This is a genomic window from Streptomyces sp. NPDC008313 (assembly GCF_042956125.1).
In the GTDB taxonomy this organism is placed as follows: domain Bacteria; phylum Actinomycetota; class Actinomycetes; order Streptomycetales; family Streptomycetaceae; genus Streptomyces.
Map to the genome: position 1 here is coordinate 57377 of NZ_JBIBFR010000022.1, position 55131 is coordinate 112507.

General features: G+C 72.0%; 53 protein-coding genes, 2 tRNA genes and 1 pseudogene (2 of these 56 only partly in view). 18 read left to right on the plus strand and 38 right to left on the minus strand.

Features of this window, described 5'->3' with window-relative positions; translation table 11 throughout:
* Positions 1-817: the 5' portion of an ABC-2 family transporter protein gene (locus tag ACFY93_RS26375; RefSeq protein ID WP_391363455.1), read on the minus strand. It extends 149 nt beyond the left edge of the window; the window shows 817 of its 966 coding nt (coding positions 1-817); the start codon lies at positions 815-817; the stop codon falls past the left edge of the window.
* Positions 810-1610, minus strand: coding sequence for an ABC-2 family transporter protein (locus ACFY93_RS26380; protein ID WP_391363457.1), 801 nt, complete (start codon positions 1608-1610; stop codon positions 810-812). The genes ACFY93_RS26375 and ACFY93_RS26380 overlap by 8 nt, the downstream gene beginning before the upstream one ends.
* A gap of 239 nt (positions 1611-1849) precedes the next feature.
* On the opposite strand from ACFY93_RS26380, the gene ACFY93_RS26385 reads away from it, so the two are divergent.
* Positions 1850-4480, plus strand: coding sequence for a transglycosylase domain-containing protein (locus ACFY93_RS26385; RefSeq protein WP_391363458.1), 2631 nt, complete (start codon positions 1850-1852; stop codon positions 4478-4480).
* A gap of 58 nt (positions 4481-4538) precedes the next feature.
* On the opposite strand, the gene ACFY93_RS26390 is transcribed toward ACFY93_RS26385, so the two are convergent.
* On the minus strand, positions 4539-4880 hold the full coding sequence (locus ACFY93_RS26390; RefSeq protein ID WP_391363459.1) for a GroES family chaperonin: 342 nt from the start codon (positions 4878-4880) through the stop codon (positions 4539-4541).
* A 134-nt stretch (positions 4881-5014) separates the two neighbouring features.
* Positions 5015-5374 carry a DUF3618 domain-containing protein gene (locus tag ACFY93_RS26395; RefSeq protein ID WP_391363461.1) on the minus strand — a complete coding sequence of 120 codons (360 nt, stop codon included), beginning with the start codon at positions 5372-5374 and terminating at the stop codon, positions 5015-5017.
* Between the two features lie 199 nt (positions 5375-5573).
* Between ACFY93_RS26395 and bcp the strand changes: the two genes are divergently transcribed.
* From bcp to ACFY93_RS26410, 3 genes are all read left to right on the plus strand, one after another.
* Positions 5574-6041 carry a thioredoxin-dependent thiol peroxidase gene (bcp, locus tag ACFY93_RS26400; RefSeq protein ID WP_391363463.1) on the plus strand — a complete coding sequence of 156 codons (468 nt, stop codon included), beginning with the start codon at positions 5574-5576 and terminating at the stop codon, positions 6039-6041.
* A 135-nt stretch (positions 6042-6176) separates the two neighbouring features.
* A complete protein-coding gene (gene proP / locus ACFY93_RS26405; RefSeq protein WP_391363465.1) occupies positions 6177-7685 on the plus strand; it encodes a glycine betaine/L-proline transporter ProP in 1509 nt (502 codons plus the stop codon).
* A 78-nt stretch (positions 7686-7763) separates the two neighbouring features.
* Positions 7764-7847: transfer RNA gene (locus ACFY93_RS26410), tRNA-Leu, on the plus strand.
* A 55-nt stretch (positions 7848-7902) separates the two neighbouring features.
* Here the strand turns inward: ACFY93_RS26410 and rdgB are convergent.
* From rdgB to ACFY93_RS26430, 4 genes are all read right to left on the minus strand, one after another.
* Positions 7903-8505 carry an RdgB/HAM1 family non-canonical purine NTP pyrophosphatase gene (rdgB, locus tag ACFY93_RS26415; RefSeq protein WP_391363467.1) on the minus strand — a complete coding sequence of 201 codons (603 nt, stop codon included), beginning with the start codon at positions 8503-8505 and terminating at the stop codon, positions 7903-7905.
* A gap of 81 nt (positions 8506-8586) precedes the next feature.
* Positions 8587-8979, minus strand: a complete 393-nt coding sequence (locus ACFY93_RS26420) for a hypothetical protein (RefSeq protein ID WP_391363468.1) — start codon at positions 8977-8979, stop codon at positions 8587-8589.
* A 150-nt stretch (positions 8980-9129) separates the two neighbouring features.
* A complete protein-coding gene (gene rph, locus ACFY93_RS26425) occupies positions 9130-9864 on the minus strand; it encodes a ribonuclease PH (RefSeq protein ID WP_391363470.1) in 735 nt (244 codons plus the stop codon).
* A 168-nt stretch (positions 9865-10032) separates the two neighbouring features.
* Positions 10033-10266 (minus strand): glucose PTS transporter subunit EIIB, encoded by a 234-nt coding sequence (locus tag ACFY93_RS26430; RefSeq protein ID WP_391363472.1) that lies wholly within the window; start codon positions 10264-10266, stop codon positions 10033-10035.
* A gap of 187 nt (positions 10267-10453) precedes the next feature.
* On the opposite strand from ACFY93_RS26430, the gene ACFY93_RS26435 reads away from it, so the two are divergent.
* Positions 10454-11743, plus strand: coding sequence for a PTS transporter subunit EIIC (locus ACFY93_RS26435; RefSeq protein WP_391363474.1), 1290 nt, complete (start codon positions 10454-10456; stop codon positions 11741-11743).
* 262 nt (positions 11744-12005) lie between these two features.
* Positions 12006-13256: a PTS transporter subunit EIIC gene (locus ACFY93_RS26440; protein ID WP_391363475.1), complete on the plus strand. Its 1251-nt coding sequence runs from the start codon at positions 12006-12008 to the stop codon at positions 13254-13256.
* Between the two features lie 76 nt (positions 13257-13332).
* Here the strand turns inward: ACFY93_RS26440 and ACFY93_RS26445 are convergent, their stop codons facing one another.
* The gene (locus tag ACFY93_RS26445) at positions 13333-14085 is read right to left on the minus strand and encodes an MBL fold metallo-hydrolase (protein ID WP_391363477.1); all 753 of its coding nucleotides are present in this window, start codon (positions 14083-14085) and stop codon (positions 13333-13335) included.
* A 213-nt stretch (positions 14086-14298) separates the two neighbouring features.
* On the opposite strand from ACFY93_RS26445, the gene ACFY93_RS26450 reads away from it, so the two are divergent.
* A complete protein-coding gene (locus ACFY93_RS26450) occupies positions 14299-14802 on the plus strand; it encodes a type II toxin-antitoxin system PemK/MazF family toxin (RefSeq protein ID WP_391363480.1) in 504 nt (167 codons plus the stop codon).
* Positions 14803-15011: 209 nt separating this feature from the next.
* Here the strand turns inward: ACFY93_RS26450 and ACFY93_RS26455 are convergent, their stop codons facing one another.
* The 7 genes from ACFY93_RS26455 to clpS all read right to left on the minus strand — a co-directional run bounded on the left by ACFY93_RS26455 (position 15012) and on the right by clpS (position 19970).
* Positions 15012-15962, minus strand: coding sequence for a cysteine synthase (locus tag ACFY93_RS26455; RefSeq protein ID WP_391363482.1), 951 nt, complete (start codon positions 15960-15962; stop codon positions 15012-15014).
* Between the two features lie 5 nt (positions 15963-15967).
* Positions 15968-16246, minus strand: a complete 279-nt coding sequence (locus ACFY93_RS26460; protein ID WP_391363484.1) for a MoaD/ThiS family protein — start codon at positions 16244-16246, stop codon at positions 15968-15970.
* Between the two features lie 167 nt (positions 16247-16413).
* Positions 16414-16515: a putative leader peptide gene (locus ACFY93_RS26465; protein ID WP_391363486.1), complete on the minus strand. Its 102-nt coding sequence runs from the start codon at positions 16513-16515 to the stop codon at positions 16414-16416.
* Positions 16516-16693: 178 nt separating this feature from the next.
* Positions 16694-17116, minus strand: coding sequence for a Mov34/MPN/PAD-1 family protein (locus ACFY93_RS26470; protein WP_391363488.1), 423 nt, complete (start codon positions 17114-17116; stop codon positions 16694-16696).
* A 110-nt stretch (positions 17117-17226) separates the two neighbouring features.
* Positions 17227-18678, minus strand: coding sequence for an amino acid permease (locus ACFY93_RS26475; RefSeq protein ID WP_391363490.1), 1452 nt, complete (start codon positions 18676-18678; stop codon positions 17227-17229).
* 329 nt (positions 18679-19007) lie between these two features.
* A complete protein-coding gene (locus tag ACFY93_RS26480) occupies positions 19008-19613 on the minus strand; it encodes a DUF2017 family protein (protein WP_391363492.1) in 606 nt (201 codons plus the stop codon).
* A 39-nt stretch (positions 19614-19652) separates the two neighbouring features.
* A complete protein-coding gene (clpS, locus tag ACFY93_RS26485) occupies positions 19653-19970 on the minus strand; it encodes an ATP-dependent Clp protease adapter ClpS (RefSeq protein WP_351315667.1) in 318 nt (105 codons plus the stop codon).
* A gap of 131 nt (positions 19971-20101) precedes the next feature.
* On the opposite strand from clpS, the gene ACFY93_RS26490 reads away from it, so the two are divergent.
* Together ACFY93_RS26490 and ACFY93_RS26495 are read left to right on the plus strand one after the other, a co-directional pair.
* Entirely contained in the window at positions 20102-21430 is a 1329-nt protein-coding gene (locus ACFY93_RS26490; protein WP_391363495.1) for a nicotinate phosphoribosyltransferase, read from the plus strand.
* 232 nt (positions 21431-21662) lie between these two features.
* On the plus strand, positions 21663-22247 hold the full coding sequence (locus tag ACFY93_RS26495; protein ID WP_391363496.1) for an isochorismatase family protein: 585 nt from the start codon (positions 21663-21665) through the stop codon (positions 22245-22247).
* Positions 22248-22298: 51 nt separating this feature from the next.
* On the opposite strand, the gene ACFY93_RS26500 is transcribed toward ACFY93_RS26495, so the two are convergent.
* Positions 22299-22667: a hypothetical protein gene (locus ACFY93_RS26500; RefSeq protein WP_391363498.1), complete on the minus strand. Its 369-nt coding sequence runs from the start codon at positions 22665-22667 to the stop codon at positions 22299-22301.
* 121 nt (positions 22668-22788) lie between these two features.
* Positions 22789-25134: an immune inhibitor A domain-containing protein gene (locus ACFY93_RS26505; protein ID WP_391363500.1), complete on the minus strand. Its 2346-nt coding sequence runs from the start codon at positions 25132-25134 to the stop codon at positions 22789-22791.
* A gap of 514 nt (positions 25135-25648) precedes the next feature.
* On the opposite strand from ACFY93_RS26505, the gene ACFY93_RS26510 reads away from it, so the two are divergent.
* Positions 25649-26041, plus strand: coding sequence for a hypothetical protein (locus ACFY93_RS26510; RefSeq protein WP_391363502.1), 393 nt, complete (start codon positions 25649-25651; stop codon positions 26039-26041).
* A gap of 36 nt (positions 26042-26077) precedes the next feature.
* Here ACFY93_RS26510 and ACFY93_RS26515 read toward each other — a convergent pair whose 3' ends face one another.
* Entirely contained in the window at positions 26078-26764 is a 687-nt protein-coding gene (locus ACFY93_RS26515) for an RDD family protein (protein ID WP_391363504.1), read from the minus strand.
* A gap of 102 nt (positions 26765-26866) precedes the next feature.
* A complete protein-coding gene (locus tag ACFY93_RS26520; RefSeq protein WP_391363506.1) occupies positions 26867-28408 on the minus strand; it encodes an RDD family protein in 1542 nt (513 codons plus the stop codon).
* A 283-nt stretch (positions 28409-28691) separates the two neighbouring features.
* Here ACFY93_RS26520 and ACFY93_RS26525 point away from each other — a divergent pair, with 283 nt between their 5' ends.
* A complete protein-coding gene (locus tag ACFY93_RS26525; protein WP_391363508.1) occupies positions 28692-29189 on the plus strand; it encodes an SsgA family sporulation/cell division regulator in 498 nt (165 codons plus the stop codon).
* 67 nt (positions 29190-29256) lie between these two features.
* On the opposite strand, the gene ACFY93_RS26530 is transcribed toward ACFY93_RS26525, so the two are convergent.
* A complete protein-coding gene (locus ACFY93_RS26530; RefSeq protein WP_391363510.1) occupies positions 29257-30663 on the minus strand; it encodes an FAD-linked oxidase C-terminal domain-containing protein in 1407 nt (468 codons plus the stop codon).
* Between the two features lie 91 nt (positions 30664-30754).
* Between ACFY93_RS26530 and ACFY93_RS26535 the strand changes: the two genes are divergently transcribed.
* On the plus strand, positions 30755-32188 hold the full coding sequence (locus ACFY93_RS26535; RefSeq protein ID WP_391363511.1) for a tetratricopeptide repeat protein: 1434 nt from the start codon (positions 30755-30757) through the stop codon (positions 32186-32188).
* A gap of 91 nt (positions 32189-32279) precedes the next feature.
* Here the strand turns inward: ACFY93_RS26535 and nthA are convergent, their stop codons facing one another.
* The 4 genes from nthA to hppD form a co-directional block, all read right to left on the minus strand.
* Positions 32280-32861 (minus strand): nitrile hydratase subunit alpha, encoded by a 582-nt coding sequence (gene nthA / locus ACFY93_RS26540; RefSeq protein WP_391363513.1) that lies wholly within the window; start codon positions 32859-32861, stop codon positions 32280-32282.
* Positions 32851-33171: an SH3-like domain-containing protein gene (locus tag ACFY93_RS26545; protein WP_391363515.1), complete on the minus strand. Its 321-nt coding sequence runs from the start codon at positions 33169-33171 to the stop codon at positions 32851-32853. Before ACFY93_RS26545 ends, nthA begins: the two co-directional genes overlap by 11 nt.
* The gene (locus ACFY93_RS26550) at positions 33164-33445 is read right to left on the minus strand and encodes a hypothetical protein (protein ID WP_391363517.1); all 282 of its coding nucleotides are present in this window, start codon (positions 33443-33445) and stop codon (positions 33164-33166) included. The genes ACFY93_RS26545 and ACFY93_RS26550 overlap by 8 nt, the downstream gene beginning before the upstream one ends.
* A gap of 119 nt (positions 33446-33564) precedes the next feature.
* The gene (hppD, locus tag ACFY93_RS26555; RefSeq protein WP_391363519.1) at positions 33565-34710 is read right to left on the minus strand and encodes a 4-hydroxyphenylpyruvate dioxygenase; all 1146 of its coding nucleotides are present in this window, start codon (positions 34708-34710) and stop codon (positions 33565-33567) included.
* A gap of 122 nt (positions 34711-34832) precedes the next feature.
* Between hppD and ACFY93_RS26560 the strand changes: the two genes are divergently transcribed.
* The 5 genes from ACFY93_RS26560 (at position 34833) to ACFY93_RS26580 (ending at position 39264) form a co-directional block, all read left to right on the plus strand.
* Positions 34833-35303, plus strand: coding sequence for an Lrp/AsnC ligand binding domain-containing protein (locus ACFY93_RS26560; protein ID WP_391363521.1), 471 nt, complete (start codon positions 34833-34835; stop codon positions 35301-35303).
* A gap of 80 nt (positions 35304-35383) precedes the next feature.
* Positions 35384-36031, plus strand: a complete 648-nt coding sequence (locus ACFY93_RS26565; RefSeq protein ID WP_391363523.1) for an ABC transporter permease subunit — start codon at positions 35384-35386, stop codon at positions 36029-36031.
* An 88-nt stretch (positions 36032-36119) separates the two neighbouring features.
* Positions 36120-37331 (plus strand): betaine/proline/choline family ABC transporter ATP-binding protein, encoded by a 1212-nt coding sequence (locus tag ACFY93_RS26570; protein ID WP_391363590.1) that lies wholly within the window; start codon positions 36120-36122, stop codon positions 37329-37331.
* A 134-nt stretch (positions 37332-37465) separates the two neighbouring features.
* Positions 37466-38254 carry an ABC transporter permease subunit gene (locus tag ACFY93_RS26575; RefSeq protein ID WP_391363592.1) on the plus strand — a complete coding sequence of 263 codons (789 nt, stop codon included), beginning with the start codon at positions 37466-37468 and terminating at the stop codon, positions 38252-38254.
* Positions 38251-39264, plus strand: a complete 1014-nt coding sequence (locus ACFY93_RS26580) for a glycine betaine ABC transporter substrate-binding protein (protein ID WP_391363525.1) — start codon at positions 38251-38253, stop codon at positions 39262-39264. Before ACFY93_RS26575 ends, ACFY93_RS26580 begins: the two co-directional genes overlap by 4 nt.
* Positions 39265-39356: 92 nt before the next feature.
* Here the strand turns inward: ACFY93_RS26580 and ACFY93_RS26585 are convergent, their stop codons facing one another.
* The 6 genes from ACFY93_RS26585 to ACFY93_RS26610 all read right to left on the minus strand — a co-directional run bounded on the left by ACFY93_RS26585 (position 39357) and on the right by ACFY93_RS26610 (position 45266).
* Positions 39357-40142 (minus strand): S16 family serine protease, encoded by a 786-nt coding sequence (locus ACFY93_RS26585; protein WP_391363527.1) that lies wholly within the window; start codon positions 40140-40142, stop codon positions 39357-39359.
* Between the two features lie 68 nt (positions 40143-40210).
* Positions 40211-40852 (minus strand): helix-turn-helix domain-containing protein, encoded by a 642-nt coding sequence (locus tag ACFY93_RS26590; protein ID WP_391363529.1) that lies wholly within the window; start codon positions 40850-40852, stop codon positions 40211-40213.
* 353 nt (positions 40853-41205) lie between these two features.
* Positions 41206-43008 carry a DEAD/DEAH box helicase family protein gene (locus tag ACFY93_RS26595; protein ID WP_391363530.1) on the minus strand — a complete coding sequence of 601 codons (1803 nt, stop codon included), beginning with the start codon at positions 43006-43008 and terminating at the stop codon, positions 41206-41208.
* 160 nt (positions 43009-43168) lie between these two features.
* Positions 43169-43555: a type II toxin-antitoxin system death-on-curing family toxin gene (locus ACFY93_RS26600; RefSeq protein WP_391363532.1), complete on the minus strand. Its 387-nt coding sequence runs from the start codon at positions 43553-43555 to the stop codon at positions 43169-43171.
* Positions 43556-43753 carry an Arc family DNA-binding protein gene (locus ACFY93_RS26605; RefSeq protein ID WP_391363594.1) on the minus strand — a complete coding sequence of 66 codons (198 nt, stop codon included), beginning with the start codon at positions 43751-43753 and terminating at the stop codon, positions 43556-43558.
* Positions 43754-43799: 46 nt separating this feature from the next.
* Entirely contained in the window at positions 43800-45266 is a 1467-nt protein-coding gene (locus tag ACFY93_RS26610; protein ID WP_391363534.1) for an MFS transporter, read from the minus strand.
* Between the two features lie 233 nt (positions 45267-45499).
* On the opposite strand from ACFY93_RS26610, the gene ACFY93_RS26615 reads away from it, so the two are divergent.
* Positions 45500-45571, plus strand: a tRNA-Cys gene (locus ACFY93_RS26615).
* 91 nt (positions 45572-45662) lie between these two features.
* Here the strand turns inward: ACFY93_RS26615 and ACFY93_RS26620 are convergent.
* The 7 genes and pseudogenes from ACFY93_RS26620 to ACFY93_RS26650 form a co-directional block, all read right to left on the minus strand.
* Positions 45663-46463 (minus strand): annotated as a pseudogene (locus tag ACFY93_RS26620) (SUKH-4 family immunity protein); the annotation flags it as partial.
* A gap of 127 nt (positions 46464-46590) precedes the next feature.
* Positions 46591-48909, minus strand: coding sequence for a molybdopterin cofactor-binding domain-containing protein (locus ACFY93_RS26625; protein WP_391363536.1), 2319 nt, complete (start codon positions 48907-48909; stop codon positions 46591-46593).
* Positions 48906-50585 carry a 2Fe-2S iron-sulfur cluster-binding protein gene (locus ACFY93_RS26630; protein ID WP_391363538.1) on the minus strand — a complete coding sequence of 560 codons (1680 nt, stop codon included), beginning with the start codon at positions 50583-50585 and terminating at the stop codon, positions 48906-48908. Before ACFY93_RS26630 ends, ACFY93_RS26625 begins: the two co-directional genes overlap by 4 nt.
* Entirely contained in the window at positions 50582-51475 is an 894-nt protein-coding gene (locus ACFY93_RS26635) for an FAD binding domain-containing protein (RefSeq protein WP_391363540.1), read from the minus strand. Before ACFY93_RS26635 ends, ACFY93_RS26630 begins: the two co-directional genes overlap by 4 nt.
* Before the next feature lie 293 nt (positions 51476-51768).
* Positions 51769-53391: a family 20 glycosylhydrolase gene (locus ACFY93_RS26640; protein WP_391363596.1), complete on the minus strand. Its 1623-nt coding sequence runs from the start codon at positions 53389-53391 to the stop codon at positions 51769-51771.
* Between the two features lie 37 nt (positions 53392-53428).
* Complete coding sequence (locus ACFY93_RS26645) at positions 53429-54274, minus strand: ABC transporter permease subunit (RefSeq protein ID WP_391363542.1); 846 nt, start codon at positions 54272-54274, stop codon at positions 53429-53431.
* On the minus strand, positions 54271-55131 hold the 3' portion of the coding sequence (locus tag ACFY93_RS26650) for an ABC transporter permease subunit (RefSeq protein ID WP_391363544.1). The gene runs 141 nt beyond the window's last position; only the last 861 of its 1002 coding nucleotides appear in the window; its start codon lies off the right edge, out of view — the gene reads right to left on this strand; it ends in the stop codon at positions 54271-54273. Before ACFY93_RS26650 ends, ACFY93_RS26645 begins: the two co-directional genes overlap by 4 nt.

Genomic DNA, 55131 nt, shown 5'->3' on the forward strand with positions numbered 1-55131 from the left:
GCAGCCAGTTGACGAAGGCCAGCGGCAGCACGAACGTCACCCCGCGCACCAGGTCCTTCGCGAAGACGGTCGGCGGGTACTGCAGCAGCGTGTTGCCGCCGTACGTGAAGGAGTTCTGCACCTCGGAGGCGTCCTGCGCCACGAACTGGAAGGCCGCGCCCGCCACGAAGACCGCGCCGAAGATCGCGCCGCCGCTCAGCAGCGTCATCGGGATCATCACCACCTTCAGCGGCGTCCAGGAGATGTCCAGCGCGGCGACGGCGTACCCGAGGACCAGTACGCCCTGGGTGACGCGGCCCAGGCGGCGCAGCGCGAAGCGGTCCGCGGCGACCTGCGCGAGCACCGGCACGGGACGGACCAGCAGCGTGTCGAAGGAGCCGTCGCGGACCCGCCGACCCAGCCGGTCCATGGACCCCATCACCAGGTCGGCGAGTCCGAACGCCGTGCCCGCGAGGCCGTACAGAAAGGCGACCTCGGGCAGCGTGTACCCGCCGAGCCGGTCGATCCGCGAGAACATCAGCAGGAGGGTGACGAAGTCGAGCGAGGTCGCCGCCAGGTTGCCGAACGTGGTCATCGCGAACGAAACGCGGTAGGCCATCGTGGAGCGGACCCACATCCCGACGATCAGACGGTAGGCGCGCAGCCCGTCGCGCACCCGGTGGTACGGGCCGGTGCCGACCGGGCCGCCGGGTCCGTACGGGTCCGCGAGTCCGGCAGGGTCCGTGCGTCCGGCCGGGCGGGCGCCGGGCGGGTCCGTGAGCGCGGCCGGGTCCGCGAGTCCGGCAGGCGTGCCGGTAGCGCCGTCCGTGTCAGCCACCCTGGACCACCACCCTGCGCGTCGCCGTCGACTGGAGCAGCCGGCCGGCGGTCAGCAGCCCCACGGCCCACGCCCCCTGGAAGGCGTACGTGCCCAGCGGATCGCCCCTGCCCAGCAGGATGTCCGCGGGCGCCTGGATCAGCGACGACCAGGGCAGGGCGCGGACGATCTCGCCGAGCACGCCCGGGAACACGTGCAGCGGGAGCAGCATCCCGGAGCAGAAGATCCCCGCGAGCCAGGCGATCTGCGCCGCACCGGCACCGTCGAGCAGCCAGAACGCGGACAGCGCGACGAGGTAGCGGATCGCGAAGCTGACGACGACACCGAGCACCAGGGCGACGAGGAAGGCGAGCCAGGTCAGCGGGGAGACCGGCAGGGCGAGCCGGAAGAAGACCGCGCCGAACGCCATCGGGACCAGGCCCCGGCCCAGCAGATGGAACAGCGCCCTGCCCAGGTCACCGGCGAGCCACCACAGCTGGAGGTCGACGGGCCGGTAGAGGTCGATGGCGATGTCACCCGTACGGATGCGCTCGATCAGCTCGTCCTCGAAGCCGCCGCCCATCACCGCCACCGTCATGAGCAGCGCCTGGCTCAGCCAGACGAAGGTCAGGGCCTGCGTCTGGTCGTAGCCGCCGAGGTGCGGTTTCTCGTCCCAGAGGGCCAGATAGGTGTAGGCCAGGATCAGGCCGAAGACGGTGTTGGTGAACAAGCCCGCCGCCGTCGCGGTCCGGTAGGTGGCGTACCGCCGGAAGCCGCCGGCCGCGACGGCCGCGTACAACCGCCCTGTCCCCACGAGGAACCACCCGCCGTCCGAAGGAGCCGTTTTGGGCCGAAGCGCACGAGGCTAACCGTCGGCGGGTGTCATCTGCCAGGCATTTTCCGGGCGTGACGCGTGCCGGGCCCCGGCGAACGGAACGCTTGGTGCGAAAGTCTTCACGTGGGGGTGTATGAGGCTTACGAGATATATGAGGTGTACGAGTCGTTTTGCGTCACAACGGCGCATATGACGCGAAACGGGAGTCCGGCCAGACCATGAGCGACAAGCCGCAGACGCACGAGCCGAAGCCCACCCCCACGTCGGCACCGACGCCGACGCCGCAGAAGCCGACGCCCCGTAAGGCGAAGGCACGCGAGGCGGAGGCGCTTGAGCCCGAGGCGCGTGAGCCCGAGGCGCGGGCGCGGGACACTGGCCGGGAGCGGCCGTCCGACGCGCCCGGCGCGGCCGCCGCGGCCGCCGCATCCGTCGCGTCCGGCTCCGAGGCGGGCTCCGACACCGAAACCGGCACCGGCGCCGACTCCCCCTCGGCCTCCGGCCCCGAGCGGCCGTCGCGGCCGTCGCGGCCGCCGCGCACCGGCCTGCGCCGCTTCGTCCCCACCTGGCGGACGCTGCTCGGCACTTTCATCGGACTGGTACTGCTGCTGACCGGGCTGTTCGCGCTCGGCTACTACCTGGTCGGAATCCCCGCCGCGAACGCCTCGGCGGTCCAGCAGAGCAACGTCTACCTCTACGCCGACGGCAGCCAGCTCGCCCGTGACGGCGAGATCAACCGGGAGATCGTGCCGCTGGACCAGATCTCCCGGGTCACCCGGCACGCCGTGCTCGCCGCCGAGGACCGCGACTTCTACTCCGAGTCCGCCGTCGACCCGCAGGCGATGATCCGCGCCGCCTGGAACACGGCCACCGGCAAGGGCAGGCAGTCCGGTTCCACGATCACCCAGCAGTACGTGAAGAACTACTACCTGGCACAGGACCAGACCCTCACCCGGAAGGTGAAGGAGTTCTTCATCTCCATCAAGCTGGACCGCGAGGAGAGCAAGGACGACATCCTGGAGGGCTACCTCAACACCAGCTACTTCGGCCGCAACGCGTACGGCATCCAGGCCGCGGCGCAGGCCTACTACGGCGTCGACGCCCAGGACCTGACGGCCGCCCAGGGCGCCTACCTCGCCGCCCTGCTCAACGCGCCGAGCTCGTACGACGTCGTCGGGCACCCCGAGAACCGCGCCTCGGCCGTCGCCCGCTGGAACTACGTGCTCGACGGCATGGTCGAGGAGGACTGGCTGAGCGGCTCCGACCGGGCCGCCATGAAGTTCCCCACGCCGAAGAAGGCCCGGTGGGCGGCCGGGATGTCCGGACAGCGCGGGTACGTCGTCCAGGCCGTCAAGGAGTACCTGGCCGCCAACCGCATCCTCGACGAGGACACCCTCGCCGGCGGCGGCTACCGGATCACGACCACCCTGCACAAGCGCACCCAGAACGCCCTCGTCGAGGCCGTCGACGACCAGGTCACGGACGAACTCGACCGGAAGAACCGCAAGGTGGACGCCTACGTGCGCGCCGGCGGCGTCTCCCTCGACCCGGAGACCGGCGAGGTCATCGCGATGTACGGCGGCATCGACTACACCCAGCAGTACGTGAACAACGCCACCCGCCGCGACTACCAGGTCGGCTCCACCTTCAAGCCGTTCGTGTTCACCTCCGCCGTCGAGAACGGCTCGCGGACCCAGGACGGCCGTGTGATCAACCCGAACACCGTCTACGACGGCACCGACAAGCGCGCCGTCCAGGGCTGGGCCGGCCCCCGGTACGCGCCGGAGAACGAGGACAACGTCCGCTACGGCCAGATCCCGGTCCGCACGGCCACCGAGAAGTCCGTGAACGCGGTGTACGCGCAGATGGCCGTGGACGTGGGTCCCGCCGAGGTCAAGAAGACGGCGCAGGACCTCGGGATCCCGGCGGACACCCCGGACCTCGTCGCCGCCCCGTCCATCGCGCTCGGCCCGGCGACCGCCAGCGTCCTCGACATGGCCCAGGCGTACGCGACCCTCGCGGACCACGGCAGGCACCACCCGTACACGCTCGTCGCGAAGGTCACCAAGGGCGGCTCGCAGGACGTCCGGCTGCCCGGTCGGGACACCCGGCAGGCCGTCAGCCGGGAGGCGGCGGACACCACGACCGCGGTCCTCCAGGGCGTCATCAAGGCCGGTACCGGTACGGCCGTCGCCGGACTCGGCCGCCCCGCGGCGGGCAAGACGGGCACCGCGGAGGAGGACCAGGCCGCCTGGTTCGCCGGGTACACCCCGGACCTCGTCACCGTCGTCTCCGTGATGGGCCAGGACCCGAAGACGGGCGCGCACAAGCCGCTGTACGGCGCGCTCGGCCAGTCCCGGATCAACGGCGGCTCCTACCCGGCGCAGATCTGGGCGCAGTACACCAGGACGGTGCTGCGGAACGCCCCGGCGAGCGACTTCGAGCTGCGGCTCCAGGAAGGCGCCGACGAGACGGAGGCCCCGAGCACCTCACCCTCCCCGGGCGCGCCGGACGCGGGCGACCGGAGCGGGCGGGGGCACGGGGAGAGCCGGGAGCCGACGGCGGGGGACGACGGTCACAGCCCCTCCCGGGGGCAGACACGGGGCGGGGACCAGGACGGGACCCAGGGGCGCGGCGACGACGGGAGCACCACGCAGGACGGCGGCGCACCGGCAGGCGGCGGGACCCCGGACCGGGGCCGGACGGGCGGCGCCGGACAGCGGAGCGGCATCGCCACCGGGAGCGGGAGCGTGACACCGGACGTCAGGACGACCGGCCCCGTGACCGGCACGGGAGACGACGGCCGCGCGGTGCCGAGCCCGTACCGGCGGCCCGCACCGCAAGGACGCTGAGGCCGCCCGCCGGGCAGCGGGCACCGTGCGGCCCCGACCCGCGCGGCCCGCCTCACGTCTACAGGTAGAGCCCCGTCGAATCCTCGGAGCCCTCGAAGCGGTCGGCCGCCACGGCGTGCAGGTCCCGCTCACGCATCAGCACGTACGCCGTGCCGCGCACCTCGACCTCGGCGCGGTCCTCGGGGTCGTAGAGAACGCGGTCGCCCGGCTCGACCGTGCGCACGTTCTGCCCGACCGCGACGACCTCCGCCCAGGCCAGGCGCCGTCCGACGGCCGCCGTCGCGGGGATCAGGATGCCGCCGCCGGAACGCCGCTCGCCTTCGGCGGCGTCCTGCCGCACGAGCACGCGGTCGTGCAGCATCCGGATGGGCAGCTTGTCGTCGTGGGTCTTCTCGCTCACGCCCCGAACCTACCTGGCGCCGCGCCTTTCGTACGCAAGCGGGTAGGGGCTGGAACGCACGTCCGGGGCCGCGCACTCGCGCGGCCCCGGACGGAGATCCGGTGGTCAGACCACCGGGACGGTCGTCGCCCGCGTCACCGCCGGCGCCGCCGCGGCTGCGAGGCGCGCCGACGGGAGGTCATGGTGAGCAGGCCCACGAGGCCCACCACCACGAGCGCCACGGGCACGATGCGCTCCATCCGGGGCGCGCCCTCCTCGGAGACGAACTGTCCCTTCACGTCACCGACGACCCGGTTGACGCCGACGTAGGCGCGCCCCAGGGAGTGGTCGATGCCCGCGGCGACCTTCGCCTTCGCGTCGCCGACGATGGTCTTCGGGTGGACCCGGACACCGATCTCGTCGAGCGTCTCGGCCAGCGTTTCCCGACGGCGCCTGATGTCCGCCTCGATCTGCGCCGGGGTTCTGGTGTCCGACGTGTCCGACGTGTCCGCCACCGTGCTGCCTCCGTGATCGTCTCGGCCCGCCGGGGAGAAAGAACGCGGGCGGGAAACTCTTCGTCGACGGACAGTCTGTCAGCTCCGGGCGGCGCCGCACTGTCAGGACCCCCCGTTACGCTCGGGGGCGGCACCCGATTCCACCCGTGCCGCACCCGTACCCGAGCCCGCCCGACCCATGTACGAGGAGACCGGACCGATGAGCGAGCGACTCCAGCCGGGCGACACCGCCCCCGACTTCACCCTGCCCGACGCCGACGGCAAGGAGGTCTCGCTGGCCGGCCACAGGGGCCGCAAGGTCATCGTCTACTTCTACCCGGCCGCCCTGACCCCCGGCTGCACCAAGCAGGCCTGCGACTTCACGGACAACCTCGAGCTGCTGGCCGGCGCGGGGTACGACGTGATCGGCGTCTCCCCCGACAAGCCGGAGAAGCTCGCCAGGTTCCGCGAGAAGGAATCGCTGAAGGTGACCCTGGTCGGGGACCCCGACAAGACCGTCCTGGAGGCGTACGGCGCCTTCGGCGAGAAGAAGCTGTACGGCAAGACGGTCACCGGCGTCATCCGCTCCACGATCCTGGTCGACGAGGAGGGCAAGGTCGAGCGTGCGCTGTACAACGTGAAGGCCACCGGCCACGTCGCGAAGATCATCAAGGATCTCGGCGTGTAGGGACCCCGTGCTCAGGGTTCGCGTGACGGAAGTCCCCTTCCCGGGGGCTTCCGTTTGCGGCAGCCGTCTCGGAGCAAGTGATCCTTCGGAACTCCCGGAAACCCGGTGTGACCGAAAACGAGAGGATCACCCCCCATGGCGGCCAACGAGCCCGACATCGCGAAGGCCGCTGCCGACCCCCAGGCAGTGAAGCGGCACCGCACCCTCTTCAGGGCGGTCAGACGGCGCAGGAACCCGCCGCTGCGGCGCACCGACATCACGGTCACCGACGAGCGGGCCGTGCGGCGCGCCGTGAAGGCCGCCTCGCTGGGCAATGCCATGGAGTGGTTCGACTTCGGCATCTACAGCTACCTCGCGGTCACCATCGGCCATGTGTTCTTCCCGTCCGGGAACGACACGGTGCAGCTGCTGTCGTCGTTCGCGACCTTCGCGGTGTCGTTCCTGGTCCGGCCCATCGGCGGGATGGTGTTCGGCCCGATGGGAGACAAGGTCGGCCGCAAGAAGGTCCTCGCGCTGACCATGATCCTCATGGCGATCGGCACCTTCGCCATCGGCCTGATCCCGGCCTACGCCACGATCGGTTTCTGGTCCCCGGCGCTGCTGATCCTCTTCCGGCTCGTCCAGGGCTTCTCGACGGGCGGCGAGTACGGCGGGGCGTCCACCTTCATCGCCGAGTACGCGCCCGACAAGCGCCGGGGCTACTTCGGCAGCTTCCTGGAGTTCGGCACGCTCGCCGGGTACGTGGGCGCGGCGGGGCTCGTCACCCTCCTGACCGCGGTGCTCGGCGGCGACGGGATGGAGTCCTGGGGCTGGCGGATCCCGTTCCTGGTGGCCGGGCCCATCGGCATCGTCGGCCTCTACCTGCGACTGAGGCTCGACGAGACGCCCGCGTTCCAGAAGCTGGCGGACGAGTCCTCGCACCGGGCGTCCGAGGCGGCGACCGCCGTCGAGACCACCGCCAAGGGCGACCTCGCGGTCATCTTCCGGAACTACTGGCCGACGCTGATCCTGTGCATCTGCCTGGTCGGCGCGTACAACATCACCGACTACATGCTGCTGTCGTACATGCCGACCTACCTGTCGGACGAGATGGGCTACAGCGAGACCCACGGCCTGCTGATCCTCATCGCCACGATGGTGGTCCTGATGCTGGTCATCAGCCAGGTGGGCAGGCTCTCCGACCGCTTCGGCCGCAAGCCGCTGCTGATGTCCGGGATGCTGGGCTTCTTCGTGCTCTCCATCCCCGCGTTCCTGCTGGTCAAGCAGGGCAGCCTGGTCGCCGTCTCGATCGGCATGCTGATGCTCGGCTTCTCCCTGGTCTGCATGCTGGGCACGATGTCCGCGGCGCTCCCGGCCCTCTTCCCCACCCAGGTCCGCTACGGCTCCCTGTCCGTCGGCTACAACCTCTCCGCGTCCCTGTTCGGCGGCACGACCCCGCTGGTCATCACCGCCCTGATCAGCGTCAGCGGCACGGACATGATGCCGGCGTACTACGCGATGACCGCGGCCCTCGTCGGCGTCATCGCCGTCGCCTGCATGAAGGAGACCGCCCAGAAGCCCCTGGCCGGCTCCCCGCCCTCGGTCGGCACCCCCGAGGAAGCGGCGGCGATGGTCGAGGACAAGGCCGCGGTACCGCGGTTCTGACGCCCAGGAATCGGGCGTCGACTGCGGGGCGCTCCTCGGTACACTGAACGCCGCCGGTCGAGTTCGATGACCGCATGCGCGGCCGTGATGGAACTGGCAGTCATGCTGGGTTTAGGTCCCAGTGGGTTCACACCCGTGTGGGTTCGAGTCCCACCGGCCGCACGTCGCAGAGGGGCCGTCCGATCGGGCGGCCCCTCTCGCGGTCTCCGGGGAGTGTTCAGCCCAGGAGTTCCCGGATCACCGGCACCAGGGCGCGGAAGGCCTTGCCTCGGTGGCTGATCGCGTTCTTCTCCGCGGGGGTGAGTTCCGCGCAGGTGCGGGTCTCGTCGGTGGGCTGGAGGATCGGGTCGTAGCCGAAGCCGTTGGTGCCGGCGGGGGTGTGGCGGAGGGTGCCGGCAAGGCGGCCCTCGACGACCCGCTCGGTGCCGTCCGGGAGGGCGAGCGCGGCGGCGCAGGCGAAGTGGGCGGCGCGGTGGGGGGCGTCGATGTCGGAGAGCTGGGCGAGGAGCAGGTCCAGGTTGGCCTGGTCGTCGCCGTGCCGGCCCGACCAGCGGGCGGAGAAGATGCCGGGGGCACCGCCGAGGACGTCGACGCACAGGCCGGAGTCGTCGGCGACCGCGGGGAGGCCGGTCGCGCGGGCCAGGGCGTGGGCCTTGAGCAGGGCGTTCTCGGCGAACGTGACGCCGGTTTCCTTGACGTCGGGGATGTCGGGGTAGGCGTCCGCGCCGACGAGGTCGTGGGTGAGACCGGCGTCGGCGAGGATCGCCTTCAGCTCGGTGAGCTTTCCGGCGTTGCGGGTGGCGAGGATCAGGCGGGTCACGGGCCCAGTATCCCGGTCCCGGAGGACGGGCCGGGGCCTCGCCGTCACCGGGCCCGCCGTCGGCGGGCCGGCCCGGACGGGCTACGGCGTGCAGACCTTGGTGAGTTCGCCGGCCGCGTCCGTGACGGGGCTGATGTCGGGGGTCGCGTCGCCGTTGTCGATGGCGGTGCGGACGTTCTTGACGGCGGACTGGAGGTCGTCGACGGCCTTGTTGATGTCCGCGTCGTCCGTCTCGTCGCTGATCTTGCCCAGGTTCTTGTCGATGGAGTCGAGCGCTTCGTCGGCCTGGCCGGGGTCGTCCTTCGCGTTCTCGACGGCCTGCTGGAGGTCGGTGACACTGTCGGCAATGGAGTCGGCGGTCTGGACGCAGTCCAGGGCCTTGTCGACGGCGTCGCAGCCGACGGCCGCCGGGAGGGCGACGAGTACGGCGGCGACGGCGAGAGCGGCGGTACGACTTCGGTGGCGCGCGGCCATGGAACGGTCCTCCCCGTGAACAGCATGTGATCGACGGGCGTCCGGCAAGAGCCGAACGTCCGTACCCCTAAGAACGCCGTGCCACGCTACGCGGTTGCCTCCCGCGGCGCACCCGTCCGCGAGGAGTGCGCGCGGGAGACCCTGCCGGTGTCAGGAGAGCGTCGCCTCCAGCGCGGCGCGCTGGGCCGCGGCGAGTTCGTCGCAGCCCGCGACGGCCAGGTCGAGGAGGGCGCCCAGTTCCTTGCGGTCGAAGGGCTCGGCCTCCGCGGTGCCCTGGACCTCGACGAAGCGGCCGTCGCCGGTGCAGACGACGTTCATGTCGGTGTCGGCCCGCACGTCCTCCTCGTAGCAGAGGTCGAGGAGCGGGACGCCGCCGACGATGCCGACGGAGACGGCGCTGACGGTGCCGGTCAGCGGCTTGCGGCCGGCCTTGACGAGCTTGCGGCCCTGCGCCCAGGCGACGGCGTCGGCGAGGGCGACGTACGCGCCGGTGATGGCGGCGGTGCGGGTGCCGCCGTCGGCCTGGAGGACGTCGCAGTCGAGGACGACGGTGTTCTCGCCGAGCGCCTTGTAGTCGATGACGGCGCGCAGGGAGCGGCCGATGAGGCGGCTGATCTCGTGGGTGCGGCCGCCGATCCTGCCGCGTACGGACTCGCGGTCGCCGCGGGTGTTGGTGGAGCGGGGCAGCATGGAGTACTCGGCGGTCACCCAGCCCTCGCCGCTGCCCTTGCGCCAGCGCGGGACGCCCTCGGTGACGGAGGCGGTGCAGAGGACCTTGGTGTCGCCGAAGGAGACGAGGACGGAGCCCTCGGCGTGCTTGCTCCATCCCCGCTCGATGCTGATGGGACGGAGCTGTTCGGGGGTACGGCCGTCGATGCGAGACATGGCGACGAGCCTAGGGCCTGTCCGGCGGACCATGCCGCAGATGCGGGGACTGGCACCGCTGGTTCACTGCGACTTGATCCACCGGACAGACCCTAGCCGCACACACGAGAGGGGTCCGTCCCGTGGTGGGAAGGACCCCTGTCGGGTGAACCTCTGGAGGTCAGCGGTTCACATCATGTCTTCGATGTCCGTCGCGATCGGGTCGGCGTCCGTGCCGATGACCACCTGGATCGCGGTGCCCATCTTGACGACGCCGTGGGCGCCGGCGGCCTTCAGAGCGGCCTCGTCGACCTTGGAGGGGTCGACGACCTCGGTGCGGAGGCGGGTGATGCAGCCCTCGACCTCTTCGATGTTCTCGATGCCGCCGAGCCCGGCAACGATCTTCTCAGCCTTGCTGGCCATGTCCTTCTCCCCTGATCCGAACCGCTTTGTCGCAGTAACCCACAGTTGGCCCATCTTCGCGAGCGGTCCCGCGTCCCGTACCGAATGATGTCGGTCACGGGACACCGGCCGCCCGCCACGCTTCCGCAACTGGTCTACACCAGTTTTCGACGGCCGCCAAACCCGGCTCGGCTCCCGGAGGACGCCCATGAGTGCCGACAGTGCGGCGCCCCCGCTGCGGGCCCGGTGGAACACCCTCTTCCAGGGCCTGCAGAAGATGGGGCGCAGTCTGCAGCTGCCGATCGCCGTCCTGCCGGCCGCGGGCATCCTGAACCGGCTCGGCCAGCCCGACGTGTTCGGCGACCAGGGGCTCGGCTGGACCGATGTGTCCAAGGTGATGGCGGGCGCGGGCGGCGCCCTGCTCGACGGCTCGCTGGGGCTGCCGATGCTGTTCTGCGTCGGCGTGGCGATCGGGATGGCGAAGAAGTCGGACGGTTCCACGGCGCTCGCGGCGGTCGTCGGGTTCCTCGTCTACTACACGGTGCTGCACGAGTTCCCCGAGCGGTGCGCGGACGGGTCCGAGGCGCTGGAGAAGATCGGCTGCCAAGCGGCGGACCATTCGGTGACCGCGTTCACGTACCAGAATCCCGGGGTGTTCGGCGGGATCGTCCTGGGTCTGCTGACCGCGTACCTCTGGCAGCGTTTCCACCGTACGAGGCTGGTCGACTGGCTCGGCTTCTTCAACGGGCGGCGGCTGGTGCCGATCATCATGTCGTTCGTCGCCATCGCGTTCGCCGCGCTGTGCCTGTGGGTCTGGCCGCCGATCGGTGACGCGCTGGAGAGCTTCAGCGACTGGCTGGTGAGCCTGGGCGCCTGGGGCGCCGGGGTGTTCGGCCTGACCAACCGGGCGCTGCTCGTCATCGGTCTGCACCAGTTCCTGAACGTGCCCATCTGGTTCCAGTTCGGCAGCTTCACCGCGCCGGACGGGGACGTGGTCCACGGCGACATCAACATGTTCCTGGCGGGCGATCCGAACGCGGGCCAGTTCACGTCGGGGTTCTTCCCGATCATGATGTTCGCGCTGCCGGCGGCCGCGCTGGCCATCACGCACTGTGCGAAACCGCACCGCCGCAAGGAGGTCGGCGGCCTGATGCTGTCGGTGGCGCTGACGTCGTTCGTCACCGGGATCACCGAGCCGATCGAGTACTCGTTCCTGTTCATCGCGCCCTTGCTGTACGCGGTGCACGCGGTGCTCACGGGGGTGTCGATGGCGGTGACCTGGGGGCTCGGGGTGCATGACGGGTTCAGCTTCTCGGCGGGCCTGATCGACTACGTCATCAACTGGAACCTGGCCACGAGGCCCTGGGCGATCATCCCGATCGGGCTGTGCTTCGCGGCGGTGTACTACGTGGTCTTCCGGTTCGCGATCACCCGGTTCGATCTGAAGACGCCGGGGCGGGAGCCGGAGGAGGAGGTCGAGGACACGACGCGGGCGTAGCCGACGCGGGGTCGTTCCCGGTGTTCGCGAGGGTCCCGGACAGACCGGTCCGGGGCCCTTCGGCGTGCGCGACCCCGGCGCCCTTCGGGGCGGTTGAACCGGGGTGTTCCGGTATGTCCAGGGCCACAGGAACTGTGGGTTCCTTATCCAGCCTTCACCGTGCTACAACAGGTCTACACCACTGAGTGGTGTAGACCACGCGGTGCTGCCCCACCCCGTTTCCCCCTTCCCGTCCCCGGCAGCGCCAGCACATGGAGGAACTATGAGCACCGCCAGCGCAACGGCGGCTCCCGCAAAGAAGCGGGGATCCGGTCTGTTCCAGGGCCTGCAGAAGGTCGGTCGCAGCCTACAGCTGCCGATCGCCGTGCTTCCGGCGGCGGGCATCATGGTCCGGCTCGGTCAGGACGACATCTTCGGCAAGGACGGTCTCGGCTGGGACAAGGTCGCCGCCGTCTTCAACAACGCCGGCGGCGCGCTGACCGGCTCGCTGCCACTGCTGTTCTGCATAGGCGTGGCCATCGGCTTCGCCAAGAAGGCCGACGGCTCCACCGCGCTGGCCGCCGTGGTCGGCTTCCTCGTCTACAGCAAGGTGCTCCAGGCCTTCCCGGTCACCGAGGCGGTGGTCAAGAAGGGCCCGGACGTCGCCGCGACGTACAACGACCCCGGCGTGCTCGGCGGCATCATCATGGGCCTGCTCGCCGCCGTGCTGTGGCGGCGCTTCCACCGTACGAAGCTGGTGGACTGGCTCGGCTTCTTCAACGGCCGCCGCCTGGTCCCGATCATCATGGCGTTCGTCGGCCTCGTCATGGGCGTCTTCTTCGGCCTGATCTGGGAGCCCATCGGCGAGGGCATCTCGAACTTCGGCGAGTGGATGACCGGGTTGGGCTCGGGCGGTGCCGCCCTGTTCGGCGCCGTGAACCGCGGTCTGATCCCTATCGGTATGCACCAGTTCGTCAACACCGTGGCGTGGTTCCAGATCGGCGACTTCACGGACGCCTCCGGCCAGGTCTTCAACGGCGACTACAACCGCTTCCTGCACGGTGACCCGAGCGCCGGTATGTTCATGTCCGGCTTCTTCCCGATCATGATGTTCGGTCTGCCGGCCGCGGCTCTCGCCATGGCGCACACCGCTCGCCCCGAGCGCCGCAAGGCTGTCCTCGGCATGATGGTCTCGCTGGCGCTGACCTCGTTCGTCACCGGCGTGACCGAGCCCATCGAGTTCTCGTTCATGTTCATCGCGCCACTGCTGTACGTGCTGCACGCGGTACTGACCGCCGTCTCGATGGCGGTGACGTGGGCCCTCGGTGTGCACGCCGGGTTCAACTTCTCCGCCGGGGCCATCGACTACGTGCTCAACTGGCACCTGGCGACCAAGCCCTGGCTGATCATCCCGATCGGACTGGTCTTCGCGGCGATCTACTACGTGACCTTCCGCTGGGCGATCGTCAAGTTCAACCTCATGACCCCGGGCCGCGAGCCCGAGGAGGAGGTCGAGGACCTCACCAAGGCGTGAGCCTCACCCGCGACAACGCCCGAGGGCCCCGGAACCGTCTGGTTCCGGGGCCCTCGGGCGTTCGCTTGCCCGCCGCTCAGATCTCGTACGTCGCGCCGGGCTTCGCCTGGTCGACCGGGCCGTCGTAGACCGCCCGGGCGTCGGCGAGGTTGGTGCGGGGATCCGTCCACGGGGGGATGTGGGTGAGGACCAGGCGGCGGGCGCCGGCGCGGGCCGCGGACTCGCCGGCCTCGCGGCCGTTCAGGTGGAGGTCCGGGATGTTCTCCTTGCCGTGCGTGAACGCGGCCTCGCAGAGGAACAGGTCGGTGTCCCGGGCGAGTTCGTCCAGCACCCCGGTCACGCCCGTGTCCCCGGAGTACGTCAGCGACGTACCGCCGTGCTCGACGCGGATGGCGTACGCCTCCACGGGGTGGCGCACCTTCTCCGTGTGGACGGTGAAGGGACCGATGTCGAACGTGCTCGGCTTCACCGTGTGGAAGTCGAAGACCTCGCTCATGGACGAGGCGGAGGGGGTGTCGGCGTAGGCCGTCGTCAGGCGCTGCTCGGTGCCCTCGGGTCCGTAGACCGGGATCGGGGCGCAGCGGCCGCCGTCGTGCCGGTAGTACCGCGCCACGAAGTACGCGCACATGTCGATGCAGTGATCGGCGTGCAGATGGCTGAGGAAGATCGCGTCGAGGTCGTACAGACCGCAGTGGCGCTGCAGCTCGCCGAGGGCACCGTTGCCCATGTCGAGGAGCAGCCGGAAGCCGTCGGCCTCTACGAGGTAGCTCGAGCAGGCCGATTCCGCGGACGGGAACGACCCCGAGCAGCCGACGACGGTGAGCTTCATGGAGCCGCAACCTCCGACGGGGGTGGGGAACGGGATGAGGGTCGTGCGGTCCGTCGAGCGTAAGGCGCGAGAGCGCGGGTCGCTCCTCCGCCAGGGGCCGTTGTGGGCGAACTCACCTGCGCTGTCACCGGTTCGGCTGGACGTGGGGCGCACGGGGCGTGCGGGAGGGCGCGTGCGGGGCACGCGCGCTGATGCCGCCGGTACCGTCTACGTATGGACAGGTCCTGGTGGCTCGCGCTCGTGGCGGTGGTACTGCTCGCGCTCGTCGCGACGTTGGTCGACGGGTGGGGGCGGGGCCATCGGCGGCGCTCGGAGCGGAGGCGGCCGGGCGGTCCGGGGCGGCCTCCGGGACGGCCGCGCGGGCGTCGCGCCGGTGAGCGTCCCGGTACGGCCGGTGCGCGGGAGGCCGGGCCCCGGCCCGCGGAGATCTGGTGGGCGAACGTCCCCTACGAGGACGGGCCCGGGGGCAAGGACCGGCCGTGCCTGGTGCTGTCGGTGCGGGGCGGGCGGGCCCGGGTCGCGAAGATCACCAGCAAGTACCACGAGGAGCGCGGCGGGGTGATTCCGCTGCCGCCGGGGTCCGTGGGGGACGCGCGCGGGCGGACGAGCTACCTGGAGACGGACGAGGTGCGGGTGGTGCCGGTGGGGGAGTTCCGGCGGCGGGTGGGGGTTGTGGACGCGGGGGTCTGGGAGCGGGTGCGGGGCCTCACGGGGTGATGCCGGGAGTGATGCCGGGGGTGCCCCGGGCGCTCCCGGGGTTCCCCCTCCGGGGGCGGGGTCCCCGGCGCGCCCCGCCGGGCGGCATTGCCGGTGGGCGGTGGGGGTGTGGATCTCGCCCCCTCCGCCCCTTCCCTTCCCGACCTCCGGGGCTCCGCCCCGGGCCCCGCTCCTCAAGCGCCGGAGGGGCTGAAACGCCCTGAGGTGCTCTAGGCCCAGAGTTGGCCGTGGAGGGTTTCGATGGCTTCCTCTGTGGTGGGGGCCGTGTAGACGCCGGTGGAGAGGTACTTCCAGCCGCCGTCGGCCACCACGAAGACGATGTCGGCCTGCTCGCCCGCCTTGACCGCCTTCCTGCCGACGCCGATCGCGGCGTGCAGGGCCGCGCCGGTGGAGACGCCGGCGAAGATGCCCTCCTGCTGGAGCAGCTCGCGGGTGCGGGTGACCGCGTCGGCGGAGCCGACGGAGAAGCGGGTGGTGAGGACCGAGGCGTCGTACAGCTCGGGGACGAAGCCCTCGTCGAGGTTGCGCAGCCCGTAGACGAGGTCGTCGTAGCGCGGCTCGGCGGCGACGATCTTCACGTCCGGCTTGTTCTCGCGCAGGAAGCGGCCGACGCCCATGAGGGTGCCGGTGGTGCCGAGACCGGCGACGAAGTGGGTGACCGAGGGCAGGTCGGCGAGGATCTCGGGGCCGGTCGTCGCGTAGTGGGCGCCCGCGTTGTCCGGGTTGCCGTACTGGTAGAGCATCACCCAGTCCGGGTGCTCGGCGGAGAGCTCCTTGGCGACGCGTACGGCGGTGTTGGAGCCGCCCGCCGCCGGGGACGAGACGATCTCGGCGCCCCACATGGCGAGCAGGTCGCGGCGCTCCTGCGAGGTGTTCTCGGGCATCACGCAGACGATGCGGTAGCCCTTGAGCTTCGCCGCCATCGCGAGGGAGATGCCCGTGTTGCCGGACGTCGGTTCCAGGATCGTGCAGCCGGGGGTGAGACGGCCGTCCTTCTCCGCCTGCTCGATCATGTGCAGGGCGGGGCGGTCCTTGACCGAGCCGGTGGGGTTGCGGTCCTCGAGCTTCGCCCAGATACGGACGTCCTCGGACGGCGACAGCCGCGGCAGGCGCACCAGAGGGGTGTTGCCCACCGCGGCCAGCGGGGAGTCGTACCGCATGCCGATCAGGCCATACCGCCGGCGACGGCCGGCAGGATCGTGATGTTGTCGCCGTCGGCGAGCTTCGTGTTGATGCCGTCGAGGAAGCGGACGTCCTCGTCGTTCAGGTACACGTTCACGAAGCGGCGCAGTTCGCCGTTGTCGACGATGCGCGCCTGGATGCCCGTGTGGCGGGTCTCGAGGTCGGCGAAGAGCTCGGCGAGGGTGTCCCCGCCGCCCTCGACGGCCTTCTGGCCGTCGGTGTAGGTGCGGAGGATGGTGGGGATGCGGACCTCGATGGCCATGGTTGCGGGCTCCTGTCGGGAGGGAGTCGGGTCGGTGGGCGCGCGGTGCGGGGCCCCGGGGCCGTCGGCTGCTGGGCCTCGGGTCCGGGAGCGTCATGCGTGGCTCGCGGGGTGGCACGGCTTGCTCGGGTGCGGCGCCGCGGCTCACGAGCCGGACGGCGCAGGGGTCAGCGCCTACACAGGGCGCTGTTCAGCCTGCACAGGTCGACGTGCAGCCGCGCCACGAGCAGCATGCCCGGCGTCTTCTCGCTCACGTCATGGGAAACCATGGGGTCATCGTATCGATTCCCGGTCGCGGTCCCGGTATGTAATCTCGCATGCCGGACGGTCTGCGACCGGTGAGTGAGATCGGTGGGGCGGGGAGGTGCCGGGACGGTGGCCGTGGGGCGGGGCCGGGTGCGTGCCCCGTGGTGGTCACGGCGGCTGCCCCGCGGGCGTTCGGCCCGGTCAGTAGGCCTCCACGATCGTGACCTCCTCCTCCTTCACCTCGCCGTCCAGGATGCGGTACGAGCGGAACTGGAAGGGGCCGGCGTCGTCGGCGTCCGCCGTGGACACCAGGACGTAGTGGGCGCCGGGCTCGTTGGCGTACGAGATGTCGGTGCGGGACGGGTACGCCTCGGTCGCCGTGTGCGAGTGGTAGATGACCACGGGCTCCTCGTCGCGGTCGTCCATCTCGCGGTACAGCTTCAGCAGGTCGCCGGAGTCGAACTCGTAGAAGGTGGGCGAGCGGGCGGCGTTGAGCATCGGGATGAACCGCTCGGGGCGGCCGGAGCCGGCAGGCCCCGCGACGACGCCGCACGCCTCGTCGGGGTGGTCCTGGCGCGCGTGCGCGACGATCTGGTCGACGAGGGCCTGGGTGATGGTCAGCATGCCGGTCAGGATAAGCAGAAGGCCGCCCCGTACCGAAGGGTGGTACGGGGCGGCCCGGATGCCGGACGGGGGTGGCCCGTCCCGGGGAGTGCGGCGGTCCGGCGCGCCGGTCAGCCGACCTTCTCGAGGGCCGGCTCGCGGCGCTCGGTGACCTGCGGGTTACGGGCCTTCAGCGCGAACCAGCCGATGCCGAGGGCGGCGGCCCAGCCGGCCATCACGTACAGGCAGATGCGGGAGTCGGCGTCGTACGCGATGAGGCCGGTCACGAACAGCAGGAACGCGACGGCGACCCAGCTGAACTTCGCGCCGCCCGGGGCGGGGAAGGAGGACTGGGGCAGGCGTCCCGCCACGACCGCGCGGCGGTACAGGATGTGGCTGATCAGGATCATCAGCCAGGTCCAGATGCCGGCCGCGGTCGCCACCGAGGTGACGTAGCCGAAGGCCTTCTCCGGGACGACGTAGTTGAGGACCACGCCGATGCCCATGAAGAGCACGGAGACGGTGATGCCGAAGGCGGGGGTCCGCGAGCCGGACAGCCGGGAGAACACCTTGGGCGCCTCGCCGTTGTCGGCCAGCACGCGCAGCATCCGGCCGGTGGAGTACATGCCGGAGTTGCAGGACGACAGGGCGGCCGTGAGCACCACGAAGTTGACGATGCCGGCGCCGGCCGGGATGCCGATCTGCGCGAACGCCTCGACGAAGGGGCTGACCCCCGGCGCGAACTCGGTCCACTTCACGACGCAGAGGATGACGGTGAGGGCACCGACGTAGAAGAGCGCGATCCGCCAGGGCAGGGTGTTGATCGCCTTGGGGAGCGTCTTCTCCGGGTCCTCGGACTCGCCCGCGGTGACGCCGACGAGCTCGACGGCCAGGTAGGCGAACATGACGCCCTGGAGGGTCATCAGCGACGAGCCGACGCCCTTCGGGAAGATGCCGTCGAACTCCCAGAGGTTGGAGACGGCGGCGGTGTCACCCGCGGAGCTGAAGCCGAAGGTGAGGACGCCCAGGCCGATCACGATCATGCCGATCAGCGCGGTGACCTTGACCATCGAGAACCAGAACTCGATCTCGCCGAAGAGCTTCACCGAGATCAGGTTGGCCACGAAGAGGACCACCAGGAACACCAGCGCGGTGACCCACTGCGGGATGTCCGGGAACCAGTAGTGGACGTAGATCGCGGCGGCGGTGAGTTCCGCCATGCCCGTGACCACCCACATCAGCCAGTACGTCCAGGCCGTGAAGTAGCCGAAGAACGGGCCGAGGAACTCGCGGGAGTACTCCGCGAAGGAGCCCGAGACCGGGCGGTAGAGCAGGAGCTCGCCGAGCGCCCGCATGATGAAGAAGATGATCACGCCCGCGAGGGCGTACATGAAGATGAGACTGGGGCCGGCCTTGGCGATGTTCGCCCCGGCTCCCAGGAAGAGGCCGACGCCGATGGCGCCGCCGATCGCGATCATCTGGACCTGACGGCTGCCGAGCCCGCGCTCGTACCCCTCCTCGGGGGTCTCGCCGCCCACGGCCTCACTGCCGTCGTTCTCCTTGGCGACCTGCGATGAGGTCATGTGTGGTGCGCCTTCCTCCATGCCGATCCGAGCCGTCTGCGTGGCCTCGGGTCGGGTTCCGATCCCCCCGGATTGATGGAGCTGTGCCGTGCCGGCGGTCCGCCGGCGTGCTGGCGCACCCGACCGGACATGGGTGGTGTCCTGTCGGGCGGTCGTGAAGATTTATCACGGCCGCGGCACTGATCGACTGAGGAACATGTGGCGCACACCACAGGGAGAAGCGGACAAAGGTTCCCTAGCGGGCCATAGGCGCCCACAGCGGTGACGCGATCGTTATCCGGATTTGAGTGTCCGTTGAGCGAACACAAAACCCGCACAAACCATCGCGATCAGGTCATGAGTGTGGAGACCAGGGACTCCTGGAGACCGCCGAGCCAGAGGTACGCCATGACCATCGGCTTGCGCGGGTCCTCGTCCGGGAGCCGGTACAGGAGGTCGGTGTCCTCCTCGTCGGCGACCTCCAGCCGGGAGCCGATCGCCAGCCGCAGGTCGTTGAGGGCGCGCAGCCACTCCTCGGACTGCTCCCGGGAGAGCTCGAGGACCGCTCCCCCGTCACCCCCGGGGCTGAGCGCGTCCAGCGAACGGATGACGGTGAGCGCGGTCTCCCGCTTGCCGGCCCGCAGGTCGTTCTCGGTGAAGCGGCGGAACTCGGACGAGTACGCGCGCCGCTCCTCCGCCTGCTCCGGCGGGCCGGACTCCGCGTCGGGGCCGCCGTAGGCGTCGGGGAACAGGCGCTGCAGGACGGGGTCGGACGGCGGTTCGCTCGGCCCCTCCGCGAAGAGCTCGGCGAGCGGGTCGTCGGGGGCGTTCTCCGCCGGACCGGGACCGATGAGCTCCAGGAGCTGCACGGCGAGGGAGCGGATGATGGAGATCTCGACCTCGTCGAGCGCGACGGCCGCGCCGCCGCCGGTGAGCGGTTCGAAGATTCCGGGCATGGAGTGAGTTCGCTACTTCCGGTGGTGTCCGGGGGCTGCCTACTTGCGGTCCTGCTGGAGGGTGGCCCACAGGCCGTAGCCGTGCATGGCCTGCACGTCGCGCTCCATCTCCTCGCGGGTCCCGCTGGACACGACCGCCCTGCCCTTGTGGTGGACGTCGAGCATGAGCTTGGTGGCCTTGTCCTTCGTGTAGCCGAAGTACGACTGGAAGACGTAGGTCACGTAGCTCATCAGGTTGACCGGGTCGTTGTGGACGATCGTCACCCAGGGGACGTCCGGCTCGGGTACGGCGAAGACCTCCTCCGCCGACTCGGTCTTCTCGATCTCTAGGGGTGCGGGAGCCGTCACACGGCCCATGCTGCCACCACAGGGGGCCACTCGCACAAACGCGCCGCACGGACGGGTGGCCGGACGGGCACGGAGGGGCGGCCCACCGATGCGGGCACCTAAATCGTCAAACTGACGAGATGGGGGTAGGATCCCGCTCCATGAACACAGCGGACCTTGGCCTGCCGGTGGATGTCCCGTCGACGGCGCTCTTCACGGACCACTACGAGTTGACGATGCTGCAGGCCGCCCTCGCCGGCGGGACCGCGGACCGGCGTTCGGTCTTCGAGGTCTTCACCCGCCGCCTGCCGGAGGGGCGCCGCTACGGCGTCGTGGCGGGCACCGGCCGCGTCCTGGACGCCGTGGAGAACTTCCGCTTCGACGCGGACGTCCTCGGCTTCCTGCGGGAGCGGCGGGTCGTGGACGAGCCGACGCTGGAGTGGCTCGCCTCGTACCGCTTCGGCGGGGACGTCTGGGGCTACCCGGAGGGCGAGGTCTACTTCCCGGGGTCGCCGATCCTGCGCGTCGAGGGGTCCTTCGCGGAGTGCGTGCTCCTGGAGACCGTGATCCTCTCGATCCTGAACCACGACTCGGCGATCGCCGCGGCGGCCTCCCGGATGTCCTCGGCGGCCGGCGACCGGCCGCTGATCGAGATGGGCGCCCGCCGGACCCACGAGCTGGCCGCCGTCGCCGCCTCCCGTGCCGCGTACGTCGGCGGTTTCGCGACCACCTCCGACCTGGCCGCCGGTTTCCGCTACGGCATCCCGACCGTCGGCACCAGCGCCCACGCGTTCACGCTGGTCCACGACCGGGAGCGGGACGCCTTCCAGGCCCAGGTGACCTCACTGGGCCGGGACACCACCCTGCTGGTCGACACGTACGACGTCGAGGAGGCCGTCCGCACGGCCGTCGAGATCGCCGGACCGGAGCTCGGCGCCGTCCGCATCGACTCCGGGGACCTGCTCCTGGTCGCGCACCGGGTGCGGCAGCAGCTGGACGAGCTGGGCGCCACCGCCACGAAGATCGTCGTGACCTCGGACCTGGACGAGTACGCGATCGCCTCGCTGCGGGCGGCGCCCGTGGACGCCTACGGCGTGGGCACCCAGCTGGTGACGGGATCCGGCCATCCGACGTGTTCGATGGTCTACAAGCTGGTCGCCCGTGCCACGTCGGCGGACCCGGAGGCTCCGCTGGAGCCCGTGGCCAAGCGGTCGAGCGGCGGGAAGACGTCCGTCGGCGGCCGCAAGTGGGCCGCGCGGCGCCTCGACGGGCACGGCACGGCCGAGGCCGAGGTGATCGGAACGGGACCCGTGCCCGCCACGCTGGAGGACCGGCTGCTGCTGGTCCGGCTGATAGAGGGCGGCCGGGTCGTCTCCCGCGAGCCCCTCGACGTGGTCCGTGACCGGCACGCGGCCGCCCGCGCCGGCCTGCCGCTGTCGGCGACCCAGCTCTCCCGAGGGGAAGCGGTCATTCCGACCGAATACGTCTGATCCCCGGACGTGACGCCGGGCGGGCGGGGGCGGGGCAGGGCCGTGGGCCGGCTCCGGCCACGCCCGGCCCGCCGCGAATGAACGCCCGGCGGGCGGGAAGGCAACGGCAACGGGCCTTCCGTCCGTGCGCACCCCCTCCCGGTGGGCCCGCGAAGTCTCTAGGCTCGGTCCATCGGCCGGGCACCGACACCGATCCCCGTACCGCCGATCCCAGAGTCGAAGGACACCGACCATGCGCCGCGCCTTGATCGTCGTAGACGTGCAGAACGACTTCTGCCAAGGAGGCAGCCTCCCGGTGGCCGGGGGCGGCGACGTGGCCGCCGCGATCACCGAGCTGATCGGCCAGTCGGCCCCCGGCTACCGCCATGTCGTGGCGACCCGCGACCACCACATCGCGCCCGGCGGCCACTTCGCCGACAACCCGGACTTCGTCCACTCCTGGCCCGCGCACTGCGTGGCCGGCACCGAGGGCGTCGGCTTCCATCCGAACTTCGCCCCGGCCGTCGCCTCCGGCGCCATCGACGCCGTGTTCGACAAGGGTGCGTACGCGGCGGCGTACAGCGGATTCGAGGGCGCCGACGAGAACGGCGTCGGGCTCGCCGACTGGCTGCGCGAGCGCGGGATCGACGAGGTCGACGTCGTCGGCATCGCCACGGACCACTGCGTACGGGCGACCGCGCTGGACGCCGCCCGCGAGGGCTTCCGCACGCAGGTGCTGCTCGACCTGACCGCGGGCGTCGCCGAGGGCACCACCGAACGCGCGCTGGAGGAACTGCGCGCGGCGGGGGTGGAGCTCACCGGCAAGCCGGTGGTCTGACGACCGCGGACCCGGCCGTCCCCCTTCCGCGGCCCTGACGGAGGGGCGGAGTCACAGCCCCTGGGGTGCCGTCGGCCGTCGGAGCAGCGCGCGGATGGGGTGCCACAGCTCCTGCGCGCGCTCCGGCCCCGCGAGGCTCCCGGCGGTCACACCGGTGTCCGGCGCCGTGCGCCAGACCAGGCCGTCCGGGTGGTGCAGCACGGCGGTGACCTCGTCGGGGCTGGGCGGCTGGGCGTTGCCGCGGAGGTAGACGGCGCGCAGGCCCAGGTTGCGCAGCCGGGTCAGCGCGCGGGCGCGGTTGCGCGCGTGCACGAGCACGCGCACGGACGCCGTACGGCCGCCGGCGCCGGAGGGGACGGGCAGGTTCAACGCCACCACCACGTCGCCGTTCGGCAGCTTGCAGAAACCTCCTGCGGCCATCAGGTCACACCCCCGTACGCGTCGGTGTCAATAAGGAAGTCACAGCACGCACCTAAACACGATCGGCCGCAACCCGCCAGGGGGTTGCGGCCGATCATGCTCTGACCTGCGGAGATGTCAGTTACTTCTTGGAGGCACCGACCTCGATCTCGATCGTCGAACCGCTGTGCGGCTCCTTGACGATCTTGATCTTGGTGTTGGTGTCAGCGACCTGAACGCTTCCGGTCGGGTTCGCCGGGTCGTAGTACGAGCCCCGGTGGTCGTCGAAGGCCGAGACGCCCTTCTGCGACCGGACCTTCAGCGCGACGTCGGCCTTGTGCAGCGTGAAGGCGTCGGTGCTGTAGCGGCTGAAGGTGGAGTCGAAGGTCTGGATCTTGTTGCGGACGAGCGTGCCGTCCTTCCACTTCATGGCCTTCGCGTGCGCGTCCACCGGCAGGATCAGACCGGAGCCCGGGTGCACGCTGGTGTTGTTGTCGGCCTGGGAGGTGTCCCACTGCCAGATCAGCAGACCGTTCTGGTAGGGGTAGTGCTCGACCCAGTCCGGACGGGTCGTCGAGAAGCCGAAGTTGTACGGGCCGACCTTGAGGGTCTTGTCGTACGAGACGTACTGGCGGTTCTCGGCGATGTAGTACTGCGCGTAGTCCTTGGTGAAGGACGCGCCGATCCGGGAGAAGCCGTTCGCCTTCCAGGCGGCGTCGGCGGTCTCGGCGTTGTCCGTGAAGAGGGCCGAGCCGTCGGCGGTCACGGAGATCTCGTCGGCCGCGAAGCCCTTCTGGGCCACTCCGCCGTCGGTGGCGTAGCGGAAGCGCACGTCGATCTTCTTGCCCGCGTAGGCGTCGAGCGGGAAGGACAGCTTCTCGTACGCGGCCGTGGTGCCGGTCAGCGCCGGCTTGTCGCTGCCGTCGCGCGGGATGGCCGCGCCGTCGGCCGTGCCGTCGAGGGCGGTCCAGTTGGCGCCGCCGTCGGTGGACACCTCGGTGTAGAGGTAGTCGTAACCCTCCTCGATGTCCCACCAGCCGTCGAGGGTCAGCGCGGCCTTCGACTTGCCGGTCAGGTCGACCGAACGGGTCAGCGTGTTCTTGAGGTTGTCACCGCTGCCGCTCCACCACTGGTTGGCACCCTGCGCCGGGGTGACGACCTCGGTGGTGACCGCCTTGCTGGGCAGCGTGACGACCAGCGCCTGCTTGTACTTGGTGTTGTACTCGGCCACACCCAGCTTGTGCCAGGACTTCACCGCGGCCTTGGCGGTGTCGTAGTTCAGCCAGCCCAGCTGCAGCTTGTCCCAGGCGTTCATGTCGCCGGGCATGTCGCCGATCGCTTCCTTGCCCGTGCCGAGCCAGGAACCGGCCGACATCAGCGTCCAGAAGCCGGTGGCGTTGTCGCCGCCCGCGGTGTCGTACTCGTCCGGCAGGCCCAGGTCGTGGCCGTACTCGTGCGCGTAGACGCCGAGTCCGCCGTTCTCGGGCTGGATCGTGTAGTCGCCGACCCAGATGCCGGTGTCGCCGATCTGCGCGCCGCCGAGCTTGTTCTCCGACGGGCCCGTGGCGCCCGCGTCGGTGCCGAACGCGTACCAGCGGTGCGCCCAGATCGCGTTCTCGCCCTGGACGCCGCCACCGGCGGACTCGTCCTCACCGGCGTGCACGATCTGGAAGTGGTCGATGTAGCCGTCCGGCTCGTTGAAGTCGCCGTCGCCGTCGTAGTCGTACCTGTCCCACTTGTCGTAGTTGGCCAGGTCCGCCTTGATGTCGGCGTCGGACGCGCCGGCCGCCTTCTGCTGCTCGACCCAGGCGGTGACGCCGTCGCTGACGACGTTCCAGACGCTGGAGCAGTTGGTGGAACCGCAGTAGTTCGAGCCGTAACGGGCCTCGTTGTACGGGACCTTGACCCAGTTGGAGACCTCGCCGTCGACCGAGTAGCGGCCCGAGGACTGCTTCTCGTAGAACTTCTTCAGCGACTCGGTCTTGCTGCCGGTGCCGAAGTAGAGGTCCTGGAAGTGCTTCTGGTTGTAGTCCTTCTGCCAGGCCGTGCTGTTGTCCTTCTTGCGGTCCGGCGCGGCTATCTCGTTGTGCTTGGGGCCGGCCTCGCCGCCGTACCTGCTGTCGACCTTGTCGCCGAACTCGACCAGGATGGTGAAGATCTTGTCGGTCTTCTCCCGGCCCAGCTCGACGTACTTGTCCTTGCCCTTGAGCTTGACGACCTTGGAACCGTCGCGGTTCTTGGCCTTCGCGTCGCCGGATATGACCTGGTTCAGGGCTTCCTGGCGCTGAGCGTCCTGCGTCTTGCTGAGGGGGCCGTCGAGGTCGTGTTCGACCTGCTTGCCGACCTCCAGCGGGTCGTGGCGGTCCACCTTCGCCGACGACGGTGCGTCATCGGCCTGCGCCACGGCGAACGTCGAGAACCCGGCGGTGGCCGTCGCCAGGGCGACACCCACGGCTGCCGCTCTGAACGTCCATGGTCTGCTGATCACTTGATGTCCTCCCCCGCGCCCGTTCGCGCGGATGGGGGTCCGAGTGATTGGAGGTCCGCGCGCGGTGTACGCGTGTCAAGTGACGTCATTTGACCGGAGTTACCGAAGAAAAGACAGACCTTGACTTGAACAGGCCAAGTGCACTATGCAGGGACGCTTGTTCGGATTCCGGACGGCATATGACCGACATGTGGACACCCAAACGTTGCCGGACGGACACCGGGGCGGGAACGGCGGGTGTCCGGCGAGCCGCCCGTGCGCCGCACAACAGGCGCGTTCACCACCGGAGTCGGCGGAGGCCGTGACTCCGTGCGCCCCCTGTGCACCGGCACTGTGGGTTAGGTCATGCTTACCGCATGTTCCACTCGGGCATGCAGCGGAATAGAGTCGATGGGCGAAGCGTCGGAAGTCGGCGGAAAGTCCAGTCGACACCGTTGTCTCACCCCAGATTCTGTCCGCCCCCTCCCCCATCGCGAGAGGCCCCGGGGGGAGACCCCCACCCCGAGGAATGGCCATGCCTCGTCCGACCGCCGCACAGCTCGCCTACGGTTCCTGCACCGTGATCTTCTCCACTCTCGCCATGCTGCTGCTGTCACAGACGAGTTCGGGACTGGGGATCACCGTGATCACCCTCGCCGCTCTCGCCCTCGGTCTGCTCGTCGCCCGGACGGTCCCGCTGCCGTCGAAACCGGCGTCGGCGGGTGCCGTCCGGACCGCTGCGCCCGGCGCGACGAGCGCCTCGCCCACGGCCGGTGGTCCGCCCGCCGGCCCGAGCGCCGCGCCTGCCCCGTCCCCGGCCGCCTCCACCGCATCCACCACCTCCGCCAAGTCGACGCGTTCCACGATCGGTTCGGCCGCCGCCTCGGCGGCGACGGTCGGCTCCCGGGAGGGGCGCCTGTCGGTGTGACGACGTGGCCCGGCCGGTGCCTTCTCGTCCGGTGCCTCAGTCGGTGCTGACCACCACCGTCTTGGCCGCCTTGTCGTGCAGGCCCTGCTTGAAGGGCTTGTCGAAGAAGCTCCAGCCGCCCGCGATCGCCGTCCAGACGCAGAAGCAGCAGAACGCGAACGGGATCCACAGCACGGCCGCGCGGATCAGCGAGGTCTGCACGGAGGGCGTGGAGCCGTTGTCCAGGTCGGCGACGCGCAGGTGCATCAGCCTCTTGCCGAGGGTCTGCCCCCTCTTGGCGGTCATGTAGGTGTCGTACGCGATGTACAGCACGGCGGCGACCGCCTCGCGCCCGAACGACGCGCCGTACTGGATCCGGTCCGCGTCCACCGTGTACTGGCTGAACCCGAAGGCCCACGACAGCAGACCCACCACGATGCCCACCAGGATCATGTCGAGGATCCTGGCCAGCACCCGCTTGCCGCTGTCGGCCAGCGGAGGCATCCCGGCGAGCGGATCGGCCCCGAACGGACCACCGCCGTACGGGCCGCCGCCCCCGCCGTAGGGACCGCCAGCACCGCCGTACGGGCTGCCGCCTCCCGTGCCGTAGGGGCTGCCTCCGCCCGGGGGCGGGGGCTGGTCGTAGGGGGAACCGCTGCCCTCGCCCGACGACGGCGGCTGCTTCCTGAACGGGTCGTCGTCCGGTGGCTGACCGGAGCCGGGGGGCGGCGGTTCGGTGCTCATGGCCCGAGTCGATACCGAACCCTCCCCGTCCGCATCCGGCGAGCGGCCGTCCGGAGTAAAGGATCACGCACCCGGGCAGGGGCCCTGCCGCTCGGCCCGTGCTCAGCCCGCCACGAAGGTGTGCGCCGCCTTGTCGTGCCAGCACTGGCGCCAGGGTTTGTCGAACACGCACCACACGACGCCCACGATCCCCACGACCAGCAGCCCCGGCACGCTGTAGACGAGCCAGCGGCGCAGCGCCGAGCCGAACGACGGCGGCTCGTGGGCCTCGATGTCCCACACCTCGATGCCGCACAGCTTCTTGCCGAGCGTGCGGCCCCACCGGGCGGTGGGCAGCGCCTCGTAGACGACGCCGACCGCCAGCAGTACGGCCAGGACGATGCCGAGGCAGCTCGCGGTCCTGCCGTCGAGCAGCCAGACCGTGACGGTGCGGCCGGAGAGCTTGGCCGCGTCGATCTTGTCGTTCACGTGGTCGACGGCCTTGGTGCCCAGCGGTACGGCGGCCACCGCGGTGACCGCTGCCAGGACCGCCGTGTCCACCACTCGCGCCGCCAGCCGCCGGCCGAGGCCCGCCGGGCGGGCCGCCGCCTGGGCTCGCGCCGCCGCCTGGAAGACGTCGTCGACGGGCGGCTTCCACGGCGTGACGGGCTGCTCGCCGCCGTCCCCCGCCAGCCGGTGCACCTGCTGCGCCCACGAGGGCTGGCCGCCTCCGGACCCGCTGGTCACGGGCGCCGCGCCGGCTCCCGGACCGGCCGCGGGTCCCGGGGCGGCCCCGGCCGCGCCGCCGGTCTGCGCGGGGACGGAGGGTGCGGTGGGCGCGGCCGGAGCCGCGGCCTGCTGCGGGAGCGAGGGCGCCGCCTGCCGCTGCGGGCCCGGGGGCCGCGCCGCGGGCGCGGCGCCCGGGCCGAGACCCAGGGCCTGCTGAGCGGCGGCCTGCGCGCCCGACGGCCGCGCCGGACCCGCCTGACCCGCCTGCCCCGCCGCGGGCTCCTCCGCGCGTGCCGGGGCCGTACCGAAGGTCATCGTGCCGTCGGAGCGCCCCGTGCCCGGGGCGGCCGTCTCCGGCCTGCCCTGACCCGGCGTCTGACGACGGAACACCACGGTCCCGTCGGAGGCGGGCGGCTGCGAGCCGTCCGGCTCGACCGGGGGGATCGACGCCGTCCCGTCGGTGCGGGCCGAGCGGCCCGTGGGCCGGGCGGGCCCGTCGGCCGGCTCCGCCGCGCGCGGCACCCGGGGGTCGGCTCCGGCGGGCGCGCCCCAGGAGACGCGCCGGTCCTGGTCGCCGCCGAAGCCGGACTGCCGGGACCGGTCGGCGCCCCAGGCGGAGGCGGGCTCGGGACGGCTGCCGTGCTGGGCGTCGGCCGGGCCGGGGCCGCGGGGGGCGGCGGCGGGCCCGGGGTCCTCGTCGAAGAAGTGCGGGCCCGTCTCCTCCGTCGCGGCGGGGCCGTGGGGAGCGGCGGGCGCGGGTGCCGGGCGCGCGCCGGGCGGCGGTGCGAGCGGTTCGCCGTCGGACGGGGCCGGACGGCTGGTGCCCGGCACCCAGGCGGCGCCGTTCCAGTACCGGACGTATCCAGGAATGGACGGGTCCGGGTAGTACCCGTCGCGGGGTCTGTCGTCACCGGGGGCCGGGGTTGGGGCGCTCATGTCCGTCGTCCCGTATCTGCTCGGGGGTCTGTTGGGGGATCCACATCTATCAGACCCACGCGCGCGTGAGGGCCCCTCCCGCCGTACCCACTCCTTTCGGGCACGGTTCCGCTCGGGGTTACGGCACGAGTTCCCTGGCTTGTTCCGGGAAAGGACGGGAACCGGTCGAAAAGAAACCCAGAAAACGCGTAGTGGTCCGGACCTGCGCACCTGCCACACGTACGGGACCAACACGTACGGGACCGACGCCCGGGGCCCGTGCGGCGAAAGGAAGCACACCGACATGCACACCGTTGTGGAACGCGAGCTCGAACTCAAACTCGTCCTGTCTCCGGAACGCAGCATCCCGGTCCCGGCACGGCTGAGTTACCGCACCACCGATCCGTACGCCGTCCACGTCGCCTTCCACATCGGCTCGGAGCACCCCGTCAACTGGACGTTCGCCCGTGAGCTGCTGGTGGAGGGGGTGTTCAGGCCGTCGGGCCACGGCGACGTGCGGGTGTGGCCGACGAAGGTGGCGGCGCGCAGCGTCGTCCTGATCGCGCTGAGCTCGCCGGACGGCGACGCGCTCCTGGAGGCACCCTCCGCGCAGGTGTCCGCCTGGCTCGAGCGCACGCTGCGGGTGGTCCCGCCGGGTACGGAGGCCGGCCGGCTCGGCATCGACGACGGCCTCGCCGGCCTGCTGGCCCCGCCCCCGGAGCTGTCCCCCTCCCTGGACCCGCAGGGCGCCGGACCGTCCGACGACCCGTGGCCGTCGGACGAGCCGGTGGACGGGGAGTGAGCGGAGCGGCGGAAGAGGGGACGGCGGACGGAGAAGGCGAACGGGGTGAGGTGTTCCGGTGTGAGGATCAGAAGAGTTTGCCGGGGTTGAGCAGGCCGAGCGGGTCGAAGGCCGCCTTGACGGCACGCTGCATCTCGACGCCGACCGGGCCGATCTCGCGGGCCAGCCACTCCTTCTTCAGCACGCCCACGCCGTGCTCGCCGGTGATCGTGCCGCCGAGTTCGAGACCGAGCGCCATGATCTCGTCGAAGGACTCCCGGGCGCGGCGGGACTCGTCGGGGCTGGCCGCGTCGAAGCAGACCGTGGGGTGGGTGTTGCCGTCCCCCGCGTGGGCGCAGACCCCGATGGTCAGGGCGTACTTCTCGGCGATCCGCTCGACGCCTTCGAGCATGTCCCCGAGCCGTGAACGGGGTACGCACACGTCGTCGATCATCGTGGTGCCCTTGACCGCCTCCAGCGCGGTCAGCGACAGCCGCCGGGCCTGGAGCAGCAGTTCGGACTCGGCCGTGTCGTCGGCGGGGACGACCTGGGTGGCGCCCGCGGCCTCGCACAGCGCGCCCACCGCCGCGAGGTCGGCGGCGGGGTCGGGGGTGTCGAAGGCGGCGAGCAGCAGGGCCTCGGTGGTCTCGGGCAGGCCCATGTTCGCCAGGGCGTTGACGGCCTTGACCGTCGTACGGTCCATCAGTTCCAGCAGGGACGGCACGTGGCCGCCCGCCATGATCCGGCACACGGCGTCGCAGGCGGCCGCCGACGAGGCGAACTCCGCGGCCAGCACGAGCTGCCGGGGCGGCTTCGGCTTGAGGGCCAGGACGGCCCGTACGACGATGCCGAGCGAGCCCTCCGAGCCGACGAAGAGCCGGGTCAGGTCGTATCCGGCGACGCCCTTGGCGGTGCGCCGGCCGGTGCGCATCAGGCGGCCGTCGGCGAGGACGACGTCCAGGCCGAGGACGTACTCGGCCGTCACCCCGTACTTGACGCAGCACAGGCCGCCGGAGGCCGTGCCGATGTTGCCGCCGATGGTGCACGTCTCCCAGCTGGAGGGGTCCGGCGGGTAGTACAGCCCGTGTTCGCCGACGGCGCGGGAGAGCACGGCGTTGACGACGCCCGGCTCGACGACGGCGACGCGGTCGACCGGGCTGATCTCCAGGACGCGGTCCATGCGGACCAGGGACAGCACGACGCAGCCGTCGGAGGCGTTGGCCCCGCCGGACAGGCCGGTGCGGGCGCCCTGGGGGACGACGGGGACGCGCAGCGCGGTCGCGGTGCGCATGACGTGCTGGACCTGTTCGACGGTGCGCGGCAGGACGACGACGGCGGGGCTGCCCGCGTCGCAGAAGCTCGCCATGTCGTTCGCGTACGAGGCCGTGACGTCCGGGTCGGTGAGGACCGCCTCGGCCGGCAGGCCCGCCAGCAGAAGGTCGACGAGGTCGCCCGTCGCTTCGTCGCGCGGGGCTTCGATGCGGCTCATGATCACAGCCTCGCACCCGGGGCCATGCGTGTGAACCCCGTCCGCGGCGGTGTTCACACGCCGGGACCCGTTCGTCGTATTGACGCACAGTGACGCCATGGAGAACGAACCCTGCCCGAGCCCTCCTGGACCGCTGCGGCCCCGGCGTCGCCTCCCGCGTCTCTCCCCCGTCGCGCGGCGCGCGCTGATCGGCGCGGTCGCGTCGGGCGCCGTACTAGGCGGTGTGCTGGTGCTGCTGCCGCCGGAGCGGCGGGCCGTGCCGCCGTCGCCCGGTCCGATGGCCCGGACGAGGACGGCGGTGGGCGCCGGGGTGCCGGTCACGCTGTCGCGGCTGGAGGCGCTCATCGCCGAGCGGGAGGCCCGGGTGCGGGACCGTCCGGGTGACGCGCGCGCGTGGGCGGTGCTCGGCACGGCCTATGTGGAGCGGGGGCGGCGGACCGCGAGGCCGGTGTACTACCCGAGGGCGGAGAAGGCGCTGCGGACGTCGTTGCGGGTCGGGCCGAAGGGCAATGTGGCGGCGTTCGAGGGGCTGGCCGCGCTCGCTGACGCGCGCGGCGACTTCCGGGAGGCGAGGGAGTGGGCCGAGAAGGCGGTGGAGAAGGCGCCGAAGCGGTGGACGGCGTATCCGGCGCTGCTCGACGCCTACGCCGGCCTGGGTGACGACGGCGCCGCCGCGCGTGCGCTGGACGCCCTCCTCACGCTGCCGCCGTCGCCGTCGGTGCGGGCGCTGACCGCGCGGGTCTACCGGGACCAGGGACGGCGGGAGGACGCGGCGGCGGCCGCCGGGGACGCGGCGGCCGCGGCGACGGCGCCCGCCGAGCGGGCCCTGTGCCTGGAGCTGGTGGGCGAGCTGGCGTGGGAGAGCGGCGACCTCGGCCGGTCCCTGCGCTTCTACGAGGCCGCTCTGCGTGCCACCCCCGACGAGCCGGGCGCGCTGGCCGGGCGTGCGCGGGCGCTGGCGGCGCTCGGCCGCACCTCGGAGGCGCTGCGCGCGTACCGCGCGGCGCTCGGGAAGCGACCCGAGCCGGCGTACGCGCTGGAGCTGGGCGAGCTGTACGAGTCGCTGGGCCTCGACCGGGAGGCGCGGGTCCGCTACGACCTGGTGCGCACCCGGGTACCTGAGGCGTCGGCGCAGGGGGTGGACGACGCTCTGGTCCTCGGGCTGTTCGAGGCCGACCACGGCGATCCGGGCACCGCGGTGGACGTGCTGCGCGACGCGTGGGAGCGGCATCCCGGCGTCGCCGTCGCTGACGCGCTGGGCTGGGCGCTGCACCGGGCCGGGGACGACCGGGAGGCGCTGACGTTCGCGACGCGGGCGACGGACGAGGAGCACGGGGGCGGGGTGCGCAGCGCCCTGTACGCCTATCACCGGGGGCGGATCGAGCGGGAGCTGGGCCGCTCCGGTCCGGCACGCCGCCATCTCGCGGAGGCGCTGCGGATCAATCCGTACTTCTCGCCGCTGCTCGCGCGCTCGGCCCGGCGGACGCTGGCGGAGCTGGGCGAGCCGTCGGCGGAGGGGCCGCCCGGGTGAGGGCCGTGGGGGGTGTGGGCGGGGCGTGTGGGCGGGCTCACGCGGGCGGGCCGCCCCAGGAACGTCCGGGGCGGCCCGCCCACGGGGTCCGTCAGAGGGCCGCCGTCCCGATCAGGGCGTTGCGGGTGACCAGTGCGGCGAGTTCCTCCTCGGTCAGGGACTCGGTGCCGGAGGGCCGGCGCGGCAGGACCATGTAGCGGGTCTCCGCGCTGGAGTCCCAGACGGTGATCTCGGTGCCGTCGGGCAGGCTGAGGCCGAACTCGCCGAGCACCACGCGGGGTTCGCGGACCACGCGGGAGCGGTAGGACTCGGACTTGTACCAGCTCGGGGAGGGTCCCAGGAGGCGCAGGGGGTAGCAGGAGCAGAGGGTGCAGACGATGACGTTGTGGAGAGTCTCCGTGTTCTCCACGACCCGCAGACGCTGGTAGGAGCCCTCCATGAAGCCGAGTTCCCGTACGGCCTCGGTGCCGTCGGCCAGGAGCCGGGACCGGAAACCGGGGTCGGTCCAGGCGCGGGCGACCACGCGGGCGCCGTTCGCCGGGGACGCGCCCGCCATGAAGGCGTCGATCACCTCGTCCAGCGCTCCGCCGGACAGGACGCCCTTCTCCTCCAGCAGGGTCTCCAGCCGCCGTACCCGGCGGGAGATCAGCGCGTCGTCGTGGTCACCGCTCATCGGCCGCAGCCCCTTCGTGTGCGTCCCCGCGCGTCGCGGGCGCGGGTTCCAAATAGCTTTCCCACAGGTCGAGTACGACGTGGTGGTCGCCCTCGCCCCAGAGGTCGCGGGCGGCGAACCGGACCGCGTAGATCTGCTCGACGGGCGCGTCCCCGCGGCCCAGGGCGCTGACGTCCGCGAGGGCGGCCCGGCCCTCCGGCTCGACGACGACGCCGCGCTTGCCGCGCGCGTACCGCGGAAGGCGGGTGTGGTGCGGCGGGTCGTGGCGGAAGGTGCGTACACGCGCTCCCGGCGCGAAGCGGTCAGTCATCGAGCTCACCGGGCGCGAGGACGCCCTTGCGCTCCAGCAGCACGCAGACGGCCCGGAACCACCGCTCGTAGTACGGGGTCGCCAGGTACTCCGCGGGCGGCATCGACTCGATCACGTCCCGGAACTCGTCGGTGGTGAAGAGCCCCTGTGCGCGCAGGGCGTTGAAGAGACCGACGACCCTGGCCTCCCAGTCCGCGTGGAAGGGCTCGGTGTCGTCGGTGGTGTCCACGGGCCCGAAGCCCTGCATGCCACCCACATCGTTGATCCTGGCCATGGTCCGAGCGTATGGCCTGGGTCCGGCGCGCGTCCGTCGAACACGCGCCCGCCGCCCCAACGCGCCGCGGCCCCACGGAGAGGATCCGTGGGGCCGCGGGCGAAGGCCGCCGGGACGGCTCAGAGGTTGCCGCGCTTCTCCTGCTCGCGCTCGATCGCCTCGAAGAGGGCCTTGAAGTTGCCCTTGCCGAAGCCCATGGATCCGTGGCGCTCGATCATCTCGAAGAAGACGGTCGGACGGTCCTGGACCGGCTTGGTGAAGATCTGCAGCAGGTAGCCGTCCTCGTCGCGGTCGACGAGGATCTTCAGCTCGCGCAGGGTCTCGACGGGCACCCGGGTCTCGCCGGCCCACTCGCCGAGGGTGTCGTAGTACGAGTCGGGGGTGTCCAGGAACTCGACGCCGGCCGCCCGCATCGCGCGGACGGTCGCCACGATGTCGTTGGTGTTCAGCGCGATGTGCTGGCAGCCGGGGCCGTCGTAGAACTCCAGGTACTCGTCGATCTGGGACTTCTTCTTGGCGATGGCCGGCTCGTTGAGGGGGAACTTCACCTTCAGCGTGCCGTCGGCCACGACCTTCGACATCAGCGCCGAGTACTCGGTCGCGATGTCGTCGCCCACGAACTCCTTCATGTTCGTGAAGCCCATGACGTTGTTGTAGAAGGCCACCCACTCGTTCATCTTGCCGAGCTCGACGTTGCCGACGCAGTGGTCGACGGCCTGGAAGGTGCGCTGGGCCGGCGGCTCGACGATCGGCGCGGCGGCGGTGTACCCGGGGAGGTAGGGGCCGTCGTAGCCGGAGCGCTCGACCAGGGTGTGGCGGGTCTTGCCGTAGGTGGCGATCGCCGCGAGGACGACCGTGCCGTGCTCGTCCTTCACCTCGTACGGCTCGGCGACCGAGCGGGCGCCGTGCTCCACGGCGTACGCGTGCGCGGCCCGCGCGTCCGGGACCTCGATGGCGAGGTCCACGACCCCGTCGCCGTGCGCGGCGACGTGCTCGGCCAGGAAGTGGCCCCAGGGGGTGGAGGCCTTGATGACGGAGGTGAACACGAAGCGGGCGGAGCCGTTCTCCAGGACGTAGCTCGCGGTCTCGCGGCTGCCGTTCTCCGGTCCGGAGTACGCCACGAGCTTCATGCCGAAGGCGGTGGAGTAGTAGTGCGCGGCCTGCTTGGCGTTGCCCACGGCGAAGACGACCGCGTCCATTCCCTTGACCGGGAAGGGGTCTGCCTCGCGCGCGGTGCCGGGAGTGTGGTGGGTGGTCTGAGTCATGGCCGCAGGCTCTCTCCGTTCCGCAAGGTGCGCAATAGTTTGCGCTTCGGCTGGGCAATATGCTCAGCGGCACGCCCGCTTCGCCGGGCGTTCTGTACAGGATGACCACCGGGGAGGCCGGCATGGCGATCGATCATCTGGACGGCAGACTCATCGTGCTGCTCGCCGAGGAACCGCGCATCGGGGTGCTGGAGATGTCCCGGCGCCTGGGCGTCGCCCGGGGCACCGTGCAGGCGCGCCTCGACCGGCTTCAGTCGAACGGAGTCATCCGCGGCTTCGGCCCCCAGGTGGACCCGGCGGCGCTCGGATACCCGGTGACCGCGTTCGCGACGCTGGAGATCCGGCAGGGGCAAGGAGCCGACGTACGGGCCCACTTGACGACGGTCCCCGAGGTGCTGGAGCTGCACACCACGACCGGCGGCGGGGACATGCTGTGCCGGCTGGTGGCCCGCTCCAACGCGGATCTCCAGCGGGTGATCGACCGCGTCGTCGGTTTTGATGGGATCGTCCGGGCCTCCACGGCGATCGTCATGGAGAACCCCGTACCGCTGCGGATCATCCCGCTGGTGGAGCAGGCGTCACGGGACACCTGACCCGCCCGCTCCGGCGCCGGGCCCGTGCCCGCGTCCGGGAGGCTCCCGGCGAGGCACCGGCCCGCGTCGGAGGTGGAAGCGTGAACTTCTGGGAGTACCTGGGCAGCCGCCACCAGCAGCTGCTCACGGACGCCTACCAGCACGCCAGCGCCGTCTTCCAGTGCATGGTCGTCGCCACCGTCATCGGCGTGCTCATCGGTGTCGTCACCTACCGCAGCGAGTGGGCGGGCGGCCTCGCCACGCTCACCACGTCCACGATCCTGACCGTCCCCTCCCTCGCCATGATCGGCCTGCTGATCCCGGTCGTGGGCCTGGGCGTCCCGCCGACGGTCGTCGCGCTGACCCTCTACGGTCTGCTGCCGATCGTGCGCAACTCGATCGTCGGCCTGCGCGGCGTCGACCCCTCCCTGGTGGACGCGGCGAAGGGCATCGGGATGTCCCGCACGGCCCGGCTGCTGCGCGTCGAGCTGCCGCTGGCCTGGCCGCCGATCCTCACCGGCATCCGGGTCTCGACCCAGATGCTGATGGGCATCGCGGCCATCGCGGCGTACGCGTCCGGGCCGGGCCTGGGCAACGAGATCTTCCGCGGCATCGGCTCCCTGGGCAGCAGGAACGCGCTCAACCAGGTGCTCGCGGGCACGCTCGGGATCATCGTCCTCGCCCTGCTGTTCGACGCCGCCTACGTCCTCGTCGGACGGCTGACCATCCCGAGGGGGATCCGTGCCTGAGACCTCCGCGGCCGGCACCGGCGACGGCGGCACCACCACGGCCGGCGCCGCCTCCCCGGCCGACGGCACCTCCACGACCGGTGCGCCCATCGAGCTGGAGAACCTGACCAAGCACTACCCCGGCAGCCGCGACGCCGCCGTGGACAGCGTGAACATGGAGATCCGGGCGGGCGAACTCGTCGTCTTCGTCGGCCCGTCGGGCTGCGGGAAGTCCACCACCCTGAAGATGATCAACCGGCTGATCGAGCCGACCGGCGGGCGCATCCGCATCGGCGGCGAGGACGTCACCCACATGGACCCGGTGAAGCTGCGCCGCAAGGTGGGCTACGCGATCCAGTCCTCCGGGCTGTTCCCGCACATGACGGTCGCCCAGAACATCGGCCTGGTGCCCAGGATGACCGGCTGGTCCAAGGCCCGGATCAGGGCACGGGTGGAGGAGATGCTGGACCTCGTCGGCCTCGACCCCGGCGAGTTCCAGGGCCGCTATCCGCGCCAGCTCTCCGGCGGCCAGCAGCAGCGGGTGGGCGTGGCGCGGGCGCTGGCCGCCGATCCCCCCGTCCTGCTGATGGACGAGCCGTTCGGCGCGGTCGACCCGATCACCCGCGACCACCTCCAGGACGAGCTGATCCGGCTCCAGTACGAGCTGCACAAGACGATCGTGTTCGTGACGCACGACTTCGACGAGGCCATCAAGCTCGGTGACCGGATCGCGGTGCTGCGCGAGCACTCGCACATCGCCCAGTTCGACACACCGGAGGCGATCCTCACCAACCCGGCCGACGACTTCGTGTCCGGGTTCGTCGGGGCGGGCGCCGCCCTCAAGCGGCTCAACCTCACCCGGGTGCGGGACGTCGGGATCACCGACTACCCGACGGCCACCGTGAACGACCCGCTCCAGAGCATCTTCAACAAGCTGCGCGCCGGCGGCACCAACGAGATCCTGCTGCTCGACAAGCGCGGCCGCCCCTACAAGTGGCTGCGCCGCGGCGACCTGATGCGGGCCAGGGGCTCGCTGGCGCGGGCGGGCACGCTGGTCCACGACACGGTGACCAGGGACGCCACGGTGCGCGACGCCCTGGAGGCGGTGCTCACCGACAACGCGGGCCGGGTCGCGGTCACCGGACGGCGCGGCGAGTACACGGGCGTCGTCGACATGGAGACGCTGATGAACTCCGTGCACGAACTGCTGGAGGCCGACCGGCTCGACGCGATGGAGCACCAGCACGACCTGGAGGAGGCGCGCTCCCAGCAGACCCATACGGAGCAGGAGGGCGCCCAGGGCGGGGAGGCGAAGGCGTGAGCGATCCGCGGACGCCGGCCGGCAAGGGCGGTTCACGGCCCCAGCGGCCCCCGGGCGAGCACGAGGTGAAAGGCCTCGCGTTCCGGGACGAGGGCGAGCACGGCTACGAGGAGGACACCGAGGCGGCCTACGGGGTGGAGGGCGAGGCCGGCACCCGGGCCCCCGGACCGTCGGCCGCGCCGAAGCGCCGGATCACCTGGCAGAAGCTGACCTTCCTGCCGCTGGCGCTCGCGCTGCTGCTGCTCGCCACCTGGCTCTGGTTCCGGCAGGCCGAGCTGGACTTCGTCTCCGAGAGCGCCCTGTCGGACGGGCAGGTGTCCAAGTTGCTGTGGCAGCACATCCGGCTGACGGTGATCTCCACGTTCTTCGTGCTGATCATCGCCATCCCGCTGGGCATCCTGCTGACCCGCCGGGCCTTCCGGAAGGCGACGCCGGTGGCCATGGCGTTCGCCAACATGGGGCAGGCGACCCCGGCGATCGGCCTGCTGGCCCTGCTGGTCATCTGGCTCGGCACGGGACAGCGGGCCGCGCTGATCGGCATCACCGTCTACGCCGTCCTGCCGGTCCTCTCCAACACGATCGCCGGGCTGAAGGCCAACGACCCGACGCTGCTGGAGGCGGCGCGCGGCATCGGCATGTCACCCATGGGCGTCCTCACCCGCGTCGAACTCCCGCTGGCGGTACCGCTGATCCTCGCCGGTGTCCGCACCGCGCTCGTCCTGAACGTCGGCACGGCGACGCTCGCCACGTTCGGCGGGGGCGGCGGGCTCGGCGTCCTGATCACCACGGGGATCACCAGCCAGCGGATGCCCGTCCTGGTCCTCGGATCGATCCTGACGATCGCGCTCGCCCTCCTCGTGGACTGGCTCGCCTCCCTGGCCGAACTGCTGCTGCGGCCGCACGGGCTGGAGACGGGCACATGAGGCGCGCCCACGGGACGGGCGGGCGGCGCGCGGCGGCGCGGCGGCGGCGTACGTGCCTCGTGCTGGCCGGGGCGCTGCTGCTGGCCACCGCGCCGGGGTGCGGGCTGACGAGCGGCTCCCCCATGGCCGACGACGTCCGGCCCGGCTCGATCGGCAAGGGGCGTCCGCTGGAGGGCGTCGACCTGACCGTGACGTCGAAGGAGTTCACCGAGCAGCTGATCCTCGGCGCCATCATGGGCATCGCCTTCGAGGCGGCCGGCGCGGACGTCCTGGACCGCACCGGCATCCAGGGCTCCATCGGCTCCCGCGAGGCCGTCAAGAACGGGGACGCGGACGCCGCCTACGAGTACACGGGCACCGCGTGGATCACGTACCTCGGCAACAGCAAGCCGATCACCGACCCGCGGCGGCAGTGGGAGGCGGTCCGGGACGCGGACGCGAAGAACGGCCTGACCTGGCTGGCACCGTCCGCCCTCGACAACACGTACGCGCTCGCCATGAACCGTGCCAACTCCGAGAAGTACCGCACGAAGACGCTCTCCGCCGTCGCCGCGCTGTCGAAGTCGGACCCCGGGGCGGTCACCCTCTGCGTGGAGAGCGAGTTCGCCAACCGCGCGGACGGACTGCCGGGCATGGAGAAGGCGTACGGCATGGACGTACCCGCCGCGAACATCACCCAGATGGACACCGGGATCATCTACACCCAGGCGGCGAAGGGGAGTTGCACCTACGGGGAGGTGTTCACCACCGACGGCCGCATCAAGTCGATGCACCTGGTGGTGATGGAGGACGACAAACAGTTCTTCCCCCACTACAACGCCGCCCCCGAGATCAACACCGAGACCCTGAAGAAGCACCCGGAGATCGCCGGCATCCTCGACCCGATCACGAAGAAGCTCGACAACTCGGTCGCCCAGGACCTGAACGCCAAGGTGGACGTCGACGGCCAGGACCCGCACCAGGTCGCCCTGGACTGGATGAAGCGGGAGGGGTTCGTGAAGGAGGGCTGAGCACCACGGCACGGGACCGGCCCGGGGGCTCGGGACGGGCCCGGGGCTCGGCTCCGGCGGCTCGGCTCGGCTCGGGCGGCGTGGCTCCTGGGCTAACAGCTCGGTACGGAGCCGCTGCCCTTCCGCAGAGCGATCAGCGCGTCGACCGTCTTCGCGAGGGTCGTCACCGGGACGAGCCGAAGGCCCTTCGGCAGCTCCGACTGGGCGTCCGCGCACTCCGCCTTCGGCACCAGGAACACCGTCGCGCCGTCGCGGCGGGCCGCCTGGGTCTTGAGGGCGACCCCGCCGACCGCGCCGACCTTGCCGTCGGCGTCGATCGTCCCCGTACCGGCGATGACGCGGCCGCCGGTGAGGTCACCGCCGCTGCCGTCGCCGTCCAGCTTGTCGACGATGCCCAGGGAGAACAGGAGCCCGGCGCTCGGGCCCCCGACGTCGGCCAGCTCGAGGGAGACCTTGACGCCCTTCTTGTGGAGGTAGGACAGCGCGGCCTCGGTCGCCGTGTCCTGCGACTCCTTCATCTGCGCCGCGTTGTGCTGCTCGATCTCCTTGACGTTGTCCCCGCTCGGATAGACCGAGTCACGCGGCATGACGGCCTGGTCGGTACGGAACCAGCCGTCGAGGACGTCACCGAGACCGACGTCCGCGTCCGGGCCCGTCGCCTCGATCGTCGTCATCCGGAGCTGACCGCTGGTGTCCCGGGTGGGCGCCCCGCTGATGGTGATCACGGGCTCGCCCTTGTTCTCGCCGAGCACGTTCGCCGTCATACCGGGCTGCGCCACGGAGAACGGCAGCGGCGCGAACGCCGCCGTGGCGAGCAGTGCCACGACGGGCAGGGCGCAGACGGCGACGGCCTTGGGGCGCGTGAGGCGAGAGAGCACGGGATCAATCTAACGCGAGGGCCGGCCGCGCCCGGGAGCGGCCGGGAGGCACCGGTGGGGCCGGGAGGTCACCGCAAGGCGTCCGCGACCTCCCGGGCCGCGTCGACCACGCGGGGGCCCACGCGCTCCGGCACGGAGTCCGCGAGCATGACCACTCCCACGCTGCCCTCGACGCCGGTGACCCCCACGAGCGGCGCCGCCGCACCGCACGCGCCCGCCTCCAGCTCGCCCGCGGTGAGCGTGTACGCCGGTTCCGAGGCCTGGGCCCGGCGGGCGGCGAGGATCGCGCGGCCCGCGGCCCCCCGGTCCAGCGGGTGCCGGAATCCGGCGCGGTAGGCCACGTGGTAGTCGGTCCACGTCGGCTCGACGACGGCCACGGCCAGCGCCTCCGACCCGTCGACGAGCGTGAGGTGGGCCGTCGCCCCGATGTCCTCGGCGAGCGCGCGCAGCGCGGGCAGCGCGGCCTCCCGTACGAGCGGATGCACCTGGCGGCCCAGGCGCAGCACCCCCAGTCCGACCCGGGCGCGGCCGCCGAGGTCGCGGCGGACAAGGGCGTGCTGCTCCAGCGTGGCGAGCAACCGGTACACAACGGTCCGGTTGACGCCCAGTTTGTTCGAGAGCTCAGTGACGGTCAGCCCGTGGTCCGTGTCGGCGAGCAGCTTGAGGACGCGCAGTCCTCGGTCGAGCGTCTGGGAGGTCTCCGCGGTCACGACGCCCACTCCTTAGTGGTGAGGTCGGCGGCCCTCTCGCGGCAGATGCGTCCCCCCATCCCGTGGGCGACGCGCTTCAGAGGCCGCCGATCGGCGGACGGCCCGGCTTGTCCCGGGCCCAGTCGCTTCACGGCTGCGCTCCGCGGCGGCGCTGCCACGGGGCGTGTGCGTAGCGGGACAGTAGCGACCCGGTCCGCTGAGCGGAAGGCTCCGTCCAGAATCCGGGCATCCGCTGGTACGGAGTGCCGGCGTTCGTCCCGATACGTACGGGCGCCAGCTTCTGTCACGCACCGCCCCGCGCACGCCGCCCGGCGTGCGCGGCGCACGCGCCCTGGGCGCGCGGCGGCAGGACCTCAGCGCATCCGGGTGGCCCACTCCTGGACCTTGGCGATGCGCTGCCGCAGCTGTCCCGCCGTGGCCTCCGCGCTCGGCGGACCGCCGCAGACGCGGCGCAGCTCGGTGTGGATGACGCCGTGCGGTTTGCCGCTCTGGTGGACGTAGGCGCCGACCATCGTGTTGAGCTGCTTGCGCAGTTCCAGCATCTCCTTGTGGGAGACCACGGGCCGCCGCTCGGCGGGGAGTTCGAGGAGGTCCGCCTCCTCGTCGGGCTTCTTGCGGCTGTGCGCGATCTGCCGGGCCTGCCGCTTCTGGAGCAGCAGCTGGACCTGGTCGGGTTCGAGCAGCCCCGGGATCCCGAGGTAGTCCTGCTCCTCCTCGCTCCCCGGGTGGGCCTGCATGCCGAACTCGGCGCCGTCGTAGAGCACCCGGTCGAAGACGGCCTCGGACTCCAGCGCCTCGAAGGAGAACTGCTCCTGCTCGCCGGTGTCCTCGTCCTGCTCCTTGTTCGCCTCGTCCATCTCCTTCTCGGACTCGGCGTACGGGTCCTCCTCGCCCTCCTTCTTCGGCTTGTCGAGGACGTGGTCGCGCTCCACCTCCATCTCGTTGGCGAAGCCGAGGAGGTCGGGGACCGTGGGCAGGAAGACGGAGGCGGTCTCGCCGCGCCGCCGGGAGCGCACGAAACGTCCGACGGCCTGGGCGAAGAAGAGCGGCGTCGAGATCGTCGTCGCGTACACGCCGACCGCGAGCCGGGGCACGTCGACGCCCTCGGAGACCATGCGGACGGCGACCATCCAGCGGTCGTCGCTCCGGCTGAACTCGTCGATGCGGCCGGAGGCACCCGTGTCGTCGGACAGGACGAGGGTCGCCTTGTTCCCGGTGATCTCGCGGATCAGCTTCGCGTAGGCGCGGGCGGAGTCCTGGTCGGAGGCGATGACGAGGGCACCGGCGTCCGGGATGCCCTTCCTGACCTCGGTGAGCCGCTGGTCGGCGGCGCGCAGCACGCTGGGCATCCACTCGCCGCGCGGGTCGAGGGCGGTGCGCCAGGCCTGGCTGATCGCGTCCTTGGTCATCGGCTCGCCGAGCCGCGCGGCGATCTCGTCACCGGCCTTCGTGCGCCACCGCATGTTGCCGCTGTAGGACAGGAAGATCACGGGTCGCACGACGCCGTCGCCGAGCGCGGAGCCGTACCCGTACGTGTAGTCGGCGGCGGACCGCCGGATCCCGTCGTTGCCCTCCTCGTACGCCACGAACGGGATGGGGTTGGTGTCCGACCGGAAGGGCGTACCGGTGAGCGCGAGCCGGCGGGTGGCGGGCTCGAACGCCTCCAGGCATGCCTCGCCCCACGACTTGCTGTCACCGGCGTGGTGGATCTCGTCGAGGATGACGAGGGTCTTGCGCTGCTCGACGCGGTTGCGGTGCAGCATGGGCCGCACACCCACGCCCGCGTACGTCACGGCGATGCCCTGGTAGTCCTTGCCGAGCGGGCCCGCGCTGTACTCCGGGTCGAGCTTGATGCCTATCCGGGCGGCCGCCTCGGCCCACTGCTTCTTCAGGTGCTCGGTCGGCGCGACCACCGTCACCTGCTGCACGACGTGGTGGTGCAGCAGCCAGGACGCCAGCGTCAGGGCGAACGTCGTCTTGCCCGCGCCGGGCGTCGCGACGGCCAGGAAGTCGCGCGGCTGCTCCTGGAGGTACCGCTCCATCGCCCCCTGCTGCCAGGCACGCAGCTTGCCCGCCGTGCCCCAGGGGGCGCGGCCGGGGAAGGCGGGCGAGAGGTGGTGCGAGGAGTGCGAGGAGGAGGTGGCGGTGGTAGTCACGGTCTCCGGTGGGGGTGGTCGGTGGCGCGGCTCGGTCACGCACGGCGACCGGTCCATCGGGGCCCGGCTCGGTCCGCGTATGACAACCGGGCCACCCTACCGGCGCCCGGGACGCGCCCCCGCGTGAACGACGCGGGGACGGGGGCGGATGGGACTGAGGTCACACCGCCTCGTGCATCGTCCTCAGCCGCAGGGCGATCATCCCCACATCGTCCAGGTCGCCGGCCGCCACCTCAATGACGAGCTTGTACGCCTCGTCCTGATCGACGCCGAGCATCTCGGTGCCGTCGAAGTCGAGGAACACGACCGTACACATCCACGCCATGCGCTTGTTGCCGTCCACCAGGGGGTGGTTGACTGCCAGCGACTGGAGCAGCGCAGCGGCCTTCTCGAAGAGATCCGTGTACGCCTCGATGCCGAACATCTGCGACTGCGGGCGATGGACGGCCGAGCTGAGCAGACCCAGGTCACGCACAGCGACCTGAGTCCGCTCCCCGCACGCCAGCTCCGCCAGGTCCAGGACCTCCTGGACCGTGAGGTACTTCATCTACTCCCCCAGCCTCCGCAACAGGTCCGCGTGACCCGCCGCGTACTTGGCCCCCAGGCGGCGGACCTCGGCCCGGTCCGCTTCCTGCTCCAGATACCGGTCGATCGCCTGAAGCACTATGGCGTGCATACTCCGACCCTCCTCCTCGGCACGAAGCTTGAGCGCCTCTTGCTGATCGTCGCGCAGACGAAGGTTCATAGCCATACCACAAAGGTACCACTATCGGGGTCAAAGTGGTACCACCTCAGTCATGGGCCGTCCGCACCCGCGTGGCCACCCACGCCCCCGCCAGCGCCACCGCCGCCATCGGCAGGAACACCGCCGCGAACGCGCCCGGGTGGGACGCGTCCGCGGCCCGGCCGGCCGTGTGGGCCGCCGTGCCCCCGCCCAGCGCGGCGAAGGCGGCGCCTCCCACGGCGAGCAGCACGACGTTGGAGAGGCCGTCGGAGATCTGCAGCGCGGCGGAGTTCGCGCCGGCCTCCTCGGGGGCGGACAGGCGCAGCAGGAGCACGCTGGTGGAGGAGATGACCAGGCCCATGCCCAAGCAGCCGAAGCCCCAGGCGACGGCCACCGTCCACACGGGCACCGCGTGGATCAGCACGCTCGGCGCCGCCGCGATCGCGGCGGCGACCAGCACCATGCCGAAGGTCATCAGCCGCTCCCGGTGCGGCTCCGTCCGCGGCCGGGACTGCACGTACGAGCCCAGCGCCCAGGTCCCGCCGCCCGCGGCGAGGGAGAACCCGGCGAGCGTCGGCGACAGCCCGCGCTGGGTGACCAGCATCAGCGGGACGAAGGACTCGGCGGCGATGAAGGAACCCGCCGCGACCCCGCGCAGCAGCACCACGGACGGCAGTCCGCGCGCGGCCCGGTAGGTGCCGCGCGGCAGCAGTCCCAGCACCGCGGGCACCAGCAGCACGGCGCCCGCCACGGCCGGGACGGCCGACGTCCAGGTCAGGTCCTGGGCCGCGTACTGGAGGAGCCCGGCGCCGAGCGAGATGCCGAGGGCCAGCCGGATGCGGCGCCGGTCGAAGGGCACCCGGGCGGCGTCCCCGGCGGGGCCCGCGGCCCGGCGCCGGATCTGCGGGAGCGCCAGCGCGAGCGGAAGGCCGACCAGGACCGGTATCCCGATGAACACCCAGCGCCAGCCCAGGTGTTCGGTCACGGCCCCGGCGGCGAGCGGGCCGACCACGGACGGGACCACCCAGCTCGCCGCGAACGCCGCCATGATCGAGGGGCGCAGCCGCTCCGGGTAGGCGTGGCCGACGACCACGTACAGGGCGACGATCACCAGGCCGCCGCCGAGCCCCTGAACCGCCCGGCCGAGGATGAAGGGCCACATCGAGCCGGCCGTCCCGGACAGCAGCAGCCCCGCCGCGAAGGCGCCGATCCCGGTGGTCAGTGAGCCGAGCGGCCCGCCGCGGTCGGACCACTGTCCCGCGAGCACCATCCCGAACAGGCTCGTCGTGAAGTACCCGGAGAAGGCGAACGCGTACAGAGCGACCCCGTCGAGCTCGCGTGCCGCGACGGGCATGGCCGTCCCGACGGCCGTCGCCTCGAAGGCGATCAGCAGCACGACCGAGACGATGCCGATGCTGAGCGCCCGGTACGACCGGCTCAGTACGCCGTCGAGGGTGCCGGGCTCCGCGTCCGTGACCGGCCCGGCGGGGGGTACGGCTGCGGTCGCGGTCTCACGCGGTGTCGGGCTGCTCATGCCCGTCAGGGTAAGGGGCGTGGCTGACAATGACCCCTGTCCGGAGACGGTGATCCACTGCGACCTTGGTCGTACGTCCTCCGGCGCGGTGCCCCGCCGTGCGCGCCCCGTTCGTGAACGCGGCATGGCAGTCGTGTTGCGCGGCGCCCCGCTCCCTTGAGCCCCGTCCCGGCCCGGCCCTACGGTCGTTCCATCGAGTCCGGAACGTGTGCGCCGTCCCGGCCTCGGTCAACGGCCGTGTGCCCGAGTGGCTCAGGGACTCGTCTGCAAAGCGAGGTACGCGGGTTCGATCCCCGCCACGGCCTCCTCAGGGATCGGCCGTCTCCAGGACACGGAGGCGGCCGATTCGCGGTGCAGGAGCCACAGGGTGAACGTCAGCGTGGACAGGTCGGCGGCGAGCGGGCGCAGGGCCGTGTCCGGCTCGCTCCAGGCGAGGACCGCGCCCGTGGCCCCGTCGGCCACCAGGCTGATGTCCTCGGTCAGCCGGCCCAGCCACACGAGGTCCTCGGCGCCCGCCGGAAGGCCGTCCCCAGCGAGGGCGTCCGCGTGCCCGGCGTCGGCGTGGTACTCGGCGAGCGTCGGCAGCGCGAGCTCCGTCTCCGGCCGTGCCAGGAAGCCGCCGTCCACCAGGCCCGTCTCCCGCAGGAAGCGCCGGGTCGGCTCGTGGGTGAGCGCGGACGGGAAGTCGACGTCCTCGAAGCGCAGGACCCGGCCGCCGCCGAACTCCTCCTCCAGCAGCCGTCCCGGCAGGGCCAGCACCAGCCCCGCGCCGGGGTCCATGGCCGCGATGCGGGTCAGCGGGCGTATCAGCGCGGCGGCCCCCGCGGGAGATCCGTACGCGCCGTACGGCGGCAGCGGCTCGTACGGCGTCACACCGTCGCAGTCCACGCCCAGTTCCTCCGCCGCCGCCATGAAGCCGAGCAGCGCCTCCAGGGCGGGTGCGAGCGGCTCCCGGCCCAGCAGGGCGCAGTCGCGGTGGACGTACGGCGTGCGGGCCGCGCCGGCCAGCGTGCGCAGCGCGCCGGTGACCACCAGGTCCCGCAGCTCCTCGACGAGGCCGTCCGCGACGCGGACCAGCTCCACCGGCCCCGCACCGCCGGGCGCACCCGGAAGCGGGCGCGAAGGCGGGTGCGGATCGGACGCGGCGCGGGCCGGCGTGGTCGCGCCGGCCCCGGCGCGGGCATAGGTCGTGCTCATGGCTCCCCCGTGCGTGTCAACGCATCGTGCTTCCCCCGTCGGGAGACGCCCCGTCCCGGCGGCCGTCTCCCACTGACCCAGAACGATACGCCGCGGGACTGACAACGCGGCCGGCGCGACACCCCGCTCAGGGAGCCGACGTCACCACCGCCGCCTGCGGCCGGATCGGCAGCCGGTTGACGGGCCGTCCGGTCGCCGCGCGCACGGCCGAGGCGACGGCCGCCGGGGACGTGACGACCGGCACCGCGCTGACCGCCTTCGCACCGAACGGGGCGACCACGTCGCGTTCCTCGACGAGCTTGACGATGCGGATGTCGGGGGCGTCGAGAGCGGTCGGCAGGGCGTACCCGGTGAGGTCGGGATGGCGGACGAGCCCGCGGGCCGTGCGCAGGTTCTCGGTGAGCGCGGCGCCCACGCCCTGGGTGACGCCCGCCTCGATCCGGGCGGTGAGCTGCGCGGGGTTGAGGACGCGCCCCACGTCCTGGGCGAGCGCGAGTTCCACGACCCGTACGGAGCCCAGTTCGATGTCGACGTCGACGACCGCGCGGATCGCGCAGAAGGCGAGGCCCACGAAGGCGTCGCCCTGGCCGGTGGCGTCCAGCGGCTCGGTCGGGTGCGGGCGGCACTGGGCGGTGGCCCACAGTTCCTTGCCGTCCATCGCCTCGGTGACGGTCGTCGACAGGACGCCGTCGTACGAGGTGATCTTGCCGTCGGTGATCTGCAGCAGCTCCGTGGACATGCCGAACTTGTGGGCCAGCGGCTGCAGGAGCTGGGTGCGGACCATCTTGGCCGCGCGTTCGACCGCGCCGCCCGAGACCCAGGTGTGCCGGCCGCGGCAGCTCGGCCCGGCGGGCGGCTGGTCGGTGTCGACGGGGGCCACGTGAATCTCGTCGATGCCGAGGGTCTCCTGGACGATCTGGCGGGCGAGGGTGGTGAAGCCCTGGCCGGTCTCCACGGCCGCGCAGAGCACGGTGGCGACGCCGTCGTGAACCTTCACGGTGGCCGTGGACACCTCGTCCGTGCCCTCCGCGCCGAGCATGTGGACCATGCCCAGGCCGTAGCCGACGCCCCGGCGCACCGCGCCCGGCTCGCCCGCGCCCTCGGGGCCGCCGGGCAGCAGCCACTCGTCCTCGGAGGTGTCCTTGGGCAGCGCGGGCAGCGGGAAGTCGCGTACGGCCTGGAGGAGTTCGGCGACGGGGGCGGGGCAGGTCACCGTCTGGCCGGTGGGCAGCACGTCGCCGGTGGCCATGACGTTGCGCAGGCGCAGCTCCGCCGGGTCGACGCCGAGCTTCTTGGCCAGCTTGTCCATCTGCGCCTCGTAGGCGGCGCACACCTGCATGGCGCCCTCGCCGCGTACGTGGCCGGAGGGCGGGTTGTTGGTGCGGACGGCCCAGCCCTCGATGAAGGCGTTCGGCACGACGTACGGACCGCAGGCGAAGGAGACGGCGGCGGCCAGCGACTCCGCGGAGGTGTCCGCGTAGGCGCCCGCGTCGAGCAGGATCTGGGCCTCGACCTTGACCAGCCTGCCCTCGGCGTCGGCGTGGTGGCGGTAGCGCAGCAGGGTGGGGTGGCGGTGCGCGTGGCCGAGGAAGGACTCCTCGCGGGTGGCGGTGAGCTTCACCGGGCAGCCGGTCTTGAGGGCGAGCAGGCCGAGCGGCAGCTGGAAGCCCTGGTCCTCCCGGTCGGCGGTGGCGCCGGGCACCCCGGTGACGACGACCTTCACGCGGTCGGGTTCGAGGCCGTAGCAGGCGGCGGCCGCGTCGCGGTCGGCGTGCGGGTCGGTGGAGGCGGTGTACAGCTCCACGCCGCCGTCGGGGCGCGGCACGGCGAGGCCCGCCTCGGCGCCGATGGGGGCGGGGTCCTGGCGGCCGATGCGGTACTGGCCCTCGACGACGATCTCGCCGGCCGCCTCCGGGTCGCCGTGGCGCAGCGGGATGTGCCGGATCAGGTTGCCGTCGGGGTGCAGGGGCTCGGCCTCGAAGGACCGCTCCGGGTCGGTCACCGCGTCCAGTACCTCGTACTCGACGATGACGGCGGCGGCGGCCATCCGGGCGGTGTCCGGGTGGTCGGCGGCGACCGCGGCGATGGGCTCACCGTGGTGGCGCACGACCTCGGAGGCGAACACGGGGCGGTCGGCCCTGCCGCGGCCGTGCAGCGCGACGCCGGGCACGTCCTCGTGGGTGACGACCGCCCGTACGCCGGGCATGTCGCGCGCGTGGCTGGTGTCGATGGACACGATGCGCGCGTGCGGGTGCGGTGATCTGAGGACGGCGGCCCACAGCAGGCCCTCGGCCCAGAGGTCGGCCGCGTACGGGAAGGTGCCCTCGGTCTTGGCGCGGGCCTCGGCGGAGGGCAGGGAGGTGCCCAGGCCGTGCGGCGGCGGTTCGGGGGCGGGCGCGGGCGGGGCGGCGGGTGCCGGGGTCGCGGTGGCGGTCTCGTTGCTCACGCCTGGCCTCCGTCCTGGCCGTACGACTGCTCATGGGCTTCCGCCCGGTGCGGGGTGTGCGGTCCGCCCGTGTCGTCGGCGGGCCCCGCGGAGGCGGCGGGGTCGCCGCTCTCGGTGCCGGAGTGCGCCTCGCGTCCGGCGACGACCTCGCGGACGGCGTCCAGGACGCCGCGGTAGCCGGAGCAGCGGCACAGGTTGCCGCAGAGGGCCTGGCGGGCCTCCAGCTCGGTCGGCGCCGGGTTGCCCTCCAGCAGGTCGTGCACGGTCATGGCCATGCCGGGGACGCAGAAACCGCACTGGACCGCGCCGCACCGGGCGAGCGCCTGCTGCACGTCCGAGGGCCGGCCGTCGGTGGCGAGGCCTTCGACGGTGCGCACCTCGCTGCCGGCGGAGGTGACGGCGGGCACCAGGCAGGACGCCACGAGACGTCCGTCGACCTGCACGTTGCACGCTCCGCACTCGCCCTGCGAGCAGCCGTCCTTGGCGCCCGCGAGGCCGAGCCGCTCCCGCAGGACGTAGAGCAGCGACTCGCCGATCCAGGCGTCGGTGACGGGCCGGTCGGTGCCGTTCACCCGCAGGACGTAGGAGGCGAGGGGGTGCTCGTCGCCGTGGGGGGCGGAGACGGCCTCGGCGGCGGGGTCGGCGCCGGCCGCCGGGCCGGCGGCTTCGGTGGCGTCGTCGTCACCGGAGGCGCCCTCGGAGGCCGCCTCGGGGGCGCCCTCGTGGGCGTCGTGAGCGTCGTGAACGGTCCCGGGTGCGGCGGGCGCCCCGGGGTGCTCCTCGGCGGCCGGTGCGGCCACCGGGGTCCCCGCGCCGGGACCCGCGCCCTCGTGAGCGGGCTCGACGGCCTCCTGGGGGGCCTCGCCGGGCGCGTCCGGGCGGGCGTCCGCCGGGAACTCCCCAGGAGTCTCGCCGGGCCGTCTCGGCCGCTCGGCGGTCCAGGGCTCCCCGATGCTCTCCCCGTGCTCCGCGTGGCCCGTGTGCTCCACGTGCCCCGTGTGCCCGGCGTGCGGCTCCTGCCCGTGCGGTACGTGCCCGGCGTGCGGTACGTGTTCGGCGGGCTGGGTGTGCTCGGTGGGCTGGGTGTGCTCCGTCGGCTCCGTCGCCCAGGGTGCGGAGGCTCCGCCGGGGAGCGTGGCGGGAGGCGTGCCGCCCCACTGCTCGACCAGGGCCGACGTGGTGAACTCTCCCGATTCGTCCGGAAGGTCGCCCCCGGCCACGGGGATCGACCACTGCCCGGTCACGTCGTGACCCGCACCGGCCCCCGCGCCCGTGGCGGGCCCCTCCTGGGAGGCGTCCCCGAACTCCCAGTGACCGGTGGCCACCGGGTCGTAGGAGAACCCGCCGCCGTGCGTGTCGCCCTGGGGCGCCGTGTTCGGGTCGGGCCACTGGACGGCGTCGGCGGGCACCGCCCAGGTGCCCGTGGCGGCCGGGTCGGCCGCCTGGGGCGGGGCGGGCGCGACGGTGATCTGCGGCGGCACGTACCCGTGGCCGGGCGCGGCCAGCGGGCTGGCGTCCCGCTCCGCGAGGAGGGCGTCGATGCCGCCCTCGGGAAGCTGTACGAAGGTGGTGGCGCCGTCGTCGTAGTCGCCCTGCGGCAGCGGCTCCCAGGCACCGTGGGTGACACCGGGGGTGCCCCTGGGGGGAGTGTGCTCCCCGTGCTGGTCGTCGGTCACGACAGTGCCCTCCCCAGTGCTCGTCGGGCCAGCGCGGCGACGGTGCGCCGCAGGTGCAGTACGCCGGCCGGGAGCGGCTGCACGGAGCCGTCCTCGCCCGGTACGGGGTCCGGGATGCAGGCCGCGGCCACGTACTCGCCGAAGGCGCTGAGGGCCTCGGGCACGAGGGCGCGGTTGTTGTCCCAGTCGATCAGCCGGGCGACCCACTCCTCGGCGTCCAGGGGCCGCAGCGGCATCGGCGCGATGGCGCCGACTGCGCAGCGCACCCCGCGCCGGGCGGGGTCGAGGACCAGCGCCACGGAGGCGGTCGCGCGGCCGGGTCCGGTCCGCCCCGTCGCCTTCAGGAAGACCTGCGGGGCGTGCAGCAGCGGCACGCGCACGTAGCCGATGAGCTCGCCGCCGCGGAGCATCTCCACGCCCGCGAGCAGATGCGAGACGGGGACCTCGCGGCGGGCTCCGCCCGGCCCCGCGACGATCACCGTGGCCTCCAGGGCGGCCAGCACGGGCAGCGCGTCCCCGGTGGGCGCGGCCGAGGCGATGTTCCCGCCGAGCGTGCCCGCGTTGCGGATCTGCGGCGGGCCCGCGGCGCGCGCGGCGGCGGCGAGCGCCGGGATGAGCGCCGCGAAGTCGGGACGCCCCATGCGCGCGTGGGTGAGGCCGGCGCCCAGCAGGGCGTGGCCGTCCTGGTACTGCCAGCCGCGGATCTCGCTGATGCGGCCGAGGCCGACGAGCGCGGCGGGCCTGAGCTGCCCGGAGTTGACGGCGGCCATGAGATCGGTGCCGCCCGCCACGGGGACGGCGGCCGGCATGGCGGCGAGTGCCGCCACGGCCTCGTCCAGTGAGCCGGGCAGCGTGACGGCCTGCGCCGCCTGCGGTGCGTGCGTGGTCAAAACCGGCTGCCCCTTCCCGCTGCCCCACCTGGTCCCGCCTGTGCTGCCGTACGGTACGTGCTGACAGGGCGGACGTGGCAACTCTGGCACATCTTCCCCGCCCCCCGACGCGGGGGTCCGCTAGGAGGCATTCGCCCCCCTCACCAGGGAGATGGTCCGTTTTCGCACGGCATCACCGGTGAATCCCCCTTACCCCTCCTCCGTGCGCCTCTGCGGGCCTTTTGCCTGACAGGGGCGCGGTGGGGCCACGGTCCCAGGGCCCGCACCCCGGGACACGCCACTCCCGGGCCGCCTCACACGTTCGGGGGCGGTCCCTCGATCGGGCGTCCGAGCACACCGGGCCGCCGCTGCCACGGACGGGGCCCCGCGGGCGGACGGTAGGCCACGCCCAGGGCGTCGAGCCGCGCGTAGTGGGAGCCCATCCGGCGCTCGAAGTCCGCGAAGTCCCGCGCCGCGGGCGGCGGCAGGGTGCTCCAGGCGACCTCGGCGAAGGCGGCGAGCCGGGGGAACGTCTGGTAGTCGACGCGGCCCTGGTCCTCCATCACCTCGGTCCAGACGTTGGCCTGGGCGCCCAGGACATGCCGCGCCTCCTCGGGGGTCAGCTCGGGCGGAACCGGTTCGAAGCGGTAGACGTCCTCCAGGGTGCGGACGAACCCGATGGGGACCGGTTCGTCCTCGCCCGCGTGCTGCCGGTGGTCCAGATACACCTGCTGCTCGGGGCACATGACGACGTCGTGGCCCGCCCGCGCGGCGGTGATGCCGCCCCGGTAGCCGCGCCACGACGACACGGCGGCGCCCTCGGCGAGCCCGCCCTCCAGGATCTCGTCCCAGCCGATCAGCCGGCGGCCGCGCGCGGTCAGCCAGGTGTCGAAGTGCCGGACGAACCAGGCCTGGAGCGCGTCCTCGCCGTCGAGCCCGAGTTCCGCGATGCGCGCCTGCGCGACGGCCGACGCCCGCCACTGGTCCTTGGCGCATTCGTCGCCGCCGATGTGCACGAACACCGAGGGGAAGAGGCCGAGGATCTCCTCGAACACCCCCTCGTAGAAACGCAGGGTGTCCTCGGTGGGGGCGAGTACGTTGCGGGAGACGCCCCAGGTGTCCCAGACCGAGAGCGCGGCGGTGTCGACGACATCGGTGTTGCCCAGGTGGGGATAGGCGGCGATGGCGGCCTGCGAGTGACCGGGGACGTCGATCTCCGGGACGACGGTGATTTGCCGTGAGGCGGCGTAGGCGACGATCTCGCGGATGTCGTCCTGCGTGTAGAAACCGCCGTGCGGTTTCTCCTCCCACAACGGTGAGGCGCGGTGGCCGAATTTCGTGCGCGCCCGCCACGATCCGGTCTCCGTCAGCTTCGGGTAGCGCTTGATCTCGACGCGCCAGCCCTGGTCGTCGGAGAGGTGGAAGTGGAGGACGTTGAGTTTGTGCGCCGCCAGCAGGTCGATACAGCGCAGGACCCCGTCCTTGGGCGTGAAGTGCCGTGCCACGTCGAGCATCAGGCCGCGCCAGGGAAATCGGGGGGCGTCCTCGATGACCTGCTGTGCGATCACGTACGTGGCGTCAGGCCGCACCGGGGCCCGCCGGAAGGCGTCCGGGCCGAGCAGCTGACGCAGGGTCTGCGCGCCCCAGAAGACGCCGGCCGGGCCGCCTCCCCGGATCTCCACCCCCCGGCCCCGGGAGGCGTCGAGCCGGTACGCCTCGGGTTCCAGCGTCTCGTCCAGGTACAGCCGTACGGCGTCGGAGGCGTCCTCGGGTCCGGCGCGGAGCGGCAGGCCGAGGGCCGCGCCGAGGGTGGATCGCAGCCAGCGCTCCGTGGCTCCGGTGCCCTCGGCGGCCCACAGGGTGGTGTCGTGCCCGAGCGGGACGGTGCGCCCCGGGAGGCCCTCGGCGGCCCGCGGCGCGGGAATCACGTCGGTCATGCCGGCCACGCCGGCCGGATCGGTCGGGTCGGTCACGTCAGTCCTTCACCGCGCCGCCCAGTCCCGAGACCAGACGCCGCTGTACGAGTACGAAGAAGACCAGCACCGGGATCGTCATCACCGTGGACGCGGCCATCACGCCGCCCCAGTCGGGATCGTCCGGCTTGTAGAAGACGAGCAGGGCCATCGGGAGAGTGGACTGCGAGGTGTCGCTGATGATGAACGACTTGGCGAACAGGAAGTCGTTCCAGGTGGAGATGAAGGAGAAGACACTCGTGGCCACCAGCCCGGGGAAGACGAGCGGGAAGAGGATCTGCCAGAGGAATCGCGCACGGCTCGCCCCGTCGATGTGGGCGGCCTCCTCCAGCGCGTCCGGAACGGCCTTCACGAAACCGCGCAGCATCCAGATCGCGAACGGAAGCGAGAAGGCGATGTGCGGCAGGATCAGCGATCCCAGAGTGTTCAGCTGCCCGAAGTCCCGCATGAGGAAGAACAGCGGAATCGTCAGCGCTTCCACGGGCACCATCTGGGCCACCAGGAACATGATCAGCAGGGTCGTGCGGAACCGGAAGCGGAACCGTGTCACGGCGGTCGCCGCGAGAAACGCGATGAGCGCCGAGACGATCACCACGGACCCCGCGACGACGAGGCTGTTGACGAAGTAACGGCCGAATTCCTGTTGCTGGAAGACGCGCCGGAAGGAATCCAGGGAGGGCGAGAGCGTCCACGGGCGGGGCTCGGTGGACTCGATCTCCCCCGCCGGTTTGAAGGCGCTCAGCACCATCCAGTAGAGGGGGAAGGCGACGACGACCGCGATCAGCAGCGCCGACGCCTCCGCCGCCAGCCGCCACGGACGGCGCACACGCGCGCGTGGAAGATTCACAGTTCCTCCCCCTGCCGGCGCAGCAGCCGCAGGTAGACGAGGGTGACGGCGAGCAGGATCAGCAGCATGACGACGCCGATCGCCGAGCCGAGCCCGTACTGCGAGGCGGAGAACGCCTTCTGGTAGGCGTACACGTTGAGCACCATGTTCTGTCCGGCGATGCCGCCGCCGCCCGTCATCACGTAGATCTGCGTGAACACCTTGAAGTCCCAGATCACCGACTGGATGGTGACGACCACCAGGATCGGGCGGAGCATCGGCGCGAGGACCGAGCGCCAGGTCCGCCACTGCGAGGCACCGTCCAGGGACGCGGCCTCCAGCACCTCGGCCGGTACGGCGCGGATGCCCGCGTAGACGGTGACCATCACGAACGGGAAGGAGCACCAGACCACTTCGAGCAGGACGAGGGCGAAGGCGCTGTACCGCCCGTACGTCCAGGAGTGGTCGCCGAGGCCGAGGACGCGGTTGGCGGGTCCGAAGTCCGGGTCGAACAGCAGCAGCCAGACCGTGGATCCGGTGACCGCCGGGGTCGCCCAGGCGCCGAGCGCGGCCAGCATCAGGGCGAGCCGCGGCACCGCCCGTACGCGGGTCAGCAGCACGGCGAGGGCGCAGCCGACCGCGAGGGTCGACACGACGCAGGCCGCCGCGAAGACCAGGGTGGCGAGCAGGACCTGCCAGAACTGGTCGTCGGCGAAGAGGTCCGTGTAGTTCCCGAACCCCTGGAAGGTGACCGGTTCGCCGCCGCTGACCTGGGCCTGGGTGTACTCCAGGAAGGAGATCAGGCCGAGCTGGTAGACGGGGTAGACCAGCAGTCCGGCCAGGACGACGAGGGCGGGGGCCAGGTACAGCCAGGGGGT

What these genes read in the sequence shown, in the direction of transcription:
- ACFY93_RS26385 (WP_391363458.1), top strand. Translation starts at nt 1,850, where the DNA reads ATGAGCGACAAGCCGCAGACGCACGAGCCGAAGCCCACCCCCACGTCG.
- bcp (WP_391363463.1), top strand. Translation starts at nt 5,574, where the DNA reads ATGAGCGAGCGACTCCAGCCGGGCGACACCGCCCCCGACTTCACCCTG.
- proP (WP_391363465.1), top strand. Translation starts at nt 6,177, where the DNA reads ATGGCGGCCAACGAGCCCGACATCGCGAAGGCCGCTGCCGACCCCCAG.
- ACFY93_RS26420 (WP_391363468.1), bottom strand. Translation starts at nt 8,979, where the DNA reads ATGGCCGCGCGCCACCGAAGTCGTACCGCCGCTCTCGCCGTCGCCGCC.
- rph (WP_391363470.1), bottom strand. Translation starts at nt 9,864, where the DNA reads ATGTCTCGCATCGACGGCCGTACCCCCGAACAGCTCCGTCCCATCAGC.
- ACFY93_RS26430 (WP_391363472.1), bottom strand. Translation starts at nt 10,266, where the DNA reads ATGGCCAGCAAGGCTGAGAAGATCGTTGCCGGGCTCGGCGGCATCGAG.
- ACFY93_RS26435 (WP_391363474.1), top strand. Translation starts at nt 10,454, where the DNA reads ATGAGTGCCGACAGTGCGGCGCCCCCGCTGCGGGCCCGGTGGAACACC.
- ACFY93_RS26440 (WP_391363475.1), top strand. Translation starts at nt 12,006, where the DNA reads ATGAGCACCGCCAGCGCAACGGCGGCTCCCGCAAAGAAGCGGGGATCC.
- ACFY93_RS26445 (WP_391363477.1), bottom strand. Translation starts at nt 14,085, where the DNA reads ATGAAGCTCACCGTCGTCGGCTGCTCGGGGTCGTTCCCGTCCGCGGAA.
- ACFY93_RS26450 (WP_391363480.1), top strand. Translation starts at nt 14,299, where the DNA reads ATGGACAGGTCCTGGTGGCTCGCGCTCGTGGCGGTGGTACTGCTCGCG.
- ACFY93_RS26455 (WP_391363482.1), bottom strand. Translation starts at nt 15,962, where the DNA reads ATGCGGTACGACTCCCCGCTGGCCGCGGTGGGCAACACCCCTCTGGTG.
- ACFY93_RS26460 (WP_391363484.1), bottom strand. Translation starts at nt 16,246, where the DNA reads ATGGCCATCGAGGTCCGCATCCCCACCATCCTCCGCACCTACACCGAC.
- ACFY93_RS26465 (WP_391363486.1), bottom strand. Translation starts at nt 16,515, where the DNA reads ATGGTTTCCCATGACGTGAGCGAGAAGACGCCGGGCATGCTGCTCGTG.
- ACFY93_RS26470 (WP_391363488.1), bottom strand. Translation starts at nt 17,116, where the DNA reads ATGCTGACCATCACCCAGGCCCTCGTCGACCAGATCGTCGCGCACGCG.
- ACFY93_RS26475 (WP_391363490.1), bottom strand. Translation starts at nt 18,678, where the DNA reads ATGACCTCATCGCAGGTCGCCAAGGAGAACGACGGCAGTGAGGCCGTG.
- ACFY93_RS26480 (WP_391363492.1), bottom strand. Translation starts at nt 19,613, where the DNA reads ATGCCCGGAATCTTCGAACCGCTCACCGGCGGCGGCGCGGCCGTCGCG.
- clpS (WP_351315667.1), bottom strand. Translation starts at nt 19,970, where the DNA reads ATGGGCCGTGTGACGGCTCCCGCACCCCTAGAGATCGAGAAGACCGAG.
- ACFY93_RS26490 (WP_391363495.1), top strand. Translation starts at nt 20,102, where the DNA reads ATGAACACAGCGGACCTTGGCCTGCCGGTGGATGTCCCGTCGACGGCG.
- ACFY93_RS26495 (WP_391363496.1), top strand. Translation starts at nt 21,663, where the DNA reads ATGCGCCGCGCCTTGATCGTCGTAGACGTGCAGAACGACTTCTGCCAA.
- ACFY93_RS26500 (WP_391363498.1), bottom strand. Translation starts at nt 22,667, where the DNA reads ATGGCCGCAGGAGGTTTCTGCAAGCTGCCGAACGGCGACGTGGTGGTG.
- ACFY93_RS26510 (WP_391363502.1), top strand. Translation starts at nt 25,649, where the DNA reads ATGCCTCGTCCGACCGCCGCACAGCTCGCCTACGGTTCCTGCACCGTG.
- ACFY93_RS26515 (WP_391363504.1), bottom strand. Translation starts at nt 26,764, where the DNA reads ATGAGCACCGAACCGCCGCCCCCCGGCTCCGGTCAGCCACCGGACGAC.
- ACFY93_RS26520 (WP_391363506.1), bottom strand. Translation starts at nt 28,408, where the DNA reads ATGAGCGCCCCAACCCCGGCCCCCGGTGACGACAGACCCCGCGACGGG.
- ACFY93_RS26525 (WP_391363508.1), top strand. Translation starts at nt 28,692, where the DNA reads ATGCACACCGTTGTGGAACGCGAGCTCGAACTCAAACTCGTCCTGTCT.
- ACFY93_RS26535 (WP_391363511.1), top strand. Translation starts at nt 30,755, where the DNA reads ATGGAGAACGAACCCTGCCCGAGCCCTCCTGGACCGCTGCGGCCCCGG.
- nthA (WP_391363513.1), bottom strand. Translation starts at nt 32,861, where the DNA reads ATGAGCGGTGACCACGACGACGCGCTGATCTCCCGCCGGGTACGGCGG.
- ACFY93_RS26545 (WP_391363515.1), bottom strand. Translation starts at nt 33,171, where the DNA reads ATGACTGACCGCTTCGCGCCGGGAGCGCGTGTACGCACCTTCCGCCAC.
- ACFY93_RS26550 (WP_391363517.1), bottom strand. Translation starts at nt 33,445, where the DNA reads ATGGCCAGGATCAACGATGTGGGTGGCATGCAGGGCTTCGGGCCCGTG.
- hppD (WP_391363519.1), bottom strand. Translation starts at nt 34,710, where the DNA reads ATGACTCAGACCACCCACCACACTCCCGGCACCGCGCGCGAGGCAGAC.
- ACFY93_RS26560 (WP_391363521.1), top strand. Translation starts at nt 34,833, where the DNA reads ATGGCGATCGATCATCTGGACGGCAGACTCATCGTGCTGCTCGCCGAG.
- ACFY93_RS26580 (WP_391363525.1), top strand. Translation starts at nt 38,251, where the DNA reads ATGAGGCGCGCCCACGGGACGGGCGGGCGGCGCGCGGCGGCGCGGCGG.
- ACFY93_RS26600 (WP_391363532.1), bottom strand. Translation starts at nt 43,555, where the DNA reads ATGAAGTACCTCACGGTCCAGGAGGTCCTGGACCTGGCGGAGCTGGCG.
- ACFY93_RS26605 (WP_391363594.1), bottom strand. Translation starts at nt 43,753, where the DNA reads ATGAACCTTCGTCTGCGCGACGATCAGCAAGAGGCGCTCAAGCTTCGT.
- ACFY93_RS26610 (WP_391363534.1), bottom strand. Translation starts at nt 45,266, where the DNA reads ATGAGCAGCCCGACACCGCGTGAGACCGCGACCGCAGCCGTACCCCCC.
- ACFY93_RS26640 (WP_391363596.1), bottom strand. Translation starts at nt 53,391, where the DNA reads ATGACCGACGTGATTCCCGCGCCGCGGGCCGCCGAGGGCCTCCCGGGG.